The organism is Maribellus sp. CM-23, from assembly GCF_021354595.1.
Taxonomy (GTDB): Bacteria; Bacteroidota; Bacteroidia; order Bacteroidales; family Prolixibacteraceae; genus Draconibacterium.
In genome coordinates this window covers 634385-692055 of sequence record NZ_JADWYJ010000001.1, presented here as the reverse complement: position 1 = coordinate 692055, position 57671 = coordinate 634385, and the positions used below count along the sequence as shown (strand labels likewise).

At 43.5% G+C, this 57671-nt stretch carries 44 protein-coding genes (2 of these 44 running past the window's edge); 28 read left to right on the top strand and 16 right to left on the bottom strand.

Going from position 1 to position 57671, the window contains the following annotated elements:
* The 3 genes from INQ51_RS02615 to INQ51_RS02605 all read left to right on the top strand — a co-directional run.
* A protein-coding gene (locus INQ51_RS02615) for a FecR family protein (protein ID WP_233376339.1) crosses the window boundary here: on the top strand, positions 1–867 show its 3' portion. The gene continues 336 nt to the left of window position 1, outside the view; the window shows 867 of its 1203 coding nt (coding positions 337–1203); its start codon lies off the left edge, out of view; the stop codon is at positions 865–867.
* Between the two features lie 196 nt (positions 868–1063).
* The gene (locus INQ51_RS02610) at positions 1064–4228 is read left to right on the top strand and encodes a TonB-dependent receptor (protein WP_233376338.1); all 3165 of its coding nucleotides are present in this window, start codon (positions 1064–1066) and stop codon (positions 4226–4228) included.
* Between the two features lie 19 nt (positions 4229–4247).
* Positions 4248–5777, top strand: a complete 1530-nt coding sequence (locus INQ51_RS02605) for a RagB/SusD family nutrient uptake outer membrane protein (RefSeq protein WP_233376337.1) — start codon at positions 4248–4250, stop codon at positions 5775–5777.
* A 71-nt stretch (positions 5778–5848) separates the two neighbouring features.
* On the opposite strand, the gene INQ51_RS02600 is transcribed toward INQ51_RS02605, so the two are convergent.
* Both INQ51_RS02600 and INQ51_RS02595 read right to left on the bottom strand, forming a co-directional pair.
* On the bottom strand, positions 5849–7984 hold the full coding sequence (locus tag INQ51_RS02600; protein WP_233376336.1) for a glycoside hydrolase family 97 protein: 2136 nt from the start codon (positions 7982–7984) through the stop codon (positions 5849–5851).
* Between the two features lie 227 nt (positions 7985–8211).
* Positions 8212–8955, bottom strand: a complete 744-nt coding sequence (locus tag INQ51_RS02595; RefSeq protein WP_233376335.1) for an acyl-[acyl-carrier-protein] thioesterase — start codon at positions 8953–8955, stop codon at positions 8212–8214.
* 128 nt (positions 8956–9083) lie between these two features.
* On the opposite strand from INQ51_RS02595, the gene map reads away from it, so the two are divergent.
* Complete coding sequence (gene map, locus INQ51_RS02590; protein WP_233376334.1) at positions 9084–9863, top strand: type I methionyl aminopeptidase; 780 nt, start codon at positions 9084–9086, stop codon at positions 9861–9863.
* 297 nt (positions 9864–10160) lie between these two features.
* Here the strand turns inward: map and INQ51_RS02585 are convergent, their stop codons facing one another.
* Positions 10161–10697 carry a hypothetical protein gene (locus tag INQ51_RS02585; protein WP_233376333.1) on the bottom strand — a complete coding sequence of 179 codons (537 nt, stop codon included), beginning with the start codon at positions 10695–10697 and terminating at the stop codon, positions 10161–10163.
* A 410-nt stretch (positions 10698–11107) separates the two neighbouring features.
* On the opposite strand from INQ51_RS02585, the gene INQ51_RS02580 reads away from it, so the two are divergent.
* Positions 11108–11491 carry a co-chaperone GroES family protein gene (locus tag INQ51_RS02580; protein WP_233376332.1) on the top strand — a complete coding sequence of 128 codons (384 nt, stop codon included), beginning with the start codon at positions 11108–11110 and terminating at the stop codon, positions 11489–11491.
* 56 nt (positions 11492–11547) lie between these two features.
* Here INQ51_RS02580 and INQ51_RS02575 read toward each other — a convergent pair whose 3' ends face one another.
* Positions 11548–12297: a patatin-like phospholipase family protein gene (locus tag INQ51_RS02575; RefSeq protein ID WP_233376331.1), complete on the bottom strand. Its 750-nt coding sequence runs from the start codon at positions 12295–12297 to the stop codon at positions 11548–11550.
* A gap of 117 nt (positions 12298–12414) precedes the next feature.
* Here INQ51_RS02575 and INQ51_RS02570 point away from each other — a divergent pair, with 117 nt between their 5' ends.
* Positions 12415–12927 (top strand): GNAT family N-acetyltransferase, encoded by a 513-nt coding sequence (locus tag INQ51_RS02570; protein WP_233376330.1) that lies wholly within the window; start codon positions 12415–12417, stop codon positions 12925–12927.
* A gap of 34 nt (positions 12928–12961) precedes the next feature.
* On the opposite strand, the gene INQ51_RS02565 is transcribed toward INQ51_RS02570, so the two are convergent.
* From INQ51_RS02565 to INQ51_RS02560, 3 genes are all read right to left on the bottom strand, one after another.
* Entirely contained in the window at positions 12962–14443 is a 1482-nt protein-coding gene (locus tag INQ51_RS02565; protein WP_233376329.1) for an aminotransferase class V-fold PLP-dependent enzyme, read from the bottom strand.
* 85 nt (positions 14444–14528) lie between these two features.
* On the bottom strand, positions 14529–14789 hold the full coding sequence (locus INQ51_RS22700; RefSeq protein ID WP_410796189.1) for a type II toxin-antitoxin system RelE family toxin: 261 nt from the start codon (positions 14787–14789) through the stop codon (positions 14529–14531).
* A complete protein-coding gene (locus tag INQ51_RS02560; RefSeq protein ID WP_233376328.1) occupies positions 14786–14947 on the bottom strand; it encodes a hypothetical protein in 162 nt (53 codons plus the stop codon). Before INQ51_RS02560 ends, INQ51_RS22700 begins: the two co-directional genes overlap by 4 nt.
* A 210-nt stretch (positions 14948–15157) precedes the next feature.
* Here INQ51_RS02560 and htpG point away from each other — a divergent pair, with 210 nt between their 5' ends.
* Complete coding sequence (gene htpG, locus INQ51_RS02555; RefSeq protein ID WP_233376327.1) at positions 15158–17212, top strand: molecular chaperone HtpG; 2055 nt, start codon at positions 15158–15160, stop codon at positions 17210–17212.
* Positions 17213–17392: 180 nt separating this feature from the next.
* Here htpG and INQ51_RS02550 read toward each other — a convergent pair whose 3' ends face one another.
* Positions 17393–18601 carry an NAD(P)-dependent oxidoreductase gene (locus INQ51_RS02550; protein ID WP_233376326.1) on the bottom strand — a complete coding sequence of 403 codons (1209 nt, stop codon included), beginning with the start codon at positions 18599–18601 and terminating at the stop codon, positions 17393–17395.
* 468 nt (positions 18602–19069) lie between these two features.
* On the opposite strand from INQ51_RS02550, the gene INQ51_RS02545 reads away from it, so the two are divergent.
* The 11 genes from INQ51_RS02545 to yaaA all read left to right on the top strand — a co-directional run bounded on the left by INQ51_RS02545 (position 19070) and on the right by yaaA (position 32426).
* Entirely contained in the window at positions 19070–20674 is a 1605-nt protein-coding gene (locus INQ51_RS02545) for a sulfatase (protein WP_233376325.1), read from the top strand.
* A 123-nt stretch (positions 20675–20797) separates the two neighbouring features.
* The gene (locus INQ51_RS02540; RefSeq protein WP_233376324.1) at positions 20798–23155 is read left to right on the top strand and encodes an ammonia-forming cytochrome c nitrite reductase subunit c552; all 2358 of its coding nucleotides are present in this window, start codon (positions 20798–20800) and stop codon (positions 23153–23155) included.
* Between the two features lie 43 nt (positions 23156–23198).
* The gene (locus INQ51_RS02535) at positions 23199–24014 is read left to right on the top strand and encodes a ZIP family metal transporter (RefSeq protein ID WP_233376323.1); all 816 of its coding nucleotides are present in this window, start codon (positions 23199–23201) and stop codon (positions 24012–24014) included.
* Positions 24015–24116: 102 nt separating this feature from the next.
* A complete protein-coding gene (locus INQ51_RS02530) occupies positions 24117–24626 on the top strand; it encodes a DUF3124 domain-containing protein (RefSeq protein ID WP_233376322.1) in 510 nt (169 codons plus the stop codon).
* A 671-nt stretch (positions 24627–25297) separates the two neighbouring features.
* Positions 25298–25756: a hypothetical protein gene (locus tag INQ51_RS02525; protein ID WP_233376321.1), complete on the top strand. Its 459-nt coding sequence runs from the start codon at positions 25298–25300 to the stop codon at positions 25754–25756.
* A 163-nt stretch (positions 25757–25919) separates the two neighbouring features.
* Positions 25920–26444, top strand: a complete 525-nt coding sequence (locus INQ51_RS02520; RefSeq protein ID WP_233376320.1) for a PH domain-containing protein — start codon at positions 25920–25922, stop codon at positions 26442–26444.
* 158 nt (positions 26445–26602) lie between these two features.
* On the top strand, positions 26603–27124 hold the full coding sequence (locus INQ51_RS02515) for a hypothetical protein (protein ID WP_233376319.1): 522 nt from the start codon (positions 26603–26605) through the stop codon (positions 27122–27124).
* 264 nt (positions 27125–27388) lie between these two features.
* The gene (locus tag INQ51_RS02510) at positions 27389–28966 is read left to right on the top strand and encodes a hypothetical protein (RefSeq protein WP_233376318.1); all 1578 of its coding nucleotides are present in this window, start codon (positions 27389–27391) and stop codon (positions 28964–28966) included.
* 13 nt (positions 28967–28979) lie between these two features.
* Positions 28980–29282, top strand: a complete 303-nt coding sequence (locus INQ51_RS02505; protein ID WP_233376317.1) for a DUF1905 domain-containing protein — start codon at positions 28980–28982, stop codon at positions 29280–29282.
* Positions 29283–29563: 281 nt separating this feature from the next.
* Positions 29564–31471 (top strand): endonuclease MutS2, encoded by a 1908-nt coding sequence (locus tag INQ51_RS02500; protein WP_233376316.1) that lies wholly within the window; start codon positions 29564–29566, stop codon positions 31469–31471.
* Between the two features lie 187 nt (positions 31472–31658).
* A complete protein-coding gene (gene yaaA / locus INQ51_RS02495) occupies positions 31659–32426 on the top strand; it encodes a peroxide stress protein YaaA (RefSeq protein ID WP_233376315.1) in 768 nt (255 codons plus the stop codon).
* Positions 32427–32719: 293 nt separating this feature from the next.
* Here yaaA and INQ51_RS02490 read toward each other — a convergent pair whose 3' ends face one another.
* The 3 genes from INQ51_RS02490 to INQ51_RS02480 all read right to left on the bottom strand — a co-directional run bounded on the left by INQ51_RS02490 (position 32720) and on the right by INQ51_RS02480 (position 34569).
* Entirely contained in the window at positions 32720–33091 is a 372-nt protein-coding gene (locus tag INQ51_RS02490) for a DUF3127 domain-containing protein (RefSeq protein WP_119438697.1), read from the bottom strand.
* 101 nt (positions 33092–33192) lie between these two features.
* A complete protein-coding gene (locus tag INQ51_RS02485; RefSeq protein WP_233376314.1) occupies positions 33193–33906 on the bottom strand; it encodes an FKBP-type peptidyl-prolyl cis-trans isomerase in 714 nt (237 codons plus the stop codon).
* 51 nt (positions 33907–33957) lie between these two features.
* The gene (locus INQ51_RS02480) at positions 33958–34569 is read right to left on the bottom strand and encodes an FKBP-type peptidyl-prolyl cis-trans isomerase (protein ID WP_233376313.1); all 612 of its coding nucleotides are present in this window, start codon (positions 34567–34569) and stop codon (positions 33958–33960) included.
* 450 nt (positions 34570–35019) lie between these two features.
* Between INQ51_RS02480 and INQ51_RS02475 the strand changes: the two genes are divergently transcribed.
* Positions 35020–36201 carry an ABC transporter permease gene (locus INQ51_RS02475; RefSeq protein WP_233376312.1) on the top strand — a complete coding sequence of 394 codons (1182 nt, stop codon included), beginning with the start codon at positions 35020–35022 and terminating at the stop codon, positions 36199–36201.
* Positions 36202–36460: 259 nt separating this feature from the next.
* On the opposite strand, the gene gap is transcribed toward INQ51_RS02475, so the two are convergent.
* The gene (gene gap, locus INQ51_RS02470) at positions 36461–37462 is read right to left on the bottom strand and encodes a type I glyceraldehyde-3-phosphate dehydrogenase (protein ID WP_233376311.1); all 1002 of its coding nucleotides are present in this window, start codon (positions 37460–37462) and stop codon (positions 36461–36463) included.
* A 986-nt stretch (positions 37463–38448) separates the two neighbouring features.
* Between gap and INQ51_RS02465 the strand changes: the two genes are divergently transcribed.
* Positions 38449–43872 carry a T9SS type A sorting domain-containing protein gene (locus tag INQ51_RS02465; protein WP_233376310.1) on the top strand — a complete coding sequence of 1808 codons (5424 nt, stop codon included), beginning with the start codon at positions 38449–38451 and terminating at the stop codon, positions 43870–43872.
* Positions 43873–43979: 107 nt separating this feature from the next.
* Positions 43980–44720 (top strand): nitroreductase family protein, encoded by a 741-nt coding sequence (locus INQ51_RS02460; protein ID WP_233376309.1) that lies wholly within the window; start codon positions 43980–43982, stop codon positions 44718–44720.
* Positions 44721–44723: 3 nt separating this feature from the next.
* Here the strand turns inward: INQ51_RS02460 and INQ51_RS02455 are convergent, their stop codons facing one another.
* Positions 44724–45440, bottom strand: coding sequence for a LytR/AlgR family response regulator transcription factor (locus INQ51_RS02455; protein ID WP_233376308.1), 717 nt, complete (start codon positions 45438–45440; stop codon positions 44724–44726).
* A 13-nt stretch (positions 45441–45453) separates the two neighbouring features.
* Positions 45454–46509 (bottom strand): sensor histidine kinase, encoded by a 1056-nt coding sequence (locus tag INQ51_RS02450; protein WP_233376307.1) that lies wholly within the window; start codon positions 46507–46509, stop codon positions 45454–45456.
* Between the two features lie 280 nt (positions 46510–46789).
* Here INQ51_RS02450 and INQ51_RS02445 point away from each other — a divergent pair, with 280 nt between their 5' ends.
* Positions 46790–47782 carry a glycosyltransferase family 4 protein gene (locus INQ51_RS02445; protein WP_233376306.1) on the top strand — a complete coding sequence of 331 codons (993 nt, stop codon included), beginning with the start codon at positions 46790–46792 and terminating at the stop codon, positions 47780–47782.
* Here INQ51_RS02445 and INQ51_RS02440 read toward each other — a convergent pair.
* Positions 47767–48528, bottom strand: coding sequence for an SDR family NAD(P)-dependent oxidoreductase (locus INQ51_RS02440; RefSeq protein ID WP_233376305.1), 762 nt, complete (start codon positions 48526–48528; stop codon positions 47767–47769). The two genes, INQ51_RS02445 and INQ51_RS02440, sit on opposite strands and share 16 nt — an antisense overlap.
* Positions 48529–48639: 111 nt before the next feature.
* Here INQ51_RS02440 and INQ51_RS02435 point away from each other — a divergent pair, with 111 nt between their 5' ends.
* The 4 genes from INQ51_RS02435 (at position 48640) to INQ51_RS02420 (ending at position 52527) form a co-directional block, all read left to right on the top strand.
* Positions 48640–49680 carry an AIR synthase-related protein gene (locus INQ51_RS02435; protein ID WP_233376304.1) on the top strand — a complete coding sequence of 347 codons (1041 nt, stop codon included), beginning with the start codon at positions 48640–48642 and terminating at the stop codon, positions 49678–49680.
* On the top strand, positions 49680–50408 hold the full coding sequence (gene ubiE / locus INQ51_RS02430; RefSeq protein WP_262909847.1) for a bifunctional demethylmenaquinone methyltransferase/2-methoxy-6-polyprenyl-1,4-benzoquinol methylase UbiE: 729 nt from the start codon (positions 49680–49682) through the stop codon (positions 50406–50408). Before INQ51_RS02435 ends, ubiE begins: the two co-directional genes overlap by 1 nt.
* Positions 50409–50478: 70 nt before the next feature.
* The gene (locus INQ51_RS02425) at positions 50479–51252 is read left to right on the top strand and encodes a porin family protein (RefSeq protein ID WP_233376302.1); all 774 of its coding nucleotides are present in this window, start codon (positions 50479–50481) and stop codon (positions 51250–51252) included.
* Between the two features lie 330 nt (positions 51253–51582).
* Positions 51583–52527 carry a lysophospholipid acyltransferase family protein gene (locus INQ51_RS02420; protein WP_233376301.1) on the top strand — a complete coding sequence of 315 codons (945 nt, stop codon included), beginning with the start codon at positions 51583–51585 and terminating at the stop codon, positions 52525–52527.
* Between the two features lie 705 nt (positions 52528–53232).
* On the opposite strand, the gene INQ51_RS02415 is transcribed toward INQ51_RS02420, so the two are convergent.
* Positions 53233–54084 (bottom strand): TrmH family RNA methyltransferase, encoded by an 852-nt coding sequence (locus INQ51_RS02415; RefSeq protein WP_233376300.1) that lies wholly within the window; start codon positions 54082–54084, stop codon positions 53233–53235.
* A 16-nt stretch (positions 54085–54100) separates the two neighbouring features.
* Between INQ51_RS02415 and INQ51_RS02410 the strand changes: the two genes are divergently transcribed.
* Together INQ51_RS02410 and INQ51_RS02405 are read left to right on the top strand one after the other, a co-directional pair.
* Positions 54101–56440 carry a BamA/TamA family outer membrane protein gene (locus INQ51_RS02410; protein ID WP_233376299.1) on the top strand — a complete coding sequence of 780 codons (2340 nt, stop codon included), beginning with the start codon at positions 54101–54103 and terminating at the stop codon, positions 56438–56440.
* Positions 56441–56555: 115 nt separating this feature from the next.
* On the top strand, positions 56556–57671 hold the 5' portion of the coding sequence (locus INQ51_RS02405; RefSeq protein ID WP_233376298.1) for a sodium-dependent transporter. The gene runs 258 nt beyond the window's last position; the window shows 1116 of its 1374 coding nt (coding positions 1–1116); it begins with the start codon at positions 56556–56558; its stop codon lies off the right edge, out of view.

Sequence of the window (57671 nt, the reverse complement as noted above, 5' to 3'; positions counted from 1 at the left end):
AGCAAGGACAAGGATTGCAACGAGTTTAGCATGGCCGATACCACACCCGGCGACTTTTCCGATGCCCGGATTATTCTGGCCGACGGCAAGTCGGTGCCGCTTGAATCAAAAGAATCCAACATTAAATACGACGCCAGCGGAGAACAGGTGATCATCGATAATGACACCATTCAGCAGCAGGTTTCCGGCAAAGTAAACAGTACCAACCACGTAATTATTCCGTATGGTAAAAGTTCGAACCTGACGCTGAGCGACGGAACCAAAGTATGGTTAAACGCGGGCAGTCAGCTGATGTATCCTTCGGTTTTTGATAAAAAGCAGCGTGAAGTACTGCTGATTGGCGAGGCATTTTTTGAAGTGGTGAAAGACGCGCACAAGCCTTTTGTAGTGCGCACCGAGCCGGCAGATGTCGTTGTTTTGGGGACCACTTTTGATGTGTCGGCCTACCCCGATGATAATATCTTCCACACAGTGCTGGTAAGCGGGAAGGTAGATGTAAAGATCAGCGAGCATGGCTTGTTGAAAGGAAAGAAAACCAACACACTTCACCCCAACGAGATGTTTTTGCTTGACCGTTCAAGTGGAGTAAATTATGTAAACAAGGTAGATGTGGCTTCGTATGTTTCGTGGAAAGAAGGCATGCTTAACTGCGACAGGCTGGATATGAACCGCGTGGTACGGAGGCTGGAAAGGTATTACAACAAAAGAATTCACATAAAGGATCCGATGCTGGGTACGTATAAGATATCCGGTAAACTCGATCTCAAAAGCGATATTGCTGAAGTGCTCGACGTGCTTCAGGCTTTTGTCCCGATAGACTGGGGTAAACAACAAAACGGAGATTATTTTATTGTCCAACCAAACTAATATAAATGCCTATGTAACAATTCTGTAAAACTAATCGCGCTAACGTATGAAAAAAGAACCGGAGAGTGTTCGTACCACCCGCCGGTCCTGAGATTAATTAATTACAATGCTTAATTAAACGCTTAAATTTATGAATAAAATTTGTAAGAATGGCTTTGCTGTGTACTCGCAGTGGGTCAAAAAAACTTTCCTTGTCATGAGGCTAACTATCATCCTATTACTTTCAGTTATGTTTGCTTCAGCGGCAAACAGCTATTCTCAGACAGCAAAATTCTCGATGAAACTGAACAATGTTACCCTGAAACAGGTGTTTCACGAGATTGAGAAAAACAGTGAATTTATTATTGTCTACTCCGACGACCTGGTGAATGTCAATCAGAAAGTTGACGTAAGTGTTAGCGAAGTAACGGTTAACAACCTGCTGGAACAAGCATTGCAGGAAACGGATCTGACTTATAAAATTAGTGACCGTCAGATTGCTGTGATGAAAAAGGCAGACAATATGCTAAGTATTCCGCAAGAGAAGAAAACGGTTACCGGTATTGTAAACGACTCAAAAGGCGAACCCTTAACAGGTGTTACCATTGTGTTGAGAGGTACCATGACAGGTACGGTAAGCGATGCCGACGGAAAATTCAACATGGATGTTCCGGCCAGTGGCGGAGTGCTTTCCTTGTCGTTTGTTGGTTTCCAGACCCAGGAAGTTGAAATTGGCTCGCAAACCATGTTCAACATCGTACTGAGGGAAGACATTATGCAACTCGACGAAGTAGTGGCCATCGGTTACGGTGTTCAGCAAAAAAGAGAGGTGAGCGGATCGATCAGCAATGTTTCGGAAGATGAGTTCAACAAAGGTTTGACCAAAGATGCGGTTGACCTGCTAAAAGGAAAAGTGGCCGGTTTGTCCATTACTTTGGGAAGCGGTGACGTTACCAAGGAGCAAACCATTCGTTTGAGAGGTACTTCTTCGCTTACCGGAAGCAGCCAGCCTTTTATCGTAATCGACGGAGTTCCGGGAATGAGCCTTTCATCGGTTGCACCACAGGACATTGAATCGATCAGTGTGTTAAAAGATGCTTCTGCCGCGGCTATTTATGGTTCGCGTTCGGCCAGTGGTGTAATTCTGATCACTACCAAAAAAGGAAAAGACTACGGAACTGTTATTGAATACGATGGCTATCTGGCAGCCAGTACGGTTACCAATGTGCCGGATGTTTTAACAGCCAAAGAATGGCGCGATTACGCAGCTGCCAACAGCATTAACACCGAAGGGCTTGATTTGGGCGCCAACACCGATTGGTTTGATGCCATTATGAGAACCGGTGTCAGCCAGAATCATAATGTATCGTTCTCAGGTGGCGGACGCAACAGCAACTACCGCGCGTCGGTTTCCTATCTCGATCAGAAAGGGGTGGTAAAAGACAATGAGATGAAGCGTTACAACGTACGTTTTTCGTTTAACCAGAAAGCATTGGACGACAAACTGAATGTTTCGTTTACCGGTGCCATTACCAGCCGCGATTATTCTCCAACCGACACACGAAATTTTGTATTGGCTTACAACATGATTCCGGTTGTGCCGATAAAAAAGGACGACGGAACCTGGTACGATACACAGGAGTACGACCAGGGAAACCCGGTAAGAAACATCGAATACAACAGTAGTTTACATAAAAATTCCCTGTATTTCGGAAACATAGACGCCCAGTTAAACCTGTTTGAAGGTTTTACCGCCGGAATTAAATTGCACAAGCAAAGAGCCACCAACGATTACGGACAGTACTACGATTCTGATACAGAACGGGGACGGAACGACCAGGGGTTTGCCAAGCGCGAAAACTGGACCAGTGACAAAGAATTGCTGGAAACAACGGTTAACTACGAAAAATCAATCAACGATCATAAATTAGCATTGCTGGGTGGTTATTCTTACGAAGAAAACTATTACCAGAACTCGGGAGCCCAAAACCGTCAGTTTGTAACCGATTTTTTTGGATACAACAACCTGGGAGCAGGCGAAAATCTGCGTCCTTCGGATGTTTGGTCAGGCAAAAACATGAACAAGCTGGTTTCTTTCTTCGGAAGGGCTAACTACAACTACAAAATGAAGTATATTCTGACGCTTTCGATGCGTTACGACGGTTCTTCAAAATTTGGAGCCAACCACAAATGGGCTACCTTCCCATCGGTATCGGGTGCCTGGCGTATCAACGAAGAGTCGTTTATGCAAGGACTGACCTTCCTGGATGATCTGAAAATCAGAGCCGGTTACGGTGTGTCGGGTAACCAGGACGGTATTGATCCTTACAAATCGTTACAGCTTTACGGCAATTCGGGTCAGTACTACGACAATGGTAAATGGTACAGAGCTTACCAGATCAGTCAGAATGCCAACGAAAACCTGAAATGGGAAGAAACTTCGATGTTCAACATCGGGGTGGATTACAACATCCTGAACAGCCGGATCAGTGGTACCATTGAATACTACGACAAACGAACCAAAGATTTGTTGTACACCTACCAGGTTCCGGTTCCTCCATTCCTTTATCCCGATATGCTGGCCAACGTAGGGGAGATGTCTAACAAAGGGATCGAGATGTTGATTACCGGTGACATCATTCGGAAAGATAAGCTGCGTTGGACGGCTTCTGTAAACCTGGCGCACAACAAAAACAAAATTACCAAACTCTCCAGCGATGAGTTTTCTACCAGCTCCATTCTGACTGGCTCGGCCTGGATTAGGGGAGGTTCCAGTAATACCACTCACATTGTGGAAGAAGGCCGCGAAGTGGGCACTTTCTATGGTTGGTTGTGCAAAGGTTTGGACGAGGACGGAATGTACATCATGGACGATATGATTGACGGAAAACCCGGACTGACCAACGACGACCGTACTTACATCGGTTCGGCACAGCCTAAACTGACCTATGGTATTTCCAATACGATTTCCTATAAAAACTGGGATTTGAATTTCTTTTTCAGAGGTGTTTACGGCAACGATCTGCTGAACTTCTCGAAAATGTCGTATGCTACCACCCAGTGGTTGCCGGGTGCCAATGTTTTGCACGACGCTTTGACCATCGGGTTGGCCGACAATCCAAAGTACTGTAGCTATTACATCGAGAAAGGCTCGTTCCTGAAGTTGGACAACATCAGCCTGAGTTACACTTTCGATGTGTCGAAAATTGAAGAGATCAGGAAAGTAAGGGTGTATGTAACCGGACAAAACCTGTTTACCATCACCAATTATACAGGCCTTGATCCTGAAATTGAAATGGCAGGACTCGACCCGGGTATTGAAGGACGGGAGTACTATCCAAAATCAAGGACTATTTCCCTGGGTGTAAATGTTAGTTTTTAAACTTAAACAACTTTGAATTATGAAAAACAAGAAAATATTATCACTGGTCTTCGTCATTGCTTTTTCTTTCCTTTATCAGGGATGTACCAACCTGGACGAAGAAGTTTTTGATAAACTGCCCGTGGATGAATTTGGCAATACCGAATCGCAGATAAATTCACTGATTGCCCCGATATACCGCACCCTGAAGAATGTATTTCCATCGAACTATTTTCTGTTGAGCGAATGTTCTGCCGACATGGCTGTTACTCCTACCCGCAAAGGTGGCGACTGGTGGGACGGTGGTCAGTTTAAAGAGCTGCGGTTTCATACCTGGACGCCTAACACAAGCCTGGTAAAGAGTTCGTACAACGCAGCCATGGAAAGTATTTCGAGTTGCAACAAGATTTATTCGATGATCGAAGAAAATGAAAGCATCGGCAACAAGGAAGTTATTCTGGCTGAGATCAGGGGTGTGCGTGCTTACTGGTATTATCTTTTGCTTGACTATTACGGAAATGTGCCGATTGTAACTGATTTTAAGGATACTTCCAATCCGGTAACCAAACCCAGAAGCGAAGTTTACCAGTTTGTGCTGACTGAACTGAACGCGATCAAAGATGTGGTGCGCGAAGATGTAACTGCAGCCAGTTATGGGAAAATTACCAAGGGGGTTGTGTATACTTTGCTCGCCAAAATGTACCTGAATGCATTGGTATGGTACCCTGAAGGGGGTGCAAAATGGCAGGAATGTGCCGATGCCTGTGATGAGGTAATGGACCTGGGATATGTTTTTGAACCCAACTTCAAGGCCAGTTTTGTGGTACAGAACCAGAATTCAAAGGAAATTATATTCCCGGTTGTATTTAGTACTGCCGATGGTGGCAACCATATTCACAAAAGAACTTTGCACTACCTTGATCCTATTCCGTTAAACCTGAAAGTGGGTACCTGGAACGGTGTAAGTGCCATGCCTCAATACATAAAAGACTACGACGAGGAAGACAAGCGGGTAGCCTGGTCGTTCCTGCTTGGCCCGATGTACAATACCGACGGTAGTATTCTGATTACGGCACATGGCCGCCAGTTGATTCACACCGTGGATATAGAACTTAAATACAACCTTGACGAAGATGGTTGGGGACAGGTAGAGCAGGAAGAAGGTGGACGTTGCTCGAAATGGGAATTCGAAAGTGGTTTGAATGGTGACATGGAGAACGATTTGGCTATTTTCCGTTTGGCGGATGTGTACCTGATGAAAGCGGAAGCATTGGTTCGTTTGGGAAAAGAAAACGATGAAGCAACCCGCCTGGTTAACCTGATCAGGGGGCGTGCTTTTGACAATGCCAGCAAGTTGCTAGGCAGCACAACGCTTGACGATATATACAAGGAAAGACGTTTTGAACTGGCCTGGGAGAGCAGTGCGCGTCAGGATATGATTCGTTTTGGCACTTTCCTGGATGAAATACCCGGATGGAAAGGTGTTACTCCCGAAAAATGTCTGTTATTCCCGATTCCGCAAACAGCATTGGATGCAAACCCGGAATTGGATCAGAACCCCGGCTACTAACCGAGCGGAACTGTATCTATAAAATCCATTGCCGGAGTCTCCGGCAATGGATTTTTTTTGTAGCAGAATGCTTACAGTTTCTTCAAACCTTTTGTAGCTGTTTTATCAGCTACCGGAACAATACTGATTGCATAACCTCCACCCGGAGCACACAACTGTTTTAGTTTTGATTGGCTGTTTACTACATACTTCTTGATTTCGTAAGCCTTGGGATTGGTTTTGTAGTCCGCGTCTTTTGCATCGGCATATACCGTTGCCAGGTATGTTTTTCCGGCATCCAGAAAATCAAAAGTGATCTCCGAAGTCCGGGCAACTTCGTCGTTGGTGCGGCCCACAAACCAGCTGTCGGTGCCTTTCCCTTTTCGTGCGTAAGTAATGTAATCGCCGGGTTCGGCTTCCAGCACCCGTGTTTCATCCCAGTCAACCGGAACATCTTTTATAAACTGAAAAGCATCCAGGTGTTGCTTGTAGGTTTCGGGCAGGTCGGCCGCCATTTGCAGCGGACTGTACATGGTAACATACAAGGCCAGCTGGCGGGCAATGGTAGTGTTTACATGCGAGTGGTTGTTCGGATTGTATTGGCTTACATCGGGTTCAAAAATGCCTGGAGTGTAATCCATGGGGCCACCAATTAAGCGGGTAAACGGCAGAATGGTCGTATGGTCGGGGTGACTGCCGCCAAAAGCTTCGTACTCGGTTCCACGGGCCGATTCGTTACCGATCAGGTTGGGGTAAGTCCGGCACAAACCGGTAGGACGAACCGCCTCGTGCGCATTTACCATGATTTTATAGTCAGCCGCCTTTTTTACTGCATAGAGGTAGTGGTTCACCATCCATTGGCCGTAATGGTATTCACCGCGCGGAATAATATCTCCAACATAGCCGCTTTTAACAGAGTTGTAACCGTTGTCGACCATAAACTGGTAAGCGGTGTCCATGTGGCGTTCGTAGTTCCGCACCGAGCCCGACGTTTCGTGGTGCATCATCAGTTTTACGTTCTTGCTTTTGGCATATGCATGCAGTTTCTGCACATCAAAATCGGGATACGGTGTTACAAAATCGAAAACATAGTCTTTTGATTTTCCAAACCAGTCTTCCCAGCCAATATTCCAGCCTTCCACCAACACCGCATCGAAGCCATGCTCGGCAGCAAAATCGATGTATTCTTTTACGTGAGCCGTATTGGCTGCATGCGTTCCGTTGGGCTTTGTTTGGGAATAATCGGTTTCGCCCAGTTTTACACTCGGCAGGTTCGTATACGACCAGCTGCTTTTCCCGGTGATCATTTCCCACCAAACGCCAATGTATTTTACCGGTTTAATCCAGTCGGTAGTTTCGTACGCGCAAGGTTCATTCAAATTGAGCGTAATGTGCGACATCAGAATATCGGCCGCTTTCTGACCTGCAATTACCGTTCTCCAGGGCGTATGACAGGGCGCCTGCAAGTAAGCCATATTGCCGATGGCATCGGGTGTTAATTTCGATTCAAACACCAGGTTTTTATCATCCAGTTCGAGGTGCATACACGAGTATTCAACCAGTGCTGCTTCGTGCAGGTTAATGTAGTAACCATCGTCGGTTTTCATCATCAGTGCGGTTTGAACGGTAGTGGGAGAGGCCGGTGTTTGAGAGGCATTGGGTGTAATCGCTCCCTGCATTAAGCCCCGTATTTCAGAGAGCTTCGAAGTGGTGTAGTCGTATTCCTGTGTGTCGTAATCTCCCGGAATCCAGAACGCAGTATGGTCGCCGGTCATGGCAAATTGCGTGTGTTCATCTTTCACCACAAAATAGGTGAGGTTTTGCTGCTCCGGAAACTCGTAACGAAACCCAAGGCCGTCATCAAAAACACGGAACCGAATCAGCATTTTACGGTTGGTGGAAGTTTGTTTCAGCGTTACAGCCAGTTCGTTGTAATGGTTTCTGATTTCTTTTTCTTCGCCCCAAACCGGTTGCCATGTTTCGTCAAAAGTGGATTGTGTTGATTCTTCGATCGAAAATCCATCCATCAGCGATTCGCTGTCTTTTGATTCCAGTCCAAGCCGGCTGGGGTTAATGATCGAATGATTATTCAGCTTCAACTGGTAAAAGGGAATTCCGTCTTTTAGCTCGAATGTGAGTTGCATTTTTTCGTCGGGTGACGTGATTTGTTGTGCCTGGCTGAATACGGATGTAAATGCCAGCAAAAGAATAATGACTAGTTTGTTCATGATACCTCAGATTTATTTGCCTTATGGGGTTACGACAGCCGGAAAAGAAGTTTCATTCTGATTGAACTTATTCCCCGGAAATTAAGGCCTTGTTTTTGTAAATAGTTAATTATAAGCAAGTAGTAAATACTGCAAACGTTTGTGGTTGCAACATTTTTTTTTTGCTCTTTAAGAGGTTCTGAAAAAAAACTCTTGGTAAAAGGAATTAAAAGTAGACTTTCAGTAAGTTACCTGGGAACCCAATGCAGACGGGCTCTGATCAGTTCGACGCCGTCGTTTTCGCGAACAACACTGCAAAGATGGTTATTTTCGTCAATAATTTGCTTTTTCACTGACAGAAAATCACCAGGAATACCTTCCTTGGCAAAATTGATCTCAAACTCTATCAGCCTGTTTTTGTCATGAAAATCAAAGTCATAGCTGTCAATGATCCGCTCGAGGTAGCGGCCACTGTTGAAATGCTGGTTTACGTCAATTTCATTCAGCAGTACGGGTGTAAATACAAGCTCTTTTTCCGATTTTGGGGATGGTACTTTGCCGGCAAATCCATCAAAAACCCGCTCGTCGTGAAACGGAAAATTATTAAAGCTGTCGAAACGAAGAATGCGTTTGGTTTTCAGATCGAGTACCAGCCAGCTTGTGGTGGCCCTGATAATGGTTGTTCCGCTTTCGTCAATAAAACGAATATCGCGGTGCGCTAAAAAACCGTCGGTTCCGGCGGGCCATGTTTCCAGTCTGAACTTCTCTCCCCACCGCGGACGCCGGTCAATTTTTACCAGCAGGCGCGACAATACCCAAAACTGTTTGTCCTGCTGAAGATTCTCAAAACCCACTCCCAGCATTTCTGCATGTTCCCAGGCAATCTCCTGGATTTGCCAGAATAGATAGGAAGTAGACAGTTCTGCGAACCGGTTTACAAAATACGATTTGGTAGAAAGTTCCTGTCGGTGAATATTGACGATTGTACTCATGGTTTTCGATTTATACAAACGGTTCGGTTTACACAAGCTTAATGAGCGGGTAAACTTTTTTGCAAATTTATTGTTCGGTTTTGAAAATCGGTAACAAATGTTCAATTTTGCGTGCATATTTAAGGTTTATGGGAAAGATTGTAATTAAAACACCGGAGCAGATCGACGGTATCCGAAAAAGTGCCAAACTGGCTGCTCAGGCCCTGGATTATGCCGGGCAATTTGTAAAAGAAGGTGTAAACACAGAGTTTATTGACGACAAGATCGAAGAATTTATTCGTTCCCATGGAGCTATTCCCGCGACCAAAGGATACAACGGGTATCCCAAATCGAGCTGCATTTCGCTAAACAATGTTATTTGCCACGGAATTCCTTCCAAAAATACAATTCTGAAACCCGGAGATATTCTGAACATTGACATCACCACCATTTTGGATGGTTATTATGGCGATACTTCAAGAATGTTTACGGTAGGACATATCAGTTCAGATGCTGACGAACTGATTGATGTGACTTTGCATTGTCTTGACCTGGGGATTGAACAGGTAAAACCCGGGAACCGGTTTGGAAACATTGGTTTTGTGATCAGCCGTTATGCCAAAGCCCAGGGATTTAGTGTGGTGTACGAGTTTTGCGGTCATGGTGTGGGCATCGACTTCCACGAAGAACCACAGGTAGATCATGCTGCCCGTCGTAACTCAGGACCGGAAATGCGCCCCGGAATGATCTTTACCATTGAGCCGATGATCAACCAGGGGAAACCCAAGGCAAGCATCGACAAGAATGACGGCTGGACAGCGCGTACCATCGATAATAAGCTGTCTGCACAGTTTGAACATACGGTTTTGGTTACCGCTACCGGTTGCGAAGTGCTGACCGATATTCACAACGAATATCCGATTACTTAAGCCGTCCTACAAAGTATTTTTGATTCTGTTTTATTAACCCTCTCTTCTGTCTCTTCTTTAAGGAATGGAGAGACGATCAGTCTTATTTTCTGATTTCTTATTCCTTATTCGATGTTTCTTATTAAAATCATTTGTATTTTCTTCGAATTCAAATATCGAAAAGATAAGTAAAAGGGTAGCTGTTAAGACGGAAGGATATGAGGATGGGAATAAAATCTAATCGGTGAAAATTTCCCATAAAAAAACCGCTGTCTTTCTTTCGAAAGGCAACGGTTAAAAAAATGAGTTATTCGCTGTTTAAAATTTCCAGGCTAAGCTGTTTGTCATCCAGTCTTTTACTTCCAGTTTGCTTTCCACTTCGTTTTCCACTTTCAAAGCGCCGGTTTTAAAGTTGGCCTCGTCGGTCATCCAGTCTTCCAGTTCCAACGTTGCATCTTCGTCCACGGTCAACAAACTGGCTGTGTTGCTGAAAAAGCTTTCGTTTACCATCCAGTCTTCCAGTTCAAGTGCATCTTCTGCTTCTGTCAGAATAGAAGTGGTAGCTGAAAACCTGTTTACATCTAACATCCATGATTCCACCTGAAGAGAAGGTTCTGCTTCTGCTACGAAAAGAGAATTCAGTTCGGTGTAATCGGCAACTACTGCTTCTGTCGGGTAAATGGTTGCGTCAGTGCTTTCTTCAGCCATTGCATAAGCTATTTGGCTAAAGCTGTTGTTTCTCAAAATGTTTTTCCAAAACTCCTGAGCGTTTACGGTAATGCTTAATAAAACCAGGCTCATGATGACTGCCATTGTTTTGGTAACTGCTTTCTGAACATTGTTTCTTGTTTTCATGACTCTTTCCTCCTGCTTCTTGTTTTCTTGTTTCTTGCTTTGCTTGTTTTTTTGTTTTCTGCTATTAAGACGATCAAGTTTTTGTTTCGTTACAAATTTTTAGAACTTTTTTTAAAAATGTACTGTACTAAACATTGAACATTGTATTGCAAATATATAAATAAAAGATAATACCATGCAATACATAGTAGTGTGAAAATTTAAAATATTTTTAGTGTTTTGTTTTAACTGACTGTACTTTAGCGGATTATATGTTTTGTGTGATTTCTGTTTTTTTTCATGATTAGGGGAAATACATGGTGCTTTTTGATTCTTTGCTATTTTTATACCCGTAAAATCGCTTAGCGAAAAGAATTTTTGTCATTCGGAATCGGAATAATTTTATTTATTTGATTGAAAAAGGAAAGAGTATGTCATTAGTAATTGAAGAAAAAGATCTCGAAAAATTTATAATGGTTGGCGACAGGGTGTTGGTAAAGCCGAAGAATCGCAGCGGAAAAACAAAATCGGGATTGTATTTGCCACCTACTGTGCAGGAAAACGAGCAGGTACAAAGTGGTTATATTGTGAAAGTAGGACCTGGATACCCGATCCCGGCGGTGAGTGAAGAAGACGAAGTGTGGAAGGAAAGCAAGGAGACCGTTAAATATGTTCCGTTGCAAACACATATTGGCGACCTGGCCATTTACTTAAACAAAAGCGGGCACGAAATTGAGTTTAACAACGAGAAATACATCATTCTTCCGCATTCGGCCATATTGATGATCATTCGCGACGAAAACCTGTTTAAATAGGACGATAGATTTTCCAAAAATAGTTTAACCATTTCAACGCAATGGAATGGCTTTTTTTATTGAAAAGCTTTTTTAGTGGCTTTGTAACCCATTTCGTAAAGCTCGTCGGCATGTTTCCGAAGAAAGATATCGTATTCGTCAATGCCGCGGGGTTCAATGTAATAAGTAGCCTGTTTTTTTATCTCCTCAATTTTGGCGTTCACGCTCATGTAAACCGTGCGTGTGGCAATCTGTACCAAGTTTTTCAGTTTGGCCTTTGGGTTAATGGGGCTGATATTGGAAACGATGATCTGTTCGCAGTCGTTTTTTATCGGCTCAATCGGGACATTGTCTACAAGCCCGCCGTCCACGTACAAATCGCGTCCAAGCGTTACAGGCGCAAATAATACCGGAATCGACGACGAAGCCAGCACTGTTTTTCCAAGCGGTCCTTTGTTTTTATATTCAACAGTACCTTTGTTGAGGTTTGAAACTCCCACAAAAAAAGGCACTTCTAAATCTTCGATCTTTTTCACGTCAATCTCTTTCTCGATGATCTCTTTTAGGCCGTCCAGTTTTAAGAGTCCATCCACCGGAATATGAATTTTGGTATACTGAAAGAACCAGCCTTTTTTAAAGATTTCCACAATCCGTTCGGGCGATGTTCCGGCAGCAATAAAAGCGCCTGCGATTGCGCCTGCGCTTACTCCCGATATTACATCGGGTTTTATGCCCATGTCGTGGAGGGCGGCAATTACGCCTATATGAGCGAATCCTCGGGTTCCGCCACCGCTAAGTACCAAGCCGGTGTTGTATTTTTTTGCCATCTTTACAAAAGTAAGAAATCATCCATACCAAATTAATCTGCGAATAATAATCTGAATGTGTTATCCGAATTTGTTGTGAATTTTGAGTGCAGGTTAATGTGAAATAAAGCCGTGATTATGAGTTACGAAGAAGATTTAAAGATTGAGAAATTTACCGAAAGCGATTTTGAATTCTATTTTAAGCTGGTTGGTAACGCAAAAGTAATGGCAATGATTACGGAAAGGGCTTTGTCGGAAGATGAGGCCAAAGATGAGTTTTCAAAAATTGTCCTTAATAATGAACTACATTCCTTTTTGGGTACTTATAAAATTACTGGTAGTTCAAGTAACAATTTTATCGGATTTGTAAAATTAACGATTCAGAAGCCGAATGATACAGAAGCCGAATTGGGATATATGTTATTGCCGGAATATTGGGGGAAAGGAATTGCCGGGGTGATGGCCCGAAATATGATCAAAAGATCCAGGTCATTAGATCAGTTAACCCGAATAAAAGCGATAATAGATCCGAACAATATTCCGTCTAAAAAGATCTTGCTGAACAGCGGATTTTCATCTGTTCGATTTGTTGATTTTGACGGATTACCCGGAGAAATACTGGAGTTGCAGTTGAACCGACCTTTGGACTGATTCGACAGTTTAATTTGCTAAACGATCAAAACGCTTAGTCCAGCGTAAACCACCTTTGCATCAGTTCATCATCGCCTTGGTCGTCTTTGTGCATGTACAGATTCTTACGATTCAGGTACTGATAATCTTTCTGGTATTCTCCAATGTTCGAAACAATGTCGGCCAATGCTTCCATCATTAAATCAACTTCAGCATCGGTCATTGTTGGGTGTAACGACCAGCGCACCCAGCCCGGTTTTTCAGAAAGGTCGCCATGACTGATCTTATCTGTTATCTCCTCTGACTTTTCGTACGATACTTCAAGTAGAAAATGTCCGTAAGTTCCGGCGCAGGCACAGCCACCACGGGTTTGGATTCCGTATAGATCGTTCAACAGGCGCACCAGCAGGTTGTAGTGAATTCCTTCCACATAAAAGGAGATCACGCCCAAACGGTTGCGAACATTGTTGGCAAGGATATTCAGTCCCGGTATTTTATCCAGCCCGGTAAAAGCTCTTTCGAGCAATTCTTCTTCGCGTTGGCGGATATTGTCCACGCCCATTTTGTCTTTCAGCTCGAAACACAGCGCGGTGCGGATTGATTGTAAAAATCCCGGAGTGCCGCCGTCTTCCCGCGCTTCAATATCGTCAACATATTTATATTTTCCCCACGGATTGGTCCAGTCTACTGTTCCGCCACCCGGTTGATCGGGCACTTCGTTTTTGTACATCGATGCATCAAAAACAATCACACCGGAAGAACCCGGTCCACCCAGAAACTTATGGGGCGAAAACATAACAGCATCCAGTTTTTCCATCGGATCTTCGGGGTGCATATTTATTTCGTCGTAAGGAGCCGACGCCGCAAAATCGATAAAACAAACCCCGCCGTATTCGTGCATTATTCTGGCCATTTCGTGGTAGGGAGTGCGAACACCGGTTACGTTGGAGCAGGCCGTGAACGATCCGATCTTAAAGGTTCTGTCTTTGTATTGCTCGAGTGCTTTTCGAAGGTTGTTGGTATCAATCAGCAGCCCTTCACCGGGCTCAACCACCACCACGTCGGCACTGGTTTCGTACCACGATGTTTGGTTGGAGTGATGTTCCATGTGCGTGATAAATACCACCGGCCGTTCGCGTTCGGCAATACAGCTTTTGCCGCCTATTTTTCCGCAGTATTTCAGCCCCAGAATTCGCTGGAATTTATTTATAACGGCAGTCATCCCAAAACCTGCGGTGAGGATCACATCATCGGGACAGGCGTTTACGTGTTGCTTGATCAGTTTATGAGAAAGGTGGTAAGCATGTGTCATCCGAATACCTGTTTCGCTGGTTTCGGTATGTGTATTCCCGACAAAAGGACCCAGGTCGTTGGAAATGCGGTTTTCAATGGGGTGGTACAACCTTCCGCTGGCGATCCAGTCGCCATAAACAATTTTCTTTTTACCGTAAGGCGTATCAAATTCCTGGTCGATCCCAACAATATTTTTCCTGAACTTTTCGAAATACTTCTCCAGCATGCTTTCCTTGTAAATCATAAGTGACGCAAAATAAGCGACTTTGGCGGAATAAAAAAAAGGGGAAATGTCATAAATTTTTAGAGATAAGGATCAGACACAGCCTTTATGGGAAATATTTGTAGATATCTTTCCGATGGAGAAATCGTTTAAAAACGATGGTTTCATCGACGACAGAAAAGCCCAAACGAAAGTTTCCAAGCCTAACCCGAAAATCTTTTTCCTCAGACTGAAGTTTTTTTATGCTTGAAAGTTCATCAAGTGAGGAAGCATCCTTAAAACGCCTGATTACCTCAAAAACCTGAGTTCTGTATTCAGGGTATTTCCTAACATCTTTTTCGAATTGTTTTGTGTAGAGAGTTTTCATTCTTTGAGCCAATTCTCAAAGTCGGTTAAATCGGGATCCTCCAAAATATTCTGATCGCCGTCCTGCATCGCACGGTACACCGCTGCATCTTCCTCCTCATCATTCACAACAAAGTGTTTGATGTTCAGTTTATCCGCCAGATCAGTAAAGACCTTCAACTGTTTCTTATTTAATTTTAAAACCAGTTCCATTTGATGAAGTGAATAGCTCAAAATTAAAATAAAAAGCTGAATACATAAAATCAATTCTTTACCATTCTGTCTGATTTGTAAAAGTGCTGCTGTCAATTCGTCATTAAAAGACCGGTTGGCACAGGGTTTGATTTTTTGCCCGTCGTAAACGAAAAATAACATAAAACGATAATGAATATGCAGACAGGAAAAATTGGAGTTACCAGTGAAAATCTGTTTCCGGTAATCAAGAAATTTCTTTATTCTGACCACGACATTTTTTTACGGGAGATTGTTTCGAACGCCGTTGATGCGACTCAGAAGCTGAAAACACTGGCCTCGAAAGGTGAGTATAAGGGCGATTTGAGTGAAGCCAAAGTGGTTGTGAAACTCGACAAAGACGCCAAAACCATCACCGTTTCTGACAACGGTATCGGTATGACAGCCGAAGAAGTGGAAAAGTACATTAACCAGATCGCTTTCTCGGGAGCCAACGAGTTTTTGGATAAATACAAAGAAGACGCCCATGCCATTATCGGTCATTTTGGATTGGGTTTTTACAGCTCGTTCATGGTTTCTGAAAAGGTGGATGTCATCACCAAATCGTATAAAGACGGGGCAAAAGCCGTTAAATGGAGTTGTACCGGAAGCCCGGAATACACACTCGAAGAAGTTGAAAAAGATGGTGTAGGTACCGACATCGTGATGCACATCAGCGAAGAAGAAAAAGGCTTCCTGGATGATCAGAAAATTTCAGAGATTCTGAATAAATACTGTAAGTTCCTGCCAATTCCGGTGGTTTACGGAAAGAAAAAAGACTGGAAAGACGGTCAGCAGGTAGATACAGAGGAAGACAACCAGGTGAATGATACAACACCGGCGTGGACAAAAGCTCCGGCGGATCTGAAAGACGAAGATTACAAAAACTTCTATCGTCAGTTGTATCCCTTTGGCGAAGAGCCTTTGTTTAATATTCACCTGAACGTGGATTATCCGTTTAACCTGACTGGTATCCTTTATTTCCCGAAAATCAAAAGCAATTTTGAGGTTCAGAAAAACAAAATTCAGTTGTACTGCAACCAGGTTTTTGTGACCGATTCGGTGGAAGGCATTGTTCCCGAATTTCTGACACTTTTGCACGGTGTAATTGATTCTCCCGATATTCCGTTGAACGTTTCGCGTTCGTATTTGCAGAGCGATTCAAACGTGAAAAAGATAAGCAGTCACATCAACAAAAAAGTGGCCGACCGTTTGCACCAGTTGTTTAAAGACAACCGCGAAGATTTCGAAAAGAAATGGGACGATCTGAAGATTTTCATCGAATACGGCATGCTGACGGAAGAGAAATTCCACGAACGGGCCATGAATTTCTTCCTGCTGAAAAATGCGGAGAACAAATATTTTACCTGGGAAGAATACGAGAAACTGGTAAAAGAGAACCAGACCGACAAGGATAACAACACCATTTATTTGTACACCACCAACGTAACCGAGCAATATACTTTTGTGGAAGAAGCCAAAAACAAAGGTTACGATGTGCTGGTACTGGATGATGTGCTGGCTCCTCACCTGATCAATAAATTTGAGCAGCAGTACACCGACAAACGTTTTGTGCGTGTTGACTCGGATGTGGTGGAACACCTGATTCAAAAAGAAGATTCAGCCAAAGAAGAGCTTTCGTGGGAGCAGAAACAGGAATTGTCTCCGATCTTCCAGGCAGTTTGTCCGGAAGCCACAGATTATTCTTTTATCGTCGACTTTAAGGATCTGGGAGAAAGCGGGTCGCCAATGGTGATTACCCGCAATGAGTTTATGCGCCGGATGAAGGACATGAGCGCAATGCAGGGAGGAATGAACTTTTATGGCGATATGCCGGAGAACCTGAGCCTGGTGGTGAATACTTCGCACCCGCTGGTGAAGAAAGTGCTGGATGCCAAGGATAAAAAACTGGGCAAAAATCTGGAGGAATTGACCGCTTCTGTTACCGTGAAAAAAGAAGAGATCGCTGGTCTGGAAAAAGCCAAAGAAGGTAAAAAGGACGAAGAAGTTCCGCAAGCCGACAAAGAAAAGCTGGATGCACTGAACAGTGAGTTGGTGAAACTGGAAGAAGAAAAAAGAGGACAGCTGACCGAATTTGGCAAAAGCAATAAACTGGCCAAGCAAATGGTTGACCTGGCATTGCTGGCCAACGGTTTGTTGAAAGGTGCTGACCTCGACAAATTTGTAAAACGAAGTGTAGAACTGATTAAATAGGATTGTGCATAACAATCCGGTCAAGGAAGAGTGAGAACTGACGCCGGTCTGTCCGTCAATCGACGGATGGATCGGCGTTTTTTTTATGAAGGCATTAATGCTTTAATGCGAAAATGCATTAATAAAACTTTGCTGATTTTATTTCACTTCTGCTTACTGTGACTGCCAACTGCGACTGGCTCACTTTCCCTCCGCAAAATCCTGTAAATAAGCAAAGCGATCGGTTAATTTACCGCCTTTCGTAATCGAAGCCCGTTGAATAATACCTTCAATATCTTCGCTAAATAAGCTTGGGAAAACTTTGTCGATCAGGTTTCTGCCAAAGTCGAGCGAGGCGTCTTTGGGTAATTCGCAGGGCAGGTTGTCAACCGCCTGCACCGAAATATTTCGTGGGTTTGAAAACGCCGCTTCCAGTTCTCCTGTTTCCGGATTGTAATCGTAGAACGGATCGTCGATCGAGGAAGCCCGTTTGGTGGAAGGAATGGAACCTTCAATGTCGCAGGTGATGTCGGAAATAACGCTGATGCGGAAATCTTCGGAGCGGGCATCTTCTGCCGTAAAAAGTACCGGAGCTTTTGGATCCCAGTAAGCAGCGGCAATCAGCAGATCGGTAGCTTTTGTGTAAGCTTCGAATGCATTCTCATACATTTCAGGATGGTTGAAAAAGTGCATCAACTCAAATGCTTCTCCGTCTTTTCTGTGGGCGTAATTATTTGGAAGCAGCTGCGTGTAAATGGCCTCCTTGGGATCTGTTTCGCTCAAAAAGCTTGCGGCAGTAACCCGGACGATGTTCATATGGTTCAGTATTTCCAGAACGCCGCCCGCCACTCTTCCGTCTCCGGTAACGGCTATTTTAACGGGGGGCAGTTGAATGCCGTCGAGTATTTGCAGCATTTCTGCAAGGTCGTGACACTGGTGCGCCGGTTTTAAGTTGAAAATATTATTTCGTAAGCCGAAAGCCCGCAGCCCGTTGTAGGCGCCTACCAGGCCGGCAAATCGCCCGAAACCAATGATACGGAAACCTTCTTTATTGGTCAGCACTTCGTAATCCACCAGCTGAATGTTCTTTTCCAAAACCGTTTGCAGCAACTTCCGGTTGTAGGCTTGTTTTTTGATGGTGTGCGAGAAAAACAGGTAGATCTTTCCGGGAATAAAATCCTGGATACGCACTTCTTTCACACCTAGCAGGACGTCGCAGTCGCTCAAATCTTCCTGTAGTTCAATGCCGATGCTGGTATAGTTATCATCCTTAAAACTACGGATAGGACTGGGTTGAACCACCACTTTTACCGATGGAAATTTCTCCATTACTTCCAGGCATTGTTCCGGGGTTAAGGGTACTCTTTTATCGGGGGGAGTTTTACCTTCTCTTAAAATTCCTACTTTCATCTGTTTATAATTGTAAATGATCTAAGGTAACAGATGGGACTTGCATGTTCATCAGCTGACGGATAATCATCCTCTTGGGTATGAATTACATGCTCGTTTCATTTCTGTTGCTTTACATAAAAGTATTGAATTTAAATTATTTCCGGACACGATCGGTTAAAATATTTCAATAAACGAAGTGTCATACACCATAACCAACACGCGAACGACCCTGAAGAATTGGAAAACCTGGTGGGTATTTCGGAATATAAACCCGTGCCGGAAGAATCAAGGCAGCGGTACGAATCGATTCAAAATAAGATCAGGAAAGAAACCGCTGGTTTAGAATAAGTGATAAATTTGTAGGCATCAAGGATTGTCTTTTGTAAATGATTGGATCATTTACCCGAATGGAGAAAAGAAATATTTTATAAGAATGGAATTTTATTGGTAAGTGCCAATAAAGTTGAATCCAAAAAATTTAATCAAATGAAGTCTGTTTTAGTTTCATTGAAGCCAAGCTATTTAGTGTTGCTGATCAGTGTTGTTTTTGCCGCCTGTAATCCGGTGACCAAAAAGCAGTCAGCGCAACGCCCCAATATCGTTTTTATCATGAGTGATGATCACGCGTTTCAGGCCATAAGTGCTTATGGAGGTCCGCTGGCGGAGTTGGCTCCTACGCCCAACATCGATCGTCTGGCCAGCGGAGGAATGCTGTTCAACCGGTGCATGGTTACCAACTCGATTTGCGGCCCTTCGCGTGCAACGATTTTGAGTGGCAGGTACAGTCATAAAAACGGATTTGTAGATAACTCCGGCGGATCAAAGTTCGATTTTAGCCAGCAAACTTTTACAAAAGTGCTTCAGGAAACCGGCTATAAAACTGCTGTAATTGGAAAACTCCATTTGGGAGGAACTCCTTCCGGCTTCGATTATTTTGATATTCTGCCCGGGCAGGGAAGGTATTACAATCCCACGTTTATCAATCAGACGGGCGAGTACAAGATGGAAGGTTATACGACCGAAATTATCACCGACAAGACCATTGAGTGGATGAACGAAATGAAAGATTCGACACAGCCGTTTATGGTAATGATGTGGCACAAGGCACCGCACCGTTCGTGGGAGCCGGGACCCAATGAACTGGGGATTTATGAAGATGTGACCTTCCCGGAACCTCCGACTCTTTTTGATGATTACGAAGGAGACCGGAAAGCCGCCGCCTTAAACAACATGTCGATTGCTCAAACGATGATACCTGTTTACGATTTGAAATTAACGGATCAACCAAGGGGTGGATTAAACGCAGAGCAACAGGAACAATGGCAGGCAGTGTACAGGCCCATCTACGAAGAATTCAAACAAACAAACCCGACGGGCGAAGACCTGGTACGGTTTAAATACCAGCGTTACATGCGCGATTACCTGGCCTGTATTGCTTCGGTGGATAAAAGTGTAGGGAAGGTGCTCGATTATTTAACGGAAAGCGGTTTGGATAAAAATACCCTCGTGATTTATTCTTCTGACCAGGGATTTTATTTAGGCGAGCATGGCTGGTTCGACAAACGCTGGATGTACAAAGAATCGCTGCGTACGCCCTTGTTGATCAGCTGGCCGGGCGTAATTGAGCCGGGAACGGTGAACAACGACATGGTATCCAACCTCGATTTTGGAGAAACACTGATTGACATTGCCGGTGCTGAAATCCCGGAGGAAATGCAGGGACGAAGCATGTTGCCGGTTTTAAAAGGAGAGACTCCGGCCGACTGGCGAAAAGCACACTATTACCATTATTACGAACATCCGTCGGAACACAATGTAATGCGCCATTACGGAATTACCACCGACAATTACAAGCTGATTCATTTCTATTACGACATCGACGAATGGGAACTGTATGATTTGACCAAAGATCCCCTCGAAATGAAAAATGTTTACAACGACCCGGCCTATGATTCAGTCAAAGAAACCCTACATAAAGAGTTGGAAGAATTACGCACGCAATACGAGGACAGTGATTCGCTGAATCAGCATTTTATCGACGAATACAAGGAGAAGGTAAAAAAGAATCCGCGAATAGAGTACTGGAAATGATTCCGTTCGGAGTGAAAATCCGGTGTGAACAAATCTGCCTGTCAGACAGAAAGGAAGCTAATTAAATTCATTCTTACGCAATAAATTACAATATTTGCTGTGTCAGAAACCAAAAAGAGAAGAATGAACCGGCAAAATTGGATAGTGGGGGTAATCACTGTATTCACCCTTTTCTCATGCACCCAAAGAGGTGCGCAACCAAATCCCGATGGAGAATTTGTAGGCTCGCAGAGTTGTAAAGAATGCCACGAGAAGTTTTACGAGCTTTGGTCGCCGTCGTACCATGCACAGGCGATGATGCCTGTCAATGCCGAATTCATGGCCAAGCACCGCTTGCCCAACAGCGAACCGATTGCTGTGGAAGGGAACCTGTTTCAGGTGGAGTTTAAAGATTCAACCATGGTAATGTACGAGCGCAAGGGCAAGGAATTGGTTGCTACCTACGACATACTCTGGGCCATGGGCGGGCACAATGTCTACTGTTTCCTGACACCGTTCGAAAAAGGCAAACTTCAGAATATTCCTTTGGCTTATGATGCCAATGCAAAGAAATGGTTCAACTATCCTGAGTCGGGTGTCCGTCATTTTAACGACAACTCTCCCGCAGATGAGGCTCTGCCCTGGAAAGACGATCAGTTTGCGTTTAATACCGGGTGTTACAGCTGTCATATCAGCCAGCTAAGTACCAACTTCGATTTGGAAACCGACACCTACCACACCACCTGGAAAGAACCCGGAATCAACTGTGAAACCTGTCACGGACCGGCAGGCGAACACATTCGTATTTTCAAGAACCTGAAGGAAGGGGAAAAAGCCAAAGAGTTGGGTCTGATCAGCACATCGGTGTTTACAAAAGAGCAGAACAACGATGCCTGTGCCACCTGTCATTCAAAAATGCAACCCATTACCCCGAGCTACATGCCGGGCGATAAGTTTTTTGATAATTACAACGTGACCACGCTCGAAGACCGTGACTTTTATCCCGACGGGCGTGATTTGGGTGAAAACTATACACTCACCGGCTGGATGATGAATCCATGTACCGAAAAAAGTGAATTGCACTGTGTTTCCTGCCACACTTCCAGCGGGCGCGACCGTAACAAAGACAATCCTAATCAGGCTTGTTTGAAATGCCATAACAATCGGAACGAAGACCTGGAAGCTCATACGGGCCATAAGGCTGAAGCAGGTTTAACATGTTTAAGCTGCCACATGCCGAAGCGCGAATTTGTGGGGCATTTCCTGCGCAGCGATCACTCGTTCCGGCCACCCATGCCCGAGGCTACCATCCGGTTTGGATCGCCCAACGCCTGCAACCAGTGTCATAAAGATAAATCGCCCGAGTGGGCCAATAAAATCGTAAAAGCCCGCCCCAACGGTAATTACCAGGAAGAAACATTGAAATGGGCGCAGTTGATCAAGGAGGCCCGCGACCTGGAATGGAAGAATGTGGACAAGATGTTCGCGCTGATTCGCAATCCCGAAACCGACGACGTGGTGGCCAACTCATTGGTGCGCCTGTTGAATAATTACCCCGATGAATCGAAAGCAGCGGTGTTGATGGATGCGCTAGGCAATCCATCGGAACTGGTACGTTCGTCGGCAGCTTATGGTTTGGGCGGAATTGTGAGCGACGAAACAAAAGCAGCACTTTTAAAAGCTTGCCAGGATGACATTCGTTTGGTGCGCATACAGGCGGCAAATGCCATTCTCACTTTTCCGGAAGACCTGTTTAGCGCCGATCAGAAAAACATAATTGCCGCTGCCGAGAAAGAGTATGTTACATCGATGACATCGCGGCTCGACAACTGGAGCAATCATTACAACCTTGGGCTATATCATCAGAATAAAGGAGATGTACAGTCGGCATTGGGAGCTTATGAAACGGCCACCCGTTTGTATCCCGAATCCATTTTGCCTTTGATCAACAGCAGTGTGCTGTATTCTTATGTGGGCAACCCGGCAAAAGCGGAAGAGAACCTGCGCAACGTAATCAAATTCGACCCCCTCAACGAAGCGGCCAACCTGAACCTGGGGCTTTTGATGGCCGAGCAGGGAAGAATGGATGAAGCAGAACAGGCACTGAAGGCTGCGCTGGAAGCCAATCCGAAAGGACAGGCGGTAGCCGCCAAAAACCTGAGTGTGATCGTAGCACAGCGGGGCGATCTGAAACAGGCCGTGGAATATGCCGAAAAGGCGCACAAGATCAGTCCGGAGGATGGCAGCATTGTTTATACCCTGGCATTCTATCAGCTGCAAAACGGTCAAAAACCATCGGCGGTCAATAACCTGAAAAAAGCACTTGCACTGAATCCCGGCGATTTAAGAAACGTTCAGTTTCTGGCCGATATTTATTTGAAGGACGGAAATAAAAGCGGCGCCATAAAGTTGTATTCCGATGCGCTGAAAACAGAAGGGCTGTCGGGACAGGACAGAGCCGCGCTGCAACAAGCCATTTCTGCCTTGCAACAAAACAGCTAAGTGGCAATCATTGCCGAAGGTGTAATAATAATATGTTTTGAATATGTGGATCGAAAAACTCCTGGATTATAATCCCGTAATACTGGCGCTCGGAGCAACGCTTTTTACCTGGTTCCTGACAGCTTTGGGAGCCGGCATGGTGTTCTTTTTTAAATCAATCAAAAAGAAAATATTGAACTCGATGCTGGGCTTTGCGTCGGGTGTAATGATCGCGGCTAGTTTCTGGTCGCTGCTAAACCCCGCCATTGAAATGGCAGAAGCCAGCGGCCTGGTCCCCTGGGTACCCGCCGTGGTTGGTTTTTTGGCCGGTGGCGCTTTTTTGCTGGCGGTCGATAAAATTCTGCCTCACCTTCACCTGGGGCAACCCCGCGAGAAAGCCGAAGGAATTGAAACCTCGTGGAAAAGAAGTGTGTTGCTGGTGCTCGCCATCACCTTGCACAACATTCCCGAAGGACTCGCGGTAGGTGTGGCTTTTGGTGCACTTGCCAACAACCCCGATGCCGGAATGCTGGCGGGAGCCATTGCGCTGGCCATTGGTATTGGTTTGCAAAACTTCCCCGAGGGTGCAGCTGTTTCCATCCCCTTGCGGCGCGAAGGTTTTTCGCGCTTAAAAGCCTTTAACTACGGTCAGATGTCGGGAGTGGTGGAACCCATTGCCGGTGTGCTGGGGGCTTACCTGGTTTTAACCATGGAGCCTTTGCTCCCCTATGCGCTTTCGTTTGCGGCCGGTGCGATGATCTTTGTGGTGGTGGAAGAACTGATCCCCGAGTCGCAAACAGGCAACGAAACCGACCTTTCCACCGTGGGAGCCATCATCGGTTTTGCCACCATGATGCTGCTCGATGTGGCATTGGGATAAGCATACAAAGAACATTTTTTTCTGATGGATTTTGATCCTTTTCAGTACCGGATTTAGTAGATTTGTAGGAAACACATCGTTTTTAACTTAAAAAGTTATCCTATGAGACTCCTGCTTACCTGTTTGGCCGCTGTGTTACTGCTTACATCCTGTGAGCGGGAGAAAGCTTCGAAACCAAAGGATTTTAAGACTTCGGACCGCGAGACCTTGTTGCCGCCGGCCGACAGCCTGGAATACGGCAAAACCTATCTGCCCATTTACTCGCACATTTACCATGTGCACGAACGCCGTACCTACGATCTGACGGTTACCGTCAGCATTCGAAACGTTTCGTTGTCTGACACCATTTTTATTGTGCACGGAGATTACTACAATACCAAAGGCGACAAAATAAGGGAATACTTCAAAAAGCCCGTTTATGTGCAGCCCATGGAGACCATTGAGATTGTGATTGCCGAAGACGACAGCGAAGGGGGATCGGGTGCCAATTTTGTGTTCGACTGGGCCATTCGCGACCGAAAGAATCCACCCTTGTTCGAGGCGGTTATGATCTCTACCTACGGCGAACAGGGCGTTTCGTTTTCATCGCGCGGCGTCAGGATTTATGAGTAGCCGGAACCCCCTGTAAAAGCTACCCTCCACACGACAAACTGTCTCGCAACATCGTCATTGCGATCCGTCAGCTGACGGAGAAGCAATCTGTTGTTCTGTAATTATTCTAACGGACCACAGTATTCCTGATTCCATGTTGCGTATTAAACCACCCGAAAAAACCGTCGGAAAAACCGTTGTCCGCAGCAATGATATGAAAAACTGTTCGGTCAGCCCGTGTCTGTCAGACAAAGCATAAAAAAATGATTTGTCATCTCTCGTCAGCCAGACAAGTCGTGAAAAACTGATTTTTCACCTCATGTCCGTCAGACAAAGCATGAAAAACTGTTCCGACAAGCTATTGACCGTGTCAATGACATGAAAAATTGTTCGGTGGGCCTTTTGACCGTGTCAATGACATGAAAAACTGTTTGGTGGGCCTTTTGACCGTGTCAACGATCAGGAAAGCGATTCTTTTGCCTTCTCCGGTCGTTAGTTAACGGACGGATCGTTTACCCGCGCTTATGATAGTTTCCCTTTTCCGGGGTGAATTCTATTCCAGCCACTTCAGCCAGAAACGGAAAATTATGTTTATTTTTAGTTCGATAGCTGTAAGTTATTGGAGTCGTAGTTAATAAGATATAATGTACTATACATTTATTGGTACGTTAGCAAACATTTAAAACGATATTATGAAAGTCTGGAATTTTAAAGTGGAAAGTGATTCTCAAGCGATTATTAAAAAATTAGACTCCGCATTTGGATCTATTAACGGATTTGTTTTCGATGTAGAAAATGATGATAATTCAACAAACTTTAGAGTTCGAAAACGGATTCTTTCTGCATTTCAAACGATACTTCGTAATCATATTATAGCAAATGGAAAGATAACACAAACGGATACGGGAAATGAGACCTATGTAGAAATCTCATTTAATCAGCACATTTTAAATATATTGGAGGTCTCTATTTTTTTGGCTTTAGGTCTATTGACAATAATCTTCGGAATAATAACAGGTAATGTAACTGCTTCCATATTTGGAGGCATATTCTTAGTTGTTGGGATAACATATTTGATTTGGGTAAAAAAGGAATTTGTAAGGAATGTTCAAGAATACAAGACATTGTTTTCTGAAATATTGGAATTATAAAATGAAAGAAAGTTTGGATTTGCAAATTGCCTTGCGAGGGCGTGCGGCGCAGTCTAATGGATTCTCGTATCGCAATTCCGTTCAGCAGAGTATGAACGCTCTACGAAATCTGCTTCACAAGATGTACCAACCGTTATAAGCCATAATTGAAATCGCATTTAATATGGAAAATGCAATATTTGAATGTAAATCGTCTATGGACAAGAGAACAAAAATGAAGACCATTTTTGTCTTTTTAGCTTTTGCTCTTTTGACAGGTTTTTTATACGCAAAATCTGATAACAATAAAGCACCTTTTGTTATTGCCATTATTCTGTCTCTAACCTATTTGATTGCCTGTGTTTTCGGTATTTACCAGACACCGATATCATATAAGATTTTAAATGGTAACCTGATAATAAAAAGCAGACTAACGCAAAAGGTTATAAACATTCGAGAGATTTTTAATGTGAGAATTTTTGATTCTGAGGACAGAAAAGGATTAATTCGAATATTTGGCGCCGAAGGAGTTTTAGGAAATATTGGATATTATTCTTCGACAAGGATTAATAAAATGACAATCTTGACAAGTCGAGATACAAACTGGGTACTCATTAATACAAAAGACAATAAAAAAATAGTGATTTCACCAGACGATTTAGAATTGGTAAACTTTGTCACTGAGTTGATTAAAAACAAAAAAAAATAAATTACGGCTTGCAACAATGTGTAATTTTTATAGCGGGTTCGGTGGTGTGCCAACTGCGTCCCGAGTACTCGGGATCGCATCGCAGTTCCATGTCCTTCGGACAGGAACGCTCTTCGAAATCTGCCCCGGCAACATGTACCAACCGTTAAGATATTAGAATGACTGCATACGAAACAATATATGAGTATAAATTTGGCGGAAGCGATATTTGGCATTTGATTCCGTTTTTATTAGTTGGAGCACTCGGATTTGGAATTGTTTATTTCGTCAAGAAATATTATAAACGCTTTTCGGTACCCCGTCAAATCATTTTGTTTTTCGGTTGGATTTTAGGAATAATATCTTCCATAATAGTAGTCGTTTTTCTTATGAAAATTCCTTCTATCGTTGAAAGAGAAAGAAATCTAAAATCGATGATTGAAAATAAAGCATACACGAAAATTGAAGGAAAGGTTGAAGACTTTAACCCTGCTCAAAAAAGTCAAAATCATTTTGAGAGTTTCTCGGTAAAAGGCGTACATTTTAGATACTCAGATTATCTGATAATCGACGGATTTCATAAGACCTCAAATAATAATGGACCAATAAAAGAAAACGGACAAATGGTTCGGATTGGTTATACAAATATCGATGGTGAGAATGTTATTTTAAAATTGGAAATCTCAGCCCAAAATGAATAAAGTACTTGTGCTAACAATCTTATGTGAGAGGAGAAGTTTCTGAAATTATATCGCTCATTATCCAACTCAAATCATGTCAGGAATGAAATGATGTTTGAACTGATTTATAAGAAGGATATTCGTGAACTTGAAAAAGACTGGGAAAAGCAGGCTGGATTAGCGAATTAAACATTTTATCATCGCCAATGCTGAGTAAACCGTTGTACCGAGAGATAAAAACGATTAGAAACCTAAATCAATAACAAAATAAACATTCACAGCTATATGAACTTAAAACATATAAGCGGCTTCCTTCTCTTTTGTACCCTGATGGGAGTCTTGCCGCATGTGGCGCAATGCCAGCCGTCGCCCGATCAGATAAACTTTGTGCGGCAGGGCGTACAACGCATGCTCTTTGATGAACAGCAGTCGATTCCGCTGGCGGGACTTAACCCCGGGCAGGTGGTTGGCCCGGCTTCGATGCATCCTGTTAAGCAATATTTGGCTCAGGCATCAGAAATTACGTACCGCGACAATAAGCTGGTGGTTCAGTCGCAAGAGGAAACACAAACCGGCATTTGGTTTGGTGGATTTAATCCGTTTGCTACCTATACCATCGACCTGAGTGCATGCTCGGGCAGCGGCGAGCTGGGCTTTCAGTTTTCGGATGCCGGCGATAGTGAGCAGTTCCGGGTGACAGTTGGCTTTACAGATTCGCTGCTTACTTCGGTGAAGCTAAGAGTTACCAAGGGAGCAGAGACAATCACTGATCAATCCATTGCAGTTAATGCCGAAGAGACGACTCAGCTAAAAGGCCGCATCATATTGCAAATGCTGGGAAGCGGTTTTACCCTGTACTTGCACAACGGGGGAATACCCCAAGTGATCGGGCAGAGTGATTTTAACCGCTACATCGACTTGCGCAACAAAAGATACCTGCATGCTTTTCAGTCGCATTTGTATGTCGCGCTTCAGAAAGGAGCGGTGAGCATCAACAGGGTAGAGGCGGCAATTACCACCGGGGTGGGTTTGGCCGATATACGTGCCATCACCTACGAAAACGGCGACCTGCTGCTCGACCAGGGGCGTTTGTGGTACACCATGTCGATTCGCGGACGGGCACTGCCGCACCATGTACAGGGTGTGTTTAGCATGAACCCCACGGTTTTTGACCTGAAGCTGGAAGGGATAATCGTATTCGACCGTGGCGACGATTTGCTGCGAAACGAGATCGCCTCGCACATTTTCTACGACCGCGAGCAGCAAACCTGGCGGGGTCTTACCACCGGCTTTAGCGCCTATGCTTTTCCTGACAAGGAGAAAAAGCAGCTGCTGGCCGTTGAAAGCAAAAGAGATCCGCGCCTTGGTTTTTCGGTGATGAAAGCCGCGCCTTTTGGTATTGTTGGCGATATCGAAGACCCGCACATTTTGTGGGACGAGGACGTTAATAAATGGCGGATACTCACCTGCGAAAATCACGAGGGCTACAAAGCTGTTGTGCTGGAATCGGTTGATTGGAACAAGAACTACCAGCGGATTGCGGGGCCAACAGAGCACAACTCAACCGGTACATCGATTCAGAAAATAGGAGATACCCGCTATTGCTTCTCGGGGAGTTCTGAACGGGAAATTTTTATTTATACTTACCCCGATCTCCACGAAGTGGGGACTTTGAGAATGGATTTGCCGCCCTGGGACGACAGCGCCGGAACTAGGGTGTGGCCCAATGTGGTTCAGTTACCCGACGGCTATCCGTTTAAGTATGTGGCACTGATGATGGATCGGTACAATTACCCGGGGCTTCAGGGGCCTAACTGGTCGTACGGGGCGCTTTACCTGTACCACGGTTACGACGAACAATAGCATACGTTCTGCCATGCAAATAAAAGGAGTTAAATACACGTTTAAGGCGGAGCCCTGGCAATACGGGGCGCCGGGTGGTTGGTTTTTTGTCTCTTTCCCTGCCGGATTGGCCAAAGAGATCAGAAGCACCTTCGGACGCGAAGAGGAAGGATGGGGAAGGCTAAAAGCCACTGCACAGATCGGAAACAGCGAATGGAAAACGGCGATTTGGTTCGATACCAAACAGAATACCTATTTCCTGCCGTTAAAGGCCGAAATCAGAAAAAAGGAGCATATTACAGCCGGGAATGAAATAGAAATTGTGGTGTGGATTTAGCCGGATAGCTGTATTCGGCACCTATGTTGAAGGAAAGGGCTGTTTTATTGTAAAATGTTTTTACATTTGCGTCAGAAAAAACAGATACATCTTTTTATGAATTTTGCTTCCGTGTAAATACCATATTGCGAGTTCGCATCTCTGATCAGTGAGGTGCCGGTGGTGCAGGATTGCGCCGGGTCGGAATATGGGAAATCTCCAGTTATTAGTAATACTTTTTATTAACTGTATATTGGTCTGTCAGTATACTGACGGCTGGTATCGTATCATTTTAAGAGAAGATGATTTACCCGGATAATTTTGAACAAAAAACTGGCATTGAAGAAATCCGCCAGTACATTACCGAGAAATGTTTATGCCCGCTTGGAGAAGAATGGGTTGCCTCTATGGCTTTTTCAACAGATTATTTAACCATTAACCGATGGTTGACACAAACCGACGAGTTACTGCAAATTGTTGGAAACAAAGAAGATTTTCCTTCTGACTTTTTTATCGATGCGCGTACTCCCTTGCAAAAGGTTGCAGGCGATGTTACACGTTGGTTTTATGAAAATGAGATAGCCGACTTGATGAACTCTCTCCAGACGGTGAACGAAATAGTTGACTTTTTGCGAAAGGCCGTAACCAACGCAGGCAAGCCCCGCTATCCGGCGCTTGCCGCAATGGCCGCTAAAATACAGGTGTTCCCTTCGTTGGTGGAACGGGCCGGTTCTATTCTGGACAAATCGGGACAGGTGAAAGACAACGCCTCGCGGCGGCTGGCCGATATTCGCAAAGGCAAAGCAGAAGCTGCCAAGGCTGTTACACGCCACATGCAAAAGGCCATTCGCGATGCGCAAACAGCAGGGCATATCAGCCGCGATATTCAATCCACCATGCGCGACGGTCGTATTGTTATTCCCGTAAGTGCCTCCAACAAACGAAAAATAAAAGGAGTGGTGCACGATGATTCGGGCAGTGGAAAAACTGTTTATATTGAACCGGAAGCGGTGGCCGAGGCCAATCGTCGTTTGCGTGAACTGGAAACCGACGAGCGCAGGGAAGTCATCAAGATACTGACTGTTTTTACCGACCAGGTAAGGCCGCATATTCCCAAATTGCTGCAGTCGTACAGCTTCTTGGGTGAAATTGATTTTACACGCGCCAAGGCTTTGTTTGCATCCCGCATTAACGGGGTTAAACCTGTTTTTGAAGACCGGCAGCAGGTGGAATGGAGCCACGCGATCCATCCTTTGCTGAACATTGCCCTCCGGCAACAAAACAAGCAGGCGTTGCCGCTGGATATCAGCCTGAATGCCAAAGACCGCTTACTGATTGTTTCGGGAGCAAATGCGGGAGGAAAATCGCTGTGTTTAAAAACTGTTGCCTTGTTGCAATACATGCTGCAATGCGGGCTTCTTATTCCGGTAAGCAAGGAGTCGCAGGCCGGAATATTTGAGCACATTTTTATGGACATTGGCGATGGGCAAAGCATTGAGAACAGTCTTAGTACTTATACCTCGCATTTGGGCAACATGAAGTTTTTTGTCGAAAACTGTACCGCCCAAACGCTGATTTTGATTGATGAGTTTGGCAGTGGAACAGAACCTCAGATTGGCGGAGCGATTGCCGAAACCCTGCTCGACCGCTTCAACCGAAAGCACAGCTTTGGGGTTATTACCACGCACTTTCAGAACCTGAAACACTTTGCCTACGAAACCGATGGGATTATCAACGGGGCGATGCTTTATGATGCGGAACGGATGCAACCGCTGTACCGGCTTTCCATTGGCAATCCGGGAAGTTCGTTTGCCATTGAAGTGGCCCGGCGAATTGGCTTACCGGAAGATATTATTGTAGATTCGTCGGCCAAAATTGGGGACGATTTTATCAACATGGATAATTTCTTGCAGTCGATTGCCCGCGACAAGCTTTATTGGGAAGCCAGGCGAAAAGAAGTAAAACAGCAGGTGGACAATCCGGTTACTGTTTCAGAAGTCAATCCTGCTCAGACAAATAAACCGGCAGAAGATAAGCCGCCAGTAATCAATGCGGTAATTGAGACGGGCGATACTGTTTGTCTGGAAGGACAAACCGCACCGGGACTTGTTCTGGAGATGAAAGGGAAGAAGGTAACGGTAGTATTTGGCAGCCTGAAAAGTACTGTTGCTTTGGACCGACTGAATCTTGTCAGCAAAAAAGACCAGTAGATACAACGGAAGACCGAGCTGTCCATTAAGACATGCTCGTTCTTTTTATGTCCGAATTTATCGTTGCTGTGCTTCTGTACATCACAGGGAAGCAGTCTCCTGAATTTTGCGGATACTATTGACGATCTTTTAAACTTTCCTGTGTTTTTCCTGTTAATTTTGGAAACAAATAATCAGCTATACTGTCATGTTAATAGTTATATCTCCGGCCAAATCGCTGGACTTTGAAACAGCCCCCACCACAGCTACTTTTACCCGGCCCGACATGCTGGACGAATCGGAAAAGCTAATGACCCGGTTGCGAAAAATGAAACCCAAACAACTTTCGGAGTTGATGGGGATTTCGGCCGCCCTGGGGCAACTGAACTACGAGCGTAACCAAACCTGGCAACCGCCTTTTACGCCCGAAAATGCCAAACAGGCGGTACTGGCGTTTAACGGTGATGTATACCAGGGACTCGATGCGCCTTCGCTTACCGAGGATCAGTTGATGTTGCTGCAAAACAAGCTGCGCATTCTTTCCGGTTTGTACGGGGTTTTGCGCCCGCTCGACCTCATTCAGCCCTATCGCCTGGAAATGGGTACCAAGCTGAAATACCTGCGTTCGGATGATTTGTATGCGTTCTGGAAAAGCAAAATCACGCCCAAAATAAAGGAAGCGATTGCAGAATCGGGGAGTCAGGTACTGATCAACCTGGCGTCGAACGAGTACTACAAAAGCATCGATCCTAAAAAACTGGGAGCCGAGATTGTTACGCCGGAGTTTAAAGATATGAAGAACGGTGAGTACAAAATGATCTCCTTTTTTGCGAAGAAAGCCCGGGGTTTAATGACGCGTTTTATCATTGAAAACAAGGTGGAGAAAGTGGAAGATTTGCAGGCTTTTGATTCGGAAGGCTATGTTTTTAATCCGCGTTTGTCAAAGCCCGGAAAACCTGTGTTTACTCGGGGGTAATTAGGTACTTTACATCACAACAGTCCAATAAAGTGTTTTATGAGTAGATTCTGTCGCTTCATTTTATTACGCTCAGAATGACAACGAATTATGATCTGGAAGTAGATTGAGGGGATATTTTGGTGGGAATCCGCCAAAATATCCCCTCAATCTACTGGAAACGTTAAAGACCTTGTCATTCCGAGGAAAGTGAGGAATCTTTATTATAGTGGACGCACATTATTTCAAACATAAGAAAGCCGGAAGTTTTTGAAACCTCCGGCTTTTTATTGTATTGGAATAATCCTTCTGTTTTAGAACGGCAAATCACCTGCTGCATCGTCTCCCGGCTCCGGCGGGATATCTTGCATTCTGAACTCCGGTGGTGGTTCCGGGAAATTCTGGTCGTCGGTTGCACGGTCAATTTTCCAGGCATTTACATTGGTAAACCAGCGCCCGTTAAACTCGCGCGATTCAACGTTAAAGGAAACCTCCACACTTTCGCCTGCATTCAATCCGTTCAACAGGTCCACTTTTTCTCCAAACAGCGTGAAACACACTTTCCGGGGATACTGCTCTTCTGTTTCCAGTACGAATTCCTGTTTCTTCCATTCTTTCCCTGCACGGCTCACTCCCGATTCAGGCTTTAAAATCTGATCTACTTTTCCTTTTACGCTTAATGCCATTTTATCCTTTCTTGTTGATGAGGCTCAAAAATATAAAAAAGAAACCCTTTGCCTGAACGAGACAAAGGGTTTTTATCAACATGATTTCCTAAACGGTAATCTTATTTGTTGTCTTCTTTTACAATTTCGAGTAATTCAACTTCGAAAACAAGTGCCGAGTTTGGGCCAATGTTGGCACCTGCACCACGTTCGCCATAAGCAAGTTCTGCAGGAATATAAACTTTCCATTTTGATCCAACCGGCATCAGTTGAAGGGCTTCTGTCCAACCTGGAATAACACGGTTAACACCAAATACTGTAGGCTCTCCGCGATCAACCGAGCTGTCGAAAACAGTACCATCAGTTAAAGTACCATGGTAGTGTACACGCACCTGATCAGTAGCAGCAGGTTTTTCACCGGTTCCTTCTGTCAGCACTTCGTACTGTAAACCACTTTCGGTAGTTGTTACGCCTTCGCGTTTACCGTTTTCTTCGAGGAATTTGTTACCGGCTTCCAGGTTTTCCTGTGCTTCGCGGTCGTTTTCTTCCATAAAGAATTTCTGAATCAGTGCATTGGCATCTTCTTCCGAAATTTTAACTTCTTCGCCCAATGAAGAAGAACGGAAAGCCTGAGCCATCGCTTCAATGTTCATCGTTTTACCTCCGGGAGCTCCTTCCAGTTGTTTTTTGTTGTTGGCACCCACCAGTACACCAATGGCATAACTTGCTGAGTCAGCACGGGTTTCAAGTTTTACATCAGGAGCACCGCCAGGTTGGCAAGATGTTGCTGCGATCATCATTGCTACGACCGCTACAAAAAGAATTGCATTTTTCATTTCTATTAAATTTTATGTTTGATCTAAATCAGGATGTCAGGAACAATCAAATTACATGATCTCCAATAATTCAACTTCGAAAACCAAGGTGGAATTCGGGCCAATGGCACCGCCTGCACCACGGGGGCCGTAAGCCAGTTCCGATGGGATGAAAAGTTTCCATTTTGATCCGACCGACATCAACTGAAGTGCTTCTACCCATCCCTGGATCACGCCGTTAACCGGGAATACTGCCGGCTGATTACGTTGTACCGAGCTGTCGAAAACAGTGCCGTCAATCAGGGTGCCGTGGTAATGGCATTTTACCTGGTCGGTGGCAGTCGGAATTTCGCCTTCACCTTCTTTCATCACTTCGTATTGTAAGCCGCTTGGCAGCACAATCACTCCGCTTTTCCTGGCATTTTCAGAAAGAAAAGCCTGTCCTTCTTCCAGGTTTTTATTGTTTTCTCCTTCTTGCGATTGCGCAACAAAAGATTCCAGAATCTGATTGGCTTCTTCGGGCGAAATTTGTGGTTTCTCTCCGGTGAAAACATCTTTTAAGGCTGCTACAAATGCATCCGGATGAATGGTTTTAACACCCGACTGAATAAGGTTTGCAGAGATACTTAATCCCAATGAATAACTGAACTTTTCTAAATCGTCGCTTAATTTGATTTTTGACATTATTATTTTGATAACTAATTAGGTGTGCGAATATAAAGTAATTTTTTCGCAATTGGCAGAATGCTTTCCTTTAATTTTGTGCGTGTGTAATTAATTTGAAGTGCTGTATATCAACTCATAAAGAGTACTACTGTTTTTCCCTGTATCTCTGGTTCCTGAAATTGGAACCTTCTTCATTTTATTGCGTGGTAATCCTTTATAGGGCTCTTTCATCTACACCGGGCATTGTCAAAAATAATTGAGAGGCTTTCGTAATTTTAGCAGGGCAGGCTGTACTTATACAATAATTAATAGTACATAATTTAGGGAGTTCGTTTATTTGCCTTCACTTGTGGAGATTGCACCCGAAAGATTATTATTTTTACTCTGAATTGATACTTGCTTATGCGGCAGACCACCCTTTTTGCAGAAAATATACGGATTGCTTTAATTTCGATAAAAAGCAATTTGTTGCGTACTGTTTTAACGGTACTGATTATTGCTGTTGGGATTACCGCACTGGTTGGAATTCTGACAGCCATTGACTCGATCAAAAATTCGATCACCAAGGAGTTTGCTTCTATGGGTGCCAATACTTTTTCCATTTCAAGCCGTGGAATGAATGTGCAGATTGGAGCAAAACGTTACCGGGCTAAAAATTATTCCTATATATCTTATTATCAGGCAAAGGAGTTCAAGGGAAGCTTTGATTTCCCTGCACAAACTGCAATCTCGGTGTATTGCACCGGAACGGCTACTTTAAAATACGGGTCGGAAAAAACAAATCCGAACATCACGGTACGGGGGATCGATGAGAATTACCTGGCTACTTCGGGATATGAGGTTGGCAAAGGCCGGAGTTTTAGTGGTCAGGATATTACTTCCGGACGTAATGTGGTTTTACTCGGAAGCGAGTTGGCGCGTCGCCTGTTTAAATCGGGTGAGGAGCCGGTAGATAAAGTGATCAGTATCGGTAGTGGAAAGTACAAGGTGATTGGTGTATTAAAGAAAAAGGGGAGTGGTTTTGGAATGAACAGCGATATGGTGTGTTTTATTCCTTACTCCAATGCACGCACTTATTTTTCCCGCCCGAACATGAATTTCGGTGTGCAGGTAATGGTCGATCGCCCAGAATTAATGGACGCTGCCGTTGGCCAGGCCGAAGCAACTTTTCGCATTGTCCGTGACCTTGATCCGCTGGATGAATCGGATTTTAACATCGAAAAAAGTGACAATCTTGCCAACATGCTGTTGGAGAATATAAAGAACATCACCTTTGTGGCTACCATCATTGGGCTGATAACCTTGCTGGGAGCAGCGGTTGGCTTAATGAATATTATGTTGGTTTCGGTGACCGAGCGCACGCGGGAAATTGGCGTCAGGAAGGCAATCGGAGCGAAGAGTTCAACGGTAAAGCAACAGTTTCTGGTAGAGGCAATTGTGGTGGGGCAGATTGGCGGCTTCGTGGGAATTATCCTCGGAATCATTGCCGGTAACCTGGTTTCTTCGCTGATCGGTTCCTCCTTTATCATTCCCTGGACCTGGATTATTCTGGGGGTAATCTTATGTTTTTTTGTTGGAATTATTTCTGGTTACTACCCGGCACAAAAAGCATCGAAACTCGACCCGATTGAATCGCTGCGTTACGAGTAGTTTAGAGTTCAAAGTTCAGTGTTCAGAGTTTAACCTTTGTTTAGTAGTTTGTGTCTAGCGTCTGTTATGCTGTGTAGCCGTTTTGCTGTGCTGCTGAACATTTAAGCATTTCTGCATTTACGCATTCAATAATCCAGTCCTTCAATCCTTCACCCCGTCAGTTTAGCTTTAGCTCTTGGCTCGAAGCTGGTAGATCTCAGCATGAAACAAAAAAAAGGGAACCTTTCGATTCCCTTTCATTTATACTAGTAGTGTTGAATTACTTTACAGAATCCATGTACTGAATTAATTCGCATACTTTTGCTGAGTAACCCATTTCGTTGTCGTACCAAGAAACAACTTTTACGAAGTTAGGGGTCAATGAAATACCAGCACCTGCATCGAAGATAGAAGTACGAGTGTCACCAACGAAGTCGTTAGAAACAACCTGATCTTCAGTGTATCCAAGGATACCTTTCAATTCGCCTTCAGAAGCTTCTTTCATAGCAGCGCAAATTTCTGCGTACGATGCACCTTTTTCCAAAGTAACAGTTAAGTCAACAACTGATACGTCAGGAGTCGGAACACGGAAAGCCATACCGGTAAGTTTACCGTTCAGTTCAGGAATAACTTTACCTACAGCTTTAGCAGCACCTGTAGAAGAAGGGATGATGTTCTGACCGGCACCACGACCACCTCTCCAGTCTTTAGCTGAAGGACCGTCAACAGTTTTCTGAGTAGCAGTAGTAGCGTGAACGGTAGTCATAAGACCTTCTTTGATACCGAATTTGTCGTTCAATACTTTTGCAACAGGAGCCAAACAGTTGGTTGTACAAGAAGCATTTGAAACGAAATTCATATCGTTAGTATATGAAGTGTGGTTAACACCCATAACGAACATTGGAGTATCGTCTTTTGATGGAGCAGACATGATCACTTTTTTCGCACCAGCGTCGATGTGACCCTGAGCTTTTCCTTTTTCCAGGAAGAGGCCAGTTGATTCAACAACATAGTCAGCACCTACAGCACCCCAGTTGATATCAGCAGGGTTTCTTTCTGCAGTAACACGGATTTCGTTACCGTTTACAATCAGTTTGCCGTCTTTTACTTCAACAGTACCGTTGAACTGACCGTGAGTAGAGTCGTATTTCAACATGTAAGCCATGTATTCAACATCAATGAGGTCGTTGATAGCTACAACCTGGATTGTTCCTTTGGCAACTGCCTGACGGAAAACAAAACGTCCGATTCTTCCGAAACCGTTTATACCTATTTTAATCATAGTTGAGAAAGTTTTAATTATTTAAAAGAAAATATTTCTAAACATTTCATGCTCAGGATAAAAACCTGAGTTTTTTAAAGCCTCACAAAGTAAATACATTTTGCGAACAGACACAAGTTGTCCATTTTCTTTTCGTTCTACCTTAATAATTACTTAAAGTGTTTAGAGTGGCATATTTTCTTTATTTGTGATCAGTTGGTTGTTTTTCTGGAAATATGAAAATCTCAGAGGCTTAAAATTGGAGTAAATAACTTGTATTTAACGAAATAGTTTGATTTTTCATGTTCGATATTTTGTGTTATCTGGATAAAAAGCCCGCTTTCCCGCATGAATGAGCCGCTTTGCCCATATTCTTTGGCCCGTATTTTTGAAACTAGCTGTCGTGATTGGAAGAGTATGTCGTGGAAATTTTGACAGTGGATGATTCCGTTTCCGGTTGCTCACTATATGCCGGACATTTGCACCCTTTACACGATTCGAGCGCCAACAGCAATGTGAAGGCCAGTATTATCACGAAATTTCGAAAGAGGGGGGATAGTTTAACTGCTTGCTTATTTATTAACATACGACTATTTTTTAGGTTGGCGTTCCGGTAATGCTGTTAACAAAAGTATTATTTATATTCATTTTTAATTAATGGTTATTTATTCCAACGAAAATCGCTAAAAAATAGTGCCAACCTAGGTTATAATTAAAAAAAATAACTTAAAATTGTAGGGAATTACAAGAAAACACAGAATCGGGACGGTCGTTTAATCCCTTTTAGTTTGAATAGAGTTAAAGAGTTAAACTTTTAAGTCCCCAACTGTTGAAAACATTAGTAATGGCGGTGCATATTATGCAGCATATATTTTGTACATTGACGCAAATTTTTATACGTTTGTACAGTTTGCTGTGCCTGTAGACCAAATGGATCTGACGAATGATTAAAGAATTAAATAAATTAAAATCAATCAATCAATTAAGTTCAATTTAAAAGAAATGCTATGAGAAAAATGTTTACTAGGCTTTTCGGCTTAACGTTGCTCATGTATTTGGCTAGTTCGCTGACTGTGGTAAAAGCACAGTGTACGCTGGATCTAGATCCACTTGCAGATGCTAACGTTGTGCTATTGACCGATATTAGCACAGTTTGCGATGGAGGCAATGTGCAATATATGGTTACCGGATATGAATCCGACAGTACGTATTACTCGTTTAATGGTGAAGGTGACGAAACAGGCGCAGGCTTCACATTGGCCAATACTTTTACTACTGTAGAAGGTCGTCCTTTTGTAGTTCAGGTAAGGGTTGGGGCATCATGCTTCACAAATGTGTTGGAGTATACACCAGAAGATTCCGTGGTTGCTATGACCTTGGATACCATTCTGGTTACGCATCCGAGATGTGCCGGCGATGATGGTGAAATAACCGTAGTTGTTGGTGGAACCGAAGATTTTGTTGTTTACTATGTTGATTCAGCAAGTGTAAGCTGGGATCCCAATGGTTCTTACACTGCTCACGATGAAACACAGTTTTTAGGTATACCGGAACACAAGTATTACATGGGAATTAGTTCTGTGAACTGTTCTTCTGTTATGTGGGATTCAGTGACTATTGCTGCTGCTCCTGCAGAATTGGAAATTGCTGATGTTGATGGTACTGATCCTGAATGTATTGGAGGAGAAGGTACTGTAACCGTAACCGGAATTGCCGGAGGTACTCCTTTTATCGGAGGTAACTATATGGTTACTGTTGGTGACTCTACAAAATTGTCAACCGGTGCAACTGCTATGTTTATGATGCCGCAAGGTAATTATACTGCAACGGTTGTTGATAGCTTTGGTTGTGAACTTACTTCAGACAGTATCGCTGTTCTGACAGATCCTGCTGCTATCACTTTTGACATTGAAATTGTTGATGTTGACTGTTACGGATCAACCGGCGAAATTCATATCGTAAATTTGGCTGGACCTGAAGGCGCTGTTTTCGAAGCCAGTCTTGGTGATGGTAATTGGGTAGGTATTGCTCCCGGCGACACTATTATTAAATTGACAGGTTTAACAGCCGCTTATTACAGTGTTTATGTAGATAATACAAACGACGCATGTGATTCAGTAGGATATGTAAACCCGAACAATACTCAAAATACGGTTTCTGTTCAGGCACCGGGTCTGATTAAATTCGATGTTACTGTTGGAACAATTACTTGTAACGGAGGCACTACTACTATTGCTGTTAGCAACGAAGAAGGTGGTAGCGGTGCTTATGAGTACCAACTGGAAGATGAAAATGGTGTAGTTGCTGCATTTAGCGCAACAAAATCATGGTCTGTTCCTGCTGGTGATGATTATGTAGTAACAGTTAGAGATAAAAATGCTACTACCTGCGAAATTAGTAGTGTAGAATATGATATTACAGAACCTACATTGGTATCAGTTTATGCCGAAACTGTAAGCCCAACTTGCCCTGGCGGTAATGATGGTTTAATTGAAATTACTGCCAATGGTGGTAACGGAACCTATGAATACTCTTTGAACGGGACAACCTGGTATACAAATAACATATTTACCAAAGAAGCTGGTGTTTACACCGTTTGGGCACGCGATCCGCTTTGTCCAGACCAGAAAGTAAGTACTACAGTAGAAGTTGATGCACTTGATGAGAATGTTATTGAACTGTTATTCGGACAAGGATGGACAGATACAGTAAATCAATGTTACGGAGTTAATGATAACGCTATTGTTGTTGGCAAAGATTCATGGGCTAGCCAGGTTGGTGAAACCAGAGATTTGACCGTACTTATTAGTAACGGAACTGATACAATGGAAATGACTCAGGGATGGTTAGGAAACTGGAGAGCTGATGATGTTGATCCAGGAACTTATACAATTTGGGCATTTGATGAATTGGGTTGTGGAAGTAACAAACTGGAAGTTAATGTGGTTGAGGTTGATATGCTGACCATTGAAGCTTATGTAAGTGATAATGCAACTTGTTACGGAGATAATGATGGAGTTATTACCGTTAAAAACAATGGCGGCGGAAACGACGAATGGTACGGATATTTTCATACAAACACTCTTCAGGCTGCAATGAATCTTGATGAAGATGCTTTCATAACCTGGCCGGCAGGTGCCGACTCTGTTGAAGTACAAGCTACAAAAGGAACATACTATGTAGTGGTTATGGATGAGTGTGGTTACAGAGCCTATGCTGGTCCATTTACCGTGGATGGTCTTGACCCCGTTGAAATTGCGGCAGAGGCTGTTTCTGTTAAAAACATTAAGTGTTTTGGTGATACAGACGGAGAAATCGTAGTCGCAAATGCAACCGGTGGATCTGGAAGTCTTGTATATACGCTTGAGGTTAAAAACGGCGAAGTTTGGGAAGAAGTTACCGGTTGGGTAGATACTGACGCCACTACTTATACTAGCTTAGGTGCAGGTACTTACCGAGTCGTTGTAACCGACGAAAACGGTTGTGCTGGTGATATGACTGATGACATTATCGTTGAAAGCCCTGAAAGCGGTGTTGTTTTAGAAGATTGGTATAAAGATGATATTAGTTGCTACGGAGCTGCTGATGGTGCTATTGGGTTTGCCGTTTCTGGTGGTACAGCTCCTTATGAATACAAAGTTGGTACAACAACTTGGCAACCTTTCCCTGCTGAATCGTACGGACCAGGAGAGGCTTCAGAACAAGTGTTGATTACTAAGCCGGGAACATATACTATCCAAGTAAGAGATGTATACGGATGCGAGATGACTCCTTGGCAAGTAACTGTTGACGAGCCTAAAGAAATCACCGTAATTGCAACCGGAACAAATGTTACCAGCAGCTGTTTGGAAACTCCAAATGGTACTATTAAAGTTGTAGTTGATGGTGGCAATACTAATCTATATGATGTTCAGATTGTTGGAGTGGATACAATTCAAACTGACAGTATTGCTAACTTTACAGAAGTTGGTAAAGGTGACTGGACTATTGTAGTTGTCGAAGTAGGCCCAGGCAGCAAAGGTTGTATGGGAACTGCCTCGATCGAGATTTCAGCTCCTAATGATTTGGATGCTGCTGCAACTGTAAGTGAAAATGTATCTTGTTTTGGTGGATTAAACGGCGAAATTACAGTGAGTGAAATCACAGGTGGTGTAGCTCCTTATGTAATAAGCATTAGTCCTGCAGAAGGAACAATCAATCAAACTACTGATGTGATTTCTGAGCTTCCTGCAGGTACATATACAGTTACTGTTACAGATAATAATGGATGTACTATTTCTATTAATGATTTGGAAGTAACACAACCAGCAGAATTAGTATTGAACGCAACTAAAATTCAGGACATTACTTGTGCTGAGGATGGAATGTTCTCTGTTCAGGTAGCTGGCGGTACTGCTGATTATGTATATTATACTGTAAAATCTGATCCGGTAACCGGTCACATTCTTGTTACTGATATCCCAACTTCTGCCAGCAACTGGCAAGCTGATAGTATCTTCACTGTTACTGAAGCGGGTACTTGGATTGTGTGGGCTATGGATGCCAATCAATGTATTATTGGTGGTGAAGAAGATGAAAACGGACCAGTAAATGCATGGCGCGTTAAAATCGAAGAACCGGAAGTGGTCGTTGATTTTGAAGCTTACCTAGAAGAGGAAGTTACTTGTAATGGCAATATGGATGCAGTTGGGGTAATCGGTGATATTACTGTTAACTCTGTTACTGCTGATTTGGATGACGTAACTATAACCGTAAATGGAGAGGTTGTAGCCAGCGATACAGTAAAAGATCTTGGAGCTGGTACATATGTGATCGTTGTTACTGATAATGCAAGCGGTTGCTCGCATACTCAAACGGTTGAAATTGACCAACCGGAAGTATTGGAGGTTGTTCTCGATATCGCTGATGGCGAATTTACTTGTCCTGACGTAGTTGAAGGTCTTATTCAGGCAACTGTAACAGGTGGTACTCCAATGATGATGCCTAAGAGTGCAAATAATTACTCTCCTTATGAATTCCAATTGTGGCAGGATGGCGAATTGTTGTCTGATTATAATAATTATGACGCATTTGTAGTGGAGATTGGACACGAATATCAAGTAGTTGTTCGTGATATGAATGGCTGTACTGATACTTCAAATGTATTAGTTGTTGATCCGGTTGCTCCTGTAGTAATCGAGGAAATTAAAGACGTAACTTGTTCGGATGATGTACTTGCTTCATTGAAAGTAACTGTATCGGGTGAAGAAGGTCGTCAATTCCAGGTGAAATGGAGACTGTACGAAGAAACAACTACTTATACTGTTTCTGATTGGTACTCAGCTGGTGATATCTACCTGAGCGAAATGTTCGAGTTCGATAGTGAGAATATTAATGATAAGCATTACGAAATAGTTGTAGTGGACGATATGGGCTGTACTTCTGAAAAGGATACAGTTACTGTTGACCCAAAACCTGGATCTTCAATTATGCTTACAACTACTGTAGGTGAAGTTAACGGATGTGGTACTGAAGTAATGGTTGTTGCCGCTGGTGGTGTTGCTCCATATTCATACATGGTTAACGGTGAAGTAGCTGAAGGAACTACCTTATTACTGGGTGGTGGTACACATATTATTCAGGCAATGGATGCACACGAGTGTATGGATGCTGATACAATTACTTTGGCATACCCAATGTCTGTAGATACAACGTTCAATATCTTCGTAGGCGACACTGCTCACCTTGTATATGGAACGATCGACGAAATGTTCACAGAGGATGTAACTGCTACATTCTATGATATGAGTGATGAAAACTGTACCGTTGAGGTAAATGTAGAGGTGATTACAAGAGAGAAAACTGCTCCTGTACTGGATACAGTTAGCCCAATGGGTACTATCACAGACAACCATCCGACATTTGTGATTACATTTGAAGGTCCTGTAACTTTCAATGAAACAGGTGTTCTGACGGTTACTGAAAAAGATTCAACAGATGCTACTTTGACACTGACTATTACACCTGAAATGGTTAGCGGAAATACTATCACTGTTGACTACGTATATGATGCCGCAGTTGGTGGTCTGAATAAGTTCACAACTTATGTAGTTGCTGTTGACAGTGGTGTTGTAATGGGTGATGGCCTGGTATGGGATGGAAACGTTCCTTATGCTTGGGAATTCACAACTGGTGATTTCGCAACTGATATCACAGACATTGAAGCTGTTGAGTTCAAAGTATATCCGAACCCATTCAGTAGCTTTATCAGAATTGACAATGCACAAAAACTTGACAGAGTGATTGTTTCTAACATCGCTGGTCAACGTGTACTGGATATTGAAAATCCAACTTACGAAATACGTACTGGAAATCTGGTAACTGGCGTTTACGTTGTTACATTAATTGCTAACGACGAAATCGTTAAATCAGAAAGGATTATTAAGAGGTAATACCGAATTGATTGATTAAAAAGGGGAAGCCGGATGGCTTCCCTTTTTTATTGGTAGATGCCGTATAGTAGCTTACAAAATGTACTTTTGCACAAAATTCGCATAAAATGGAACTATTAAATAAACACGTCAGCATACGGAAATTTAAGGATCAGGAAGTAGATCAGATGTTGCTGGAGTCTATTATCTACTCAGGTACCAGAGCTTCAACCACCGGGAATATGCAGCTTTACAGTGTCATTATAACAAGGCAAGAAGAAATGAAAGCTGAGTTGGCACCCTTGCATTTCAACCAACCTATAGCAAAAAATGCCCCTGTGCTGTTAACTATCGTGGCAGATTTTAACCGTTTTTCGAAATGGTGTACAGCAAGTAATGCAGAACCCGGTTACGACAATCTTTTGTCGTTTACCACTGCATTAATTGATGCGCTTTTATTTGCCCAGAATATTTGTTTAGCAGCTGAGAACGCCGGACTGGGCATTTGTTACCTTGGGACAACCACATATAATGCGGGAGAAATTATTGATCTACTAAATTTGCCGACTCGCACTTTTCCTGTTACCACAATTGCACTGGGATATCCTGCCGAACACCCTGAATTAACAGACCGTATTCCGCTGAAAGGGATCATTCATGAAGAATCCTACCAAGACTACAGTAACGACGATATAAGCGGCTTATATCGCTTTAAGGAGGGGCTGGAGTCGTCAAGGAAGTTTGTGGCGGAGAATGCAAAGGAAACCTTGGCACAAGTATTTACCGATGTTCGCTACAAAAAGGCCGATAATGAGTTTTTCTCCGCAAAAATGCTCGAGGTATTAAAGCGGCAGGGCTTCTTAAAATAGTTGTTAATCGGCCGAAAAGCGGTTTATAAAGTCAAAAAAATCCTGGCGGTAGCTGTTGCCTATCGGAAGTTTGTTTCCTTCGATCGAAACCATGTTTCCTTCCACCGATTCGATGTTATGCAGCGAGATGATGTAGGATTTATGGATACGGTAGAACAAATCGGCAGGCAACAGATCCAATATCCGTTTCATGGACAGGTTGGTGACGTAGTGATTCTCTTTGATGTGTATTTTAATGTAGTCGCCCAGACCTTCGACAAACATGATGTCAGAGAAATTGATTTTGTAGTTTTTCTTATTTGACTTTATAAAGAGAAATTTAGCTTCCGATTCGCCTGGTTGAGTCACTGCTTTCTTTTTTAACAGCAGAAGTTCTTCGGCTCGGTAAAAGGCTTTGCAAAAGCGCTCAAATGAAAAAGGCTTCTTCAGGTAATCAACCGCATTTAATTCAAAGCCTTCGAGTGCATACTCCGAATAAGCGGTAGTAAAGATCACCAAAGGTGGATTGTTCAGGTTTTTTAAGAAAGAGATACCTGACAGTTTTGGCATATTAATGTCCAAAAATATCAGATCAATGGATTGTTCCTGCAAAATCTTGTGGGCGCAAATTGCTTCGGCACAGGTGGCCGCAATCTTTAAATCAGGCAATTTTTGAGCATATTGTTTTATTACGTCCTGTGCCAAAGGTTCGTCATCTATAATCAGCGCATTTATATTCATATCAGCTTAAAATTTATTTTAGCTTAAGATGTAGTTTTACTCCAAATACGGGATATTCTCGTTTTATATCCAATTTAAATTCATCCTTTTTATAAAGAAGCGATAAGCGTTGTTTCACATTTTGAAGGCCAATGCCTGAATGTTTCTTGTTCCATTTCTCTACTTCCGAGTAATTGTTTTCAATATGAAAAACGACGGAAGAATCCTGTTGAAAGTCAAAACTTATCCTAATGTAGTCCTTGTCAATATCGCCCGGGATACCGTGTTTAAATGCGTTATCGATAAAGGGTTCGAATAGCAAGGGGGCAATTCGGGCCGAAGGTACATCACCTATCTTCTCGTAAATGATACTGGTTTGATCGGATACCCGGATCTTTTGCAGGGCTATAAAATTGTCGACAAACTCTATTTCTTTCTGCAGGGAAATAAAATCTTCCCGCGATTCGTAAATAATATGGCGCATTAAATCAGAGAGCTTCAGAATAAGTTCAGGTACCTTGTCCGATTTTACCAGCGCAAGAGAGTAGATGTTGTTTAATGAGTTAAACAGGAAGTGAGGATTTAACTGACCTTTGAGGGTGGTTAACTCGGCTTCCAGCTTTTGTTTTTCAATTTTTGCAAGTTTAAAATTCAAATCCTGCATTGCAATCCAGTCTTTCACCATTTTAAAAAAGGAGAAAATACCCACATAAATCAGGGTTACAAAAAAGAAGGCAGAGTGGGTGTTGGTATTAAAACTGGCAAATTCTTCTGAAACGTGCAGTACATTTCGCAAGGGATAAACGATTATTAGCTGAACCAACAGGCTGCTGGCTGATAGCATTACAATCAGCCAAAAAAAGTAAAAGATGTAGCTCTTTTTTTTCAGAAAGCGCGGAATCAGAACGTAAAGGTTGATGTAAACGCTGGCTGCAAACCCAATGTTGGTGATAATTGCTTTGGCTACAAGCGATGTGTTAAAGCTTTTACTGTTGAAGTAAAAGATAATGCAAAAGAACGAAGCGCTTATGATCCAAAAAACAACGTGTCCGATTATATAGTTTCTTTTATTTAGTATCCTTTCCGACATTCATTACTTATTTTGAGTGTTAAAGCTTTTAAGAATCATTTTTTATTGGTTTGCTTCGTCGTTTCCATCGGTCTGAATTTTGGTCCGGAAATTACACCGCAAGGACATATTGGCTCTTTTTCTTTCATGATACATTTCCGCTAGCAGGTATTTTATTTCCCCGCCGGGGTGTATCTTTCTTTCGGTTCTTCGGAAATTGATTACTTTTAGCAAATCAGACCGACTAAGGTCAAAGGGATAAGAACCATAGCAAATTTAGCGAAATTCAGCGTACATTTTTATGGAAGTACCACCGATATTAATACATACGCATTTTCACGGACGAAGAACCGGAGTTACCACGAGCCTCGAAAATATTATGCCTTTTTTGCAGACCGATTTCGATGCATCTATTTTGGGCTATGGTGTTAAGGGAAGGAAGATTTCGTTAGTCAGCGTGTTGAAACTGGTGGCGAAAAAGCAGCGTTTTGTATTGCATTGTCATCGGAACAATGAAATGCTTTTTGCCTTACTTCTTCGTTTGCTGGGCGGAAATTTTAAGCTTCTTTTTACCAAGCATGCCGACAATATGCCGTCGGCAATTACCCGCTTTCTTTTGAAAAAGGCCGATGTGGTGGTTTCGCTTACACAACGGATGCTGAGCACTATTCCGTGCGAAGCGGTTGTGATCGGGCACGGGGTTGATCAACATGTCTTTATCCCCGGAGAGAAAAGGTCTGTTCCCGAAATACAACAGCGTAATATCATTCTTTGTGCCGGAAGGGTGCGGGAAGCCAAAGGACAAAAACTTTTGGTGGAAGCTTTGGCTCCGGTTATTCGTAATTTTCCGGACTGGGCCTTGGTGATTATCGGTAAGGTTGATAAACCGCCCTTTCTGAAAGTATTAAAGCAGATTGTGAATGAGAACAAGGCCGAAAAGCAAATATATTTCTTAAATGAAACAGCTGGTATTGTCAGCTTTTACCACGCGGCTCACACGGTTGTTGTGCCTTCTTACACCGAAGGGTTTTCACTGGTTTGTGCCGAGGCCATGTCGTGCAGCTGCAATGTTGTGGCAACAAAAGATGTGGGCATTCACTCCGATTTGATTGCCGACGGCAAAACGGGCTATCTGTTTGAATCCGGTAACCGCGATCAGCTGCAAACTATTCTGGTTCAACTCCTGGAAGGAAAGCTAAACCATTTGGGAGAGACAGCCAGGGTTGAGGTGGCTCAGAACTGGAGTGCGGAAGTGGAGGCCGCCCGTCTTTCCGAAGTTTATTCTTCCCGGTGAAACTGCCGGGTGAATGCTTGGGCGGTTGGCATAACTAGCACATCGTCTATGTTTACATGCGGTGGCCTTGTAACAATAAACAGGATCGTTTCTGCAATGTCTTCCGCAAGCAATGGGGTAAAACCTTTGTAAACACCATCAGCTTTATCGTTATCGCCTTTAAAACGCACCACCGAGAACTCTGTTTCAACAGCGCCAGGAGCCACTGAGCTTACTTTAATTCCGTGTTGCAAAAGATCGATACGCATTCCTTGTGTAAGAGCCTGTACGGCATGTTTGGTGGCGCAATAAACATTTCCTTTGGCATAAGCTTCCTTGCCTGCAATGGAAGAAATGTTTACAATATGCCCGGATCCCTGTTTCACCATTTGGGGAGAAACCAAACGTGTGATATAAAGCAAGCCTTTCACATTGGTGTCAATCATTCGTTCCCAGTCATCGACAAAGCCTTCCTGTATGGGTTCCATTCCAACAGCCAGGCCTGCGTTGTTGATCAGCACATCAACTGCCTTCCATTCCTCCGGCAATGCGTTGTAGGCCTGGGTTGTTTCGTCAAGATTCCGGATGTCAAAATTCAGGCTAATAACCCGGCAATTGCTTGTTTTTTTGATCCCGGCTTCCAGTTCATCCAAACGATCCTTTCTCCGGCCGGTAAGTATCAGATCAAACCCATTCGCCGCGAGGGCTCTGGCAGTTGCCCTGCCAATACCTGCTGTAGCACCTGTTATTAAAGCGATTTTGTTCATTTTTGAAATAATTTTGACGTGATGCGAAATTAAAAAAAACATCTATTTTTATGGAGAAATAAGGGACTTAATTACCTTTGTTCGTACTTAGTATCTGAAATAACAAGGCATATGAGCGAAACAATCCAAGCAGAGGAACAATTCACGATAGAGAGTATTCCTGAGCCTGAGAACATTGAGGAGGTGATCTATTCATTAATGGTGAATCCAAATTTGTCGACCATTAACTACTTTAATGATTTCAGTGAGCACAATATTTCTCCCGATGCAATTGGGGATAGCGACACAGATGAGACGGGCTTGTTTGATCTGGATAACAATGGCACCAAAATGGCGATGAGCACCCACGCTTTTCATCATCATCTGGAGAGCGATCCGCAAAAAGCGACTGAAATACTTATTTCAAGGGCAGTTCGGAACATGTTGTGCTACGGGGCTACTCCAAGTGTGGTTAGTGCCTTTTTGTATCACATCGATTTTGCCGACCCCAATGGATATTTGCTTGCTTCCGGAGCCAAAAAGGGCCTGGAAAATGCCGCACAAAAATTTAACCTGAAGGTATCTGACCGTAAAATTCGTTTTGATCATTTCTCAAAACATGGTCCGGTTCCGCCAACCATCATTGTAAGTATGCTTTCGCAGGTGAATCCGGGGGCATCGTTAACAACGCATTCGTTTAAAAATAAGGGAAACCATATTTTTATGATCGGCAGGATGGTGGACGATATTAATTCTTCGGAATACCTGGAATTTTACCACGGTATCTCGGAATCGCCACTGCCGGCTTTCAGCATCGAAGACGAGCTGAAGATTCAGAAGTGTTTAAAGAAACTGCACGAAGAAGCTTTGATTGAAAGCGCCAGTCCTGTCGGAAAAGGCGGATTGTTTTTCACCTTGCTTCGGGCCGCCATTCCCAACGAGTTGGGTTTTGATATAACCACGAGTGCCGAGACCCGTATCGATTCGTTTTTGTTTGGCGAAGCGATGGGGCGTATTTTGGTGGGCGTAAACCCGGACAATGAAGAGAAGTTTGTGGATGCCATGAGCGAAATGAACGTTCCTTTCTTTACGTTGGGACACGTTACCAAAGGAGAGATCAGAATCGACGACGAGTCGTTAGGGTTTATTGATAAAATGAGCGCCGGAGTTTAATGGCTCTTCCGTATAAACAATCACAGCAATCGAAAAGAGGGCAGGTCGAGGAGATGTTTGACAATATCTCGCCGAAGTATGACCTGTTGAATCATCTGCTTTCGGTGAATATCGATAAGTTGTGGCGCAAGCGTACCATCAAAAAACTGAAAGCTTATCACCCCGGTCGTATTTTGGATGTGGCCACCGGTACCGGCGATTTTGCTGTTGCCGCTACAAAACTGGGGCAGGTAAAAGTAGTGGGAATCGACATTTCGGAGGGGATGCTGAATGTTGCCCGCGAAAAGATCAGTAAAAAGCAACTGAGCAAAAAAATAGAGGTACAGAAGGCAGACTCTGAAAACCTTCCATTTGGCGACGACGAATTTGATGCCGCCATTGTGGGCTTTGGAGTTCGCAACTTCGAAAACCTGGAAAAAGGACTGGCCGAAATTTGCCGGGTAATAAAACCGGGCGGAACTTTTTTTGTACTGGAGTTTTCCAAACCCCAGCAAACACCGTTCAGGCAGATGTACCAGTTCTACTTTAAATACATTCTTCCGGCAATTGGCCGGATGGTTTCGAAAGATAAAAGTGCCTATACCTATTTACCCGAATCGGTGAATGAATTTCCGGATGGCGATGATTTTTTAGCTATCTTGAAAAAGGTGGGCTTTACGGATAACCGGTGCTTCCGGCAAACTTTTGGGATTGCTTCGATTTATGAAGCACATAAACCTAAAAATTAGCGGAATAACAAAAAAGAATACAATATTTACGCTTTTTAGCGTTTGAGAAGATAAGCAATTGCCAATTACAGTGAAGAAAATTATTCTGTTCATACTTTTAATCGTTGCGGGCGGATATGTCATCGCCCAAAAGCAAAAGATCAATTATCTGACAACCTTTGATGATAAGTTGATCCACTTTGGTTTTACGATTGGTGTGAATACGCTTGATTTTAATATCGTTAACTATGCAAATATTGATGCCGCAGGAATCACTCCAGGCGATATTCCTGATGAGTTAGTCAATAGCCTTCCAGAAAAAGCGTCAGGTAGATATATTCACTCCGATGTTGCTACTCTGGTTCCAGGATTTACGGTTGGGATTATCTCAAGCCTGCGTTTGTCAAAAGATTTTAACCTGCGTTTTTTGCCGGGGCTTTCGTTTGGTGAGCGGCAGATTACATACAATGTTCCTGTTTATGATATCAACAATTACACAGAGACATCAGAATTTTATTCCATAAAATCTACTTTTCTGGATTTTCCCTTGCTCCTGAAATACAAAGCGCGAAGAATTAACAACGATCGTCCTTATGTGGTGTTTGGAGGTGCATACAGGCAGGATATTTCGAAAACTGCCCAGGAAGACCTGGTTAAGTTAAAAGGTGGCGGATTTTATGCTGAAGTTGGTGGTGGCTGGGATCATTATTTCCCGTTCTTCCGCTTTTCGGTAGAAGGTAAATTCAGTTTTGGTCTGAATGATCAACTTGGAGGCTTACCTGGTGGGGTTCAGAAAGGAATGTATGCTAAATCCATTAAAGAATTACGGTCGAAGATCTTTACCCTTTCCTTCCATTTTGAATAGATTAACAGCTTTTGCTGTTGATGCAATAATTGAAGTAAAACGAAGTATGTTTTGCTTTATTCGTTTTGTCTTTTTTAATGAATGGTATTTTCATCATCTTTGCAGAAAATTACAGAAAGGTAGTTCTACTTTAACAGATTAAATTTGGAATATGATTTTTCTGTTTGTTTACCCCTCCCTAAAGGGTGCAAGTAGAAAAATCGACCTGTTCCCTTTAGGGATATAAGGGTAAAAACAGGTGGATTTTTCAAATGTTTTAAAGTAGAAGTAGTTTGGCCTGAAAAATGACGACACGGTTGGCATTTTCGCTGACCGGATAATTTAGAAAGTATGGTTGACAAGGATCTAGTTAAAAAAGACAGCAGGTATTACGAAAGTTTTGTACGAAGAGTATTGAACAAGATACTGGTACTGTTGCTAAAAATAATCTCGTTTTTACCGTTTCCCGTTTTGTACCTGATTTCCGATTGTATGTATGTTGTTTTAAGATACGTTGTAAAATACCGGAAGAAGGTAATCTTCGAAAACCTGTCTTATGCGTTCCCTGATAAATCGGAGGAGGAAATTAAGGCGATTACAGGGAAGTTTTACCGTCATTTTTGCGATTTCTCGCTGGAAACGGTAAAGCTCCACAGCATGACGGTAGCCGACATGGAGAAGCGGGTGAAGATTAAAGGCCTTGAAATTGGAAATGCTATTGCCGACGAAGGAAAGAGTATGATCACTCTGGGGTTTCATTACAGTAACTGGGAGTGGGGAAGTTATTTGCAGGCCAAGTCAAAACACCAGCTCTTGATGGTTTACAGCCCGCTTCGGGGGAATAGTGCGATGGAAAAGTTCATGCTCTACTCGCGCGAGAAATGGGGCGGAGAATCGATTCCTATTCACAAAATAGCACGGGCGTTGCTGGAATACATGAAAAACAATATTCCGAGCACTTTGTGGCTTGCCTCCGACCAGACCCCGCCTGCCGAATCACCATTCTGGACGTATTTCCTCAACCGGGAAGCTCCGTTTTTTATCGGGCCCGAGAAGATTGCCATTAAAACCAATCAGCCCATCGTTTTTGTTTACATGAAAAAGACGGGCAGGGGACATTATGAAGCCAATGTGGAATTGTTGATTAAAGAGCCGGGCAAACTTCAGCATAAAGATATTTTACTGGCCTACATCCGGAAAATGGAAGAAATTATTCACGAAGCTCCGGAGCTTTACCTTTGGTCGCACCGGAGATGGAAGCATAAACGTCCGGAGAATATTGAGCTTACCCTTTAAGTGCTTATTGTTGCAAGCTGAGCAGGCATTGTTTGAGTTAAAGAGGTCATTGTTATACTTCTGAGCGGTCAATTTCCTTTTAGCGAATGCTTATTTCCTCAGATGTCATCGTAGTTTCCTTTTGGTGAATGCTTATTTCCACTGATGTCATTGTAGTTTCCACTTGATGAATGCTTACTTCCTCAGATGTCATCGCAGTTTCCTTTTGATGAATGCTTATTTCCTCAGATGTCATCGCTATTTCCTTTTAGTGAATGCTTACTTCCACTGATGTCATCGCTATTTCCTCTTAATGAATGCTTGTTTCCTCAGATGTCATTATAGTTTCCACTTGATGAATGCTTACTTCTTCCGGTGTACCCATGGTTTCCAAAAACGGGCAGCTTGTTTGTTCCCATTCAGGGGGACGAGGAATTCAGGCGGCTTTGACACCGGAATGACGGAGGGGGTGCTGTAGTCGCAGTTTACAGTCTCAGTATTCAGTATTCAGTTGGGAAATGAATACCTGACAAACTTGAAGCTTGTAGCTCACAACTTGCAGCTTATTCCCGCATGAAAGCACTTATGCATTTTAGCATTGTGTTTGAATGACGGAAGGGTGTTCTGGATTCTGGATTCTGGATACTCGATTCTCGACTCTGGATTCTGGATTCTGGATGCTCGATTCTTTACTCACTCTAAACTTTGAACTCTGAACCCTGAACTCTAAACTCTGCCAGCACTCCTTTTAAACTCGGAACAAAGGATGGCCGTTGCCACCGAAACATTGAGTGATTCGGCTTTGTGCTCATTTTCTGAGAAATTCGGAATACTGATTTTCTGATCAACTGCGTTCTTAATGGCATCGCTGATCCCGTTCCCTTCATTTCCCATCACCAGCACCGATTTTTTGGATAAGTTCCCGGTGTACACATTCGAGCCTTCCATAAAAGTACCGTAAATGGTTGCCCCGGAGTTTTGGGCGATAGTTCTGAACTGCATAAAATCACACTCGGTAACGCTTACCCTGGCAAACGATCCCATGCTGGCCTGGATAACCTTCGGGTTAAACGGATCGACTGTTTCTGCGGAACAGAAAATATTCCGGATGCCAAACCAATCACAGATTCGAATAATTGTTCCCATGTTTCCCGGATCCTGGATGCCATCCAGGTAAAGCGTCAGGTCGTCAGACAAAGTTTCCGGAAGCGGTTTCTGTTCGGGTATGCGGCAAACCGCCAAACTGTTTTGAGGCGTTTTTAACTGGCTTACCTTTTTCAGCTCATCTTTACTGGCAATAGTAATTGTTTCGGGCTGCAGGCCATGCTCGTGAACCGCCTGCTCAAGTTCGCTGGTAATAATGAGTTCAGCAATACCAATGTGCGATTTTGCCAGTTCCAGTACCATTTTATCACCTTCAACCAGGAATAAACCTGCACTGTTTCTGTATTTTTTTATCGCAAGCGAAGAAAGTTGTTTGATTTTTGATTTACTTATCATCGAGAAAAAATCACCTTCGTATATTATTTGGAGTAAAGTTACTGTTTCTGTTAAAAAGTCTTCTTTATTTTTGTGCATTAAAAGAAATTTGAATTTGATTTTATACCGTTATATCACCGAAAGGATTGGGAAGGTTTTTGTTGTTGTGTTGGCCGCGTTGATCCTTGCTTCCTGTTCAACCACGAGATTTGTTCCCGAGGATAAGTATCTTTTGAATAAAGTGGAACTGGAAGTGGATAATCCTGAGATAAACAAGGACGAAGCCAAATCATTTATCCGCCAAAAAGAAAATTACAAGATACTTGGGTTTGTAAAGTTTTACCTGATATTGTACAATATGTCGTCGAAAAAGAAAACTGACGACTGGCTGAAGCGAATTGGGGAAGCCCCGCAACTGTATGACGAGGTGATGACAGACCGATCGAAGGAACAGTTAAAGCAATACCTGGATAACAAAGGATATTACCGCGCAGATATTAGAAGCGGACTGGAATTAAAAGATAAAAAGAAGAAGGCGAAGCTGACATTCAACATTGAAACGGGCGAAAGGTACACGATAAACGATGTCCGTTATCATTTTGCCACGCCAAAACTGGAGGAGATTTTCAAGAAAGATTCCATGAGCCTTCAATTTAAGAGAGGGGTTCCGTTTGATATTTATGATTTGCAGAAACAGCAGGAGCGGATCGTAAAGTTATACCGTGACAAGGGCTATTTTTATTTTTCCAAAAACCAGGTGAGGTACAAAGCGGACACCACGCAACTTGAAAAACGTGTAGCGCTGGATTTGTACATCGGCGAAACGAGAAATTCGCAGGTTGATTCTACAAAAATACTCAGGCCTTATTATTTCAATAATTTCTATTATTCCATTATTCCGGGAACGGCGCCTAATCTTCCTCAGGGCAAAGCTGCCAATGTATTTGCAGATACCCTTGAGTGGGACAATGCCAGGTTGTTTTTAGCGCCTTCGATTTACTATCCGGCCAATCTTTTTCGACGGACCACGCAAATGCAAAGTGGCGATTTATACAACGCTACCGATGTAGAAAATACGTTTAACGCGCTGAACCGCCTGAGACAGTTCAGGTATGTTGATATTCAGTTTGAAGAGACTCCCAATGCTCCCTATTCCGACATGCTGGACTGTTATGTGCGTTTGTCGCCGCTAAATAAGCAATCGATATCACTCGATCTGGAAGGAACCAATACCTCGGGAAACCTCGGGGTGGCAGGAAACATTTATTACCAGCACCGGAATTTGTTTCGGGGGGCCGAGGTTTTTCAAATTCGATTGAAAGGTGCTGTTGAGCGAATGCAGCGGCAGGTCGACAATGGCTCGGAGTCGTTTAATACACGCGAATTTGGTATCGAGAACAGTTTGAATATTCCCAAGTTGCTGGGGCCGGGGAAGTTTATCCGAAGTTTTGAAAAGAACCTTCCGAAAACGGTTTTAAACATGGGCTTTAACTACCAGCGAAGACCGGAATACACACGCACCATTACCAACCTTAAATTTGGTTACGACTGGAAAACATCCCAAAACTTCAGCCACTTGTGGAACTTGATGGACGTTAACTTTGTCCATTTATTTGAATTTGATCAGGCTTTTATTGACTCCATTCAGGATTTGTACATCAAAAGCAGTTTTACCGATCACTTTATTTTTGCGACCAACTACTCGCTGGTATACAACAATCAGCGTTTAGGCGTAAAAAGCAATTACACTTACGCGCGTTTGAATGTTGAATCGGCCGGAAACTCACTGTGGGCTTTGTCTGAAATCACCGGGCGGAGCAAATACCAGGATCCAAACTACGAAAACAGCCTTGTCGAGTACTACCGGTATTTGGGAACCCCGTTTGCTCAATACCTGAAGGCAGATATTGAGGTTCGGAGAGCCATTGAAATCGACCCGTATAACAGCATTGTGGGGCGCGCTTTTTTCGGGATTGGCTTCCCTTACGGGAATTCAGGATTGCTGCCCTTCGAGAAGCAGTATTTTGCCGGAGGTGCCAACGGCATACGTGCCTGGCAGGTGAGGTCGCTGGGGCCTGGTAATTATAAAGCACCCGATGGCTTTTACCCCAACCAGTCGTCCGATTTAAAGATCGAAGCCAATCTGGAATATCGTTACAACCTGATTGGGAAAATGGAAGGGGCGCTCTTTATGGATGCCGGAAACATTTGGGCCATCAACAAATATTACAACAGGGAAGGAGTTCGCTTTCATATAAATGAGTTTTATAAACAGATTGCAGTTGGTACAGGTACTGGTTTTCGCTTCAACCTGAATTATTTTATCCTTCGGTTCGATTTGGGGATGAAGTTGCGGGACCCGTCTGCCGAGGCTGGCAAAAGATGGATCATTGGCAACCGGAAACTCACCGGAGACGATTTTAACCTGAACTTTGCGATCGGTTATCCTTTTTAATTTCCCCTTTTTTGCCAGGTTTTATACCGGATAGAATTATTTTTTTGCATTTTTGGAGCGCAAAGTATAAAAAACTGTAAGCATATCTGAGTATAAAACATTTAACTGAAATTTTATGGCAAATCTTCCTTCCGGAAACAGAGACTCTTTTAGCTCTAAATTTGGTGTTATTGCCGCAGCTGCGGGGTCAGCTGTCGGCTTGGGGAATATCTGGAGGTTCCCGCTTGTAACGACTCAAAACGGAGGGGGGGCTTTTTTGATGCTTTACATTGGGTTTATCATTCTTATTGGAATTCCGGTAATGCTGTCAGAGTTCACCATCGGGCGGCGTGCCCAGCTCAATGCCTTTGGCTCGTTTAAGAAGCTTGCTCCTAAAACTCCCTGGTACCTCGTAGGTTCGCTTGGCATTATAACCGCTTTTGCCATTCTTTCGTTTTACAGCGCGGTGGCCGGCTGGACTTTGGAATACCTGGTTCAGGCAGCCAGTGGAAAGCTGTTGCATACCGATGATATGGTGTCGAATTTTGCCAATTTTAGCTCAAGTTCGGCGCGTCCTGTTATCTGGCAATTGGTGATTATGGTAATCACGGGTTTGGTGGTGTATGGCGGAATCAAAAAGGGTATCGAGAAGTTCACCAAAATACTTATGCCGGTATTGGTTATTCTGATTGCGCTGGTTGTGGTGCGTTCGGTTACTTTACCCGGCGCCAGCGAGGGGATTCGTTATTTGTTTATCCCCGATTGGTCGGTCGTTAATTTTAAGACGGTTTTGATGGCCCTGGGACAAGCGGCTTTCTCGTTGAGCATCGGCATGGGAACGCTCATAACTTACGGTTCCTATATTCAAAAAGACAATCACCTTTTGAAGACAGCCTCTCAGGTTGCTTTTACTGATACCTTCATCGCCATCCTGGCAAGTCTGATGGTAATTCCGGCCATTTTTGCCTTTTCTGTTGGATCGGTTGACCAGATGTCTCCCGGCCCGGGTTTGGTTTTTGAAGTGCTACCCAATGTATTTAAAGCGATGCCGGGAGGTGTGGTGTTTGCTGTTATTTTCTTTTTCCTGTTGTGTGTGGCTGCTCTCACTTCCACCATCTCGGTGCTGGAAGTTGTGGTTGCCTATTTGAAGGAAGAATTAAGATTATCGAGAGGAAAGGCTACATTAATTGCCTCTGTTTCCATTAGTATTTTGGGAGTGTTGGCAACATTGTCGTTTGGCGTATTGAGTGAT

Coding starts and splice junctions, on each gene's coding strand:
- INQ51_RS02515 (WP_233376319.1), top strand. CDS start 26,603: ATGACTGCATACGAAACAATATATGAGTATAAATTTGGCGGAAGCGAT.
- INQ51_RS02415 (WP_233376300.1), bottom strand. CDS start 54,084: ATGCACAAAAATAAAGAAGACTTTTTAACAGAAACAGTAACTTTACTC.
- yaaA (WP_233376315.1), top strand. CDS start 31,659: ATGTTAATAGTTATATCTCCGGCCAAATCGCTGGACTTTGAAACAGCC.
- INQ51_RS02580 (WP_233376332.1), top strand. CDS start 11,108: ATGTCATTAGTAATTGAAGAAAAAGATCTCGAAAAATTTATAATGGTT.
- INQ51_RS02480 (WP_233376313.1), bottom strand. CDS start 34,569: ATGTCAAAAATCAAATTAAGCGACGATTTAGAAAAGTTCAGTTATTCA.
- INQ51_RS02500 (WP_233376316.1), top strand. CDS start 29,564: ATGATTTACCCGGATAATTTTGAACAAAAAACTGGCATTGAAGAAATC.
- INQ51_RS02450 (WP_233376307.1), bottom strand. CDS start 46,509: ATGTCGGAAAGGATACTAAATAAAAGAAACTATATAATCGGACACGTT.
- INQ51_RS02510 (WP_233376318.1), top strand. CDS start 27,389: ATGAACTTAAAACATATAAGCGGCTTCCTTCTCTTTTGTACCCTGATG.
- INQ51_RS02540 (WP_233376324.1), top strand. CDS start 20,798: ATGAACCGGCAAAATTGGATAGTGGGGGTAATCACTGTATTCACCCTT.
- INQ51_RS02530 (WP_233376322.1), top strand. CDS start 24,117: ATGAGACTCCTGCTTACCTGTTTGGCCGCTGTGTTACTGCTTACATCC.
- INQ51_RS02455 (WP_233376308.1), bottom strand. CDS start 45,440: ATGAATATAAATGCGCTGATTATAGATGACGAACCTTTGGCACAGGAC.
- INQ51_RS02460 (WP_233376309.1), top strand. CDS start 43,980: ATGGAACTATTAAATAAACACGTCAGCATACGGAAATTTAAGGATCAG.
- INQ51_RS02605 (WP_233376337.1), top strand. CDS start 4,248: ATGAAAAACAAGAAAATATTATCACTGGTCTTCGTCATTGCTTTTTCT.
- INQ51_RS02610 (WP_233376338.1), top strand. CDS start 1,064: ATGAGGCTAACTATCATCCTATTACTTTCAGTTATGTTTGCTTCAGCG.
- INQ51_RS22700 (WP_410796189.1), bottom strand. CDS start 14,789: ATGAAAACTCTCTACACAAAACAATTCGAAAAAGATGTTAGGAAATAC.
- INQ51_RS02445 (WP_233376306.1), top strand. CDS start 46,790: ATGGAAGTACCACCGATATTAATACATACGCATTTTCACGGACGAAGA.
- INQ51_RS02440 (WP_233376305.1), bottom strand. CDS start 48,528: ATGAACAAAATCGCTTTAATAACAGGTGCTACAGCAGGTATTGGCAGG.
- INQ51_RS02550 (WP_233376326.1), bottom strand. CDS start 18,601: ATGAAAGTAGGAATTTTAAGAGAAGGTAAAACTCCCCCCGATAAAAGA.
- ubiE (WP_262909847.1), top strand. CDS start 49,680: ATGGCTCTTCCGTATAAACAATCACAGCAATCGAAAAGAGGGCAGGTC.
- INQ51_RS02520 (WP_233376320.1), top strand. CDS start 25,920: ATGGAAAATGCAATATTTGAATGTAAATCGTCTATGGACAAGAGAACA.
- INQ51_RS02525 (WP_233376321.1), top strand. CDS start 25,298: ATGAAAGTCTGGAATTTTAAAGTGGAAAGTGATTCTCAAGCGATTATT.
- INQ51_RS02570 (WP_233376330.1), top strand. CDS start 12,415: ATGAGTTACGAAGAAGATTTAAAGATTGAGAAATTTACCGAAAGCGAT.
- INQ51_RS02485 (WP_233376314.1), bottom strand. CDS start 33,906: ATGAAAAATGCAATTCTTTTTGTAGCGGTCGTAGCAATGATGATCGCA.
- INQ51_RS02600 (WP_233376336.1), bottom strand. CDS start 7,984: ATGAACAAACTAGTCATTATTCTTTTGCTGGCATTTACATCCGTATTC.
- gap (WP_233376311.1), bottom strand. CDS start 37,462: ATGATTAAAATAGGTATAAACGGTTTCGGAAGAATCGGACGTTTTGTT.
- INQ51_RS02535 (WP_233376323.1), top strand. CDS start 23,199: ATGTGGATCGAAAAACTCCTGGATTATAATCCCGTAATACTGGCGCTC.
- INQ51_RS02465 (WP_233376310.1), top strand. CDS start 38,449: ATGAGAAAAATGTTTACTAGGCTTTTCGGCTTAACGTTGCTCATGTAT.
- htpG (WP_233376327.1), top strand. CDS start 15,158: ATGCAGACAGGAAAAATTGGAGTTACCAGTGAAAATCTGTTTCCGGTA.
- INQ51_RS02565 (WP_233376329.1), bottom strand. CDS start 14,443: ATGATTTACAAGGAAAGCATGCTGGAGAAGTATTTCGAAAAGTTCAGG.
- INQ51_RS02490 (WP_119438697.1), bottom strand. CDS start 33,091: ATGGCATTAAGCGTAAAAGGAAAAGTAGATCAGATTTTAAAGCCTGAA.
- INQ51_RS02435 (WP_233376304.1), top strand. CDS start 48,640: ATGAGCGAAACAATCCAAGCAGAGGAACAATTCACGATAGAGAGTATT.
- INQ51_RS02575 (WP_233376331.1), bottom strand. CDS start 12,297: ATGGCAAAAAAATACAACACCGGCTTGGTACTTAGCGGTGGCGGAACC.
- INQ51_RS02420 (WP_233376301.1), top strand. CDS start 51,583: ATGGTTGACAAGGATCTAGTTAAAAAAGACAGCAGGTATTACGAAAGT.
- INQ51_RS02545 (WP_233376325.1), top strand. CDS start 19,070: ATGAAGTCTGTTTTAGTTTCATTGAAGCCAAGCTATTTAGTGTTGCTG.
- INQ51_RS02505 (WP_233376317.1), top strand. CDS start 28,980: ATGCAAATAAAAGGAGTTAAATACACGTTTAAGGCGGAGCCCTGGCAA.
- INQ51_RS02585 (WP_233376333.1), bottom strand. CDS start 10,697: ATGAAAACAAGAAACAATGTTCAGAAAGCAGTTACCAAAACAATGGCA.
- map (WP_233376334.1), top strand. CDS start 9,084: ATGGGAAAGATTGTAATTAAAACACCGGAGCAGATCGACGGTATCCGA.
- INQ51_RS02595 (WP_233376335.1), bottom strand. CDS start 8,955: ATGAGTACAATCGTCAATATTCACCGACAGGAACTTTCTACCAAATCG.